The organism is Chryseobacterium aquifrigidense (genome assembly GCF_006716485.1).
Lineage (GTDB): Bacteria > Bacteroidota > Bacteroidia > Flavobacteriales > Weeksellaceae > Chryseobacterium > Chryseobacterium vietnamense.
The window spans coordinates 657,181-713,756 of sequence record NZ_VFPD01000002.1; the positions used below are offsets into that span (position 1 = coordinate 657,181).

At 37.0% G+C, this 56,576-nt stretch carries 66 protein-coding genes (2 of these 66 only partly in view); 46 read left to right on the forward strand and 20 right to left on the reverse strand.

The genetic code is table 11. From position 1 onward, the window contains the following. Positions 1-1,249 carry the 5' portion of a trypsin-like peptidase domain-containing protein gene (locus FB551_RS18000; protein ID WP_047427511.1) on the reverse strand. 281 nt of this gene lie to the left of the window's left edge, so 1,249 of the gene's 1,530 nt are visible here — the first part of the coding sequence; it begins with the start codon at positions 1,247-1,249; its stop codon lies off the left edge, out of view. Between the two features lie 340 nt (positions 1,250-1,589). Between FB551_RS18000 and trhO the strand changes: the two genes are divergently transcribed. Together trhO and FB551_RS18010 are read left to right on the forward strand one after the other, a co-directional pair. Then, positions 1,590-2,951, forward strand: a complete 1,362-nt coding sequence (gene trhO, locus FB551_RS18005) for an oxygen-dependent tRNA uridine(34) hydroxylase TrhO (protein ID WP_142018465.1) — start codon at positions 1,590-1,592, stop codon at positions 2,949-2,951. A 62-nt stretch (positions 2,952-3,013) separates the two neighbouring features. Continuing rightward, positions 3,014-3,589 carry a 5-formyltetrahydrofolate cyclo-ligase gene (locus FB551_RS18010; protein WP_142018466.1) on the forward strand — a complete coding sequence of 192 codons (576 nt, stop codon included), beginning with the start codon at positions 3,014-3,016 and terminating at the stop codon, positions 3,587-3,589. Here FB551_RS18010 and FB551_RS18015 read toward each other — a convergent pair. Continuing rightward, positions 3,538-4,119 (reverse strand): hypothetical protein, encoded by a 582-nt coding sequence (locus tag FB551_RS18015; protein ID WP_047427520.1) that lies wholly within the window; start codon positions 4,117-4,119, stop codon positions 3,538-3,540. The genes FB551_RS18010 and FB551_RS18015 overlap by 52 nt on opposite strands. Continuing rightward, positions 4,103-5,284 carry a hypothetical protein gene (locus FB551_RS18020; RefSeq protein WP_142018467.1) on the reverse strand — a complete coding sequence of 394 codons (1,182 nt, stop codon included), beginning with the start codon at positions 5,282-5,284 and terminating at the stop codon, positions 4,103-4,105. The genes FB551_RS18015 and FB551_RS18020 overlap by 17 nt, the downstream gene beginning before the upstream one ends. 183 nt (positions 5,285-5,467) lie before the next feature. Between FB551_RS18020 and FB551_RS18025 the strand changes: the two genes are divergently transcribed. Next, positions 5,468-5,797, forward strand: coding sequence for a hypothetical protein (locus FB551_RS18025; RefSeq protein ID WP_034694620.1), 330 nt, complete (start codon positions 5,468-5,470; stop codon positions 5,795-5,797). A 152-nt stretch (positions 5,798-5,949) separates the two neighbouring features. Here FB551_RS18025 and FB551_RS18030 read toward each other — a convergent pair whose 3' ends face one another. The 4 genes from FB551_RS18030 to rmuC all read right to left on the reverse strand — a co-directional run bounded on the left by FB551_RS18030 (position 5,950) and on the right by rmuC (position 9,976). Next, the gene (locus tag FB551_RS18030; RefSeq protein ID WP_142018468.1) at positions 5,950-6,717 is read right to left on the reverse strand and encodes a TrmH family RNA methyltransferase; all 768 of its coding nucleotides are present in this window, start codon (positions 6,715-6,717) and stop codon (positions 5,950-5,952) included. A gap of 20 nt (positions 6,718-6,737) precedes the next feature. After that, entirely contained in the window at positions 6,738-7,529 is a 792-nt protein-coding gene (locus FB551_RS18035) for a CPBP family intramembrane glutamic endopeptidase (RefSeq protein WP_142018469.1), read from the reverse strand. A gap of 90 nt (positions 7,530-7,619) precedes the next feature. Next, positions 7,620-8,459 (reverse strand): LytTR family DNA-binding domain-containing protein, encoded by an 840-nt coding sequence (locus FB551_RS18040; protein ID WP_142018470.1) that lies wholly within the window; start codon positions 8,457-8,459, stop codon positions 7,620-7,622. An 11-nt stretch (positions 8,460-8,470) separates the two neighbouring features. Next, the gene (gene rmuC, locus FB551_RS18045) at positions 8,471-9,976 is read right to left on the reverse strand and encodes a DNA recombination protein RmuC (protein ID WP_142018471.1); all 1,506 of its coding nucleotides are present in this window, start codon (positions 9,974-9,976) and stop codon (positions 8,471-8,473) included. Positions 9,977-10,159: 183 nt separating this feature from the next. Here rmuC and FB551_RS18050 point away from each other — a divergent pair, with 183 nt between their 5' ends. The 5 genes from FB551_RS18050 to FB551_RS18070 all read left to right on the forward strand — a co-directional run bounded on the left by FB551_RS18050 (position 10,160) and on the right by FB551_RS18070 (position 18,102). Then, positions 10,160-10,834, forward strand: coding sequence for a response regulator transcription factor (locus FB551_RS18050; RefSeq protein WP_047427539.1), 675 nt, complete (start codon positions 10,160-10,162; stop codon positions 10,832-10,834). 2 nt (positions 10,835-10,836) lie between these two features. Then, positions 10,837-12,201, forward strand: a complete 1,365-nt coding sequence (locus tag FB551_RS18055) for a HAMP domain-containing sensor histidine kinase (protein WP_142018472.1) — start codon at positions 10,837-10,839, stop codon at positions 12,199-12,201. A 481-nt stretch (positions 12,202-12,682) separates the two neighbouring features. Next, complete coding sequence (locus tag FB551_RS18060) at positions 12,683-13,885, forward strand: TolC family protein (protein ID WP_226798732.1); 1,203 nt, start codon at positions 12,683-12,685, stop codon at positions 13,883-13,885. 3 nt (positions 13,886-13,888) lie between these two features. Next, positions 13,889-15,004, forward strand: a complete 1,116-nt coding sequence (locus FB551_RS18065; RefSeq protein WP_142018474.1) for an efflux RND transporter periplasmic adaptor subunit — start codon at positions 13,889-13,891, stop codon at positions 15,002-15,004. After that, positions 15,004-18,102 carry an efflux RND transporter permease subunit gene (locus FB551_RS18070; protein ID WP_142018475.1) on the forward strand — a complete coding sequence of 1,033 codons (3,099 nt, stop codon included), beginning with the start codon at positions 15,004-15,006 and terminating at the stop codon, positions 18,100-18,102. The genes FB551_RS18065 and FB551_RS18070 overlap by 1 nt, the downstream gene beginning before the upstream one ends. A gap of 57 nt (positions 18,103-18,159) precedes the next feature. On the opposite strand, the gene FB551_RS18075 is transcribed toward FB551_RS18070, so the two are convergent. After that, entirely contained in the window at positions 18,160-18,915 is a 756-nt protein-coding gene (locus FB551_RS18075; RefSeq protein WP_142018476.1) for a DUF5995 family protein, read from the reverse strand. A 73-nt stretch (positions 18,916-18,988) separates the two neighbouring features. Further along, a complete protein-coding gene (locus FB551_RS18080; protein WP_142018477.1) occupies positions 18,989-19,243 on the reverse strand; it encodes a hypothetical protein in 255 nt (84 codons plus the stop codon). Positions 19,244-19,505: 262 nt separating this feature from the next. Here FB551_RS18080 and FB551_RS23360 point away from each other — a divergent pair, with 262 nt between their 5' ends. Continuing rightward, positions 19,506-19,673, forward strand: a complete 168-nt coding sequence (locus FB551_RS23360; protein ID WP_156121331.1) for a bacteriocin-like protein — start codon at positions 19,506-19,508, stop codon at positions 19,671-19,673. A gap of 34 nt (positions 19,674-19,707) precedes the next feature. Here the strand turns inward: FB551_RS23360 and FB551_RS18085 are convergent, their stop codons facing one another. The 3 genes from FB551_RS18085 to FB551_RS18095 all read right to left on the reverse strand — a co-directional run bounded on the left by FB551_RS18085 (position 19,708) and on the right by FB551_RS18095 (position 22,055). Continuing rightward, positions 19,708-20,178: a YciI family protein gene (locus FB551_RS18085; protein WP_142018478.1), complete on the reverse strand. Its 471-nt coding sequence runs from the start codon at positions 20,176-20,178 to the stop codon at positions 19,708-19,710. A 126-nt stretch (positions 20,179-20,304) separates the two neighbouring features. Next, positions 20,305-21,483, reverse strand: coding sequence for a nicotinate phosphoribosyltransferase (gene pncB, locus FB551_RS18090; RefSeq protein WP_047427558.1), 1,179 nt, complete (start codon positions 21,481-21,483; stop codon positions 20,305-20,307). A gap of 95 nt (positions 21,484-21,578) precedes the next feature. Next, positions 21,579-22,055 carry a Dps family protein gene (locus tag FB551_RS18095; RefSeq protein WP_047427561.1) on the reverse strand — a complete coding sequence of 159 codons (477 nt, stop codon included), beginning with the start codon at positions 22,053-22,055 and terminating at the stop codon, positions 21,579-21,581. Between the two features lie 446 nt (positions 22,056-22,501). On the opposite strand from FB551_RS18095, the gene rpsL reads away from it, so the two are divergent. The 8 genes from rpsL (at position 22,502) to FB551_RS18135 (ending at position 31,727) form a co-directional block, all read left to right on the forward strand. Continuing rightward, positions 22,502-22,915 (forward strand): 30S ribosomal protein S12, encoded by a 414-nt coding sequence (gene rpsL, locus FB551_RS18100; protein ID WP_002983146.1) that lies wholly within the window; start codon positions 22,502-22,504, stop codon positions 22,913-22,915. A gap of 23 nt (positions 22,916-22,938) precedes the next feature. Continuing rightward, complete coding sequence (rpsG, locus tag FB551_RS18105; RefSeq protein WP_034694654.1) at positions 22,939-23,415, forward strand: 30S ribosomal protein S7; 477 nt, start codon at positions 22,939-22,941, stop codon at positions 23,413-23,415. A 6-nt stretch (positions 23,416-23,421) separates the two neighbouring features. Further along, entirely contained in the window at positions 23,422-25,539 is a 2,118-nt protein-coding gene (fusA, locus tag FB551_RS18110; protein ID WP_047427565.1) for an elongation factor G, read from the forward strand. Positions 25,540-25,555: 16 nt separating this feature from the next. Then, complete coding sequence (rpsJ, locus tag FB551_RS18115) at positions 25,556-25,861, forward strand: 30S ribosomal protein S10 (RefSeq protein WP_002661363.1); 306 nt, start codon at positions 25,556-25,558, stop codon at positions 25,859-25,861. Between the two features lie 325 nt (positions 25,862-26,186). Beyond that, the gene (locus FB551_RS18120; protein WP_142018479.1) at positions 26,187-28,442 is read left to right on the forward strand and encodes a TonB-dependent siderophore receptor; all 2,256 of its coding nucleotides are present in this window, start codon (positions 26,187-26,189) and stop codon (positions 28,440-28,442) included. A gap of 11 nt (positions 28,443-28,453) precedes the next feature. Continuing rightward, complete coding sequence (locus FB551_RS18125; protein ID WP_142018480.1) at positions 28,454-28,741, forward strand: hypothetical protein; 288 nt, start codon at positions 28,454-28,456, stop codon at positions 28,739-28,741. 133 nt (positions 28,742-28,874) lie between these two features. Beyond that, positions 28,875-29,378, forward strand: a complete 504-nt coding sequence (locus tag FB551_RS18130; RefSeq protein ID WP_374709952.1) for a low affinity iron permease family protein — start codon at positions 28,875-28,877, stop codon at positions 29,376-29,378. 144 nt (positions 29,379-29,522) lie between these two features. Further along, the gene (locus tag FB551_RS18135) at positions 29,523-31,727 is read left to right on the forward strand and encodes a zinc-dependent metalloprotease (RefSeq protein WP_142018481.1); all 2,205 of its coding nucleotides are present in this window, start codon (positions 29,523-29,525) and stop codon (positions 31,725-31,727) included. A 59-nt stretch (positions 31,728-31,786) separates the two neighbouring features. On the opposite strand, the gene FB551_RS18140 is transcribed toward FB551_RS18135, so the two are convergent. The 7 genes from FB551_RS18140 to FB551_RS18170 all read right to left on the reverse strand — a co-directional run bounded on the left by FB551_RS18140 (position 31,787) and on the right by FB551_RS18170 (position 41,078). After that, positions 31,787-34,507: a hypothetical protein gene (locus tag FB551_RS18140; protein WP_142018482.1), complete on the reverse strand. Its 2,721-nt coding sequence runs from the start codon at positions 34,505-34,507 to the stop codon at positions 31,787-31,789. Positions 34,508-34,580: 73 nt separating this feature from the next. Beyond that, positions 34,581-35,558: a hypothetical protein gene (locus tag FB551_RS18145; protein ID WP_142018483.1), complete on the reverse strand. Its 978-nt coding sequence runs from the start codon at positions 35,556-35,558 to the stop codon at positions 34,581-34,583. 223 nt (positions 35,559-35,781) lie between these two features. Next, positions 35,782-36,204 (reverse strand): hypothetical protein, encoded by a 423-nt coding sequence (locus FB551_RS18150; RefSeq protein ID WP_142018484.1) that lies wholly within the window; start codon positions 36,202-36,204, stop codon positions 35,782-35,784. 196 nt (positions 36,205-36,400) lie between these two features. Then, positions 36,401-37,213 (reverse strand): hypothetical protein, encoded by an 813-nt coding sequence (locus tag FB551_RS18155; protein WP_052186803.1) that lies wholly within the window; start codon positions 37,211-37,213, stop codon positions 36,401-36,403. Between the two features lie 5 nt (positions 37,214-37,218). Further along, a complete protein-coding gene (locus FB551_RS18160; RefSeq protein ID WP_047427585.1) occupies positions 37,219-37,950 on the reverse strand; it encodes an MIP/aquaporin family protein in 732 nt (243 codons plus the stop codon). Between the two features lie 22 nt (positions 37,951-37,972). After that, a complete protein-coding gene (gene glpK, locus FB551_RS18165) occupies positions 37,973-39,469 on the reverse strand; it encodes a glycerol kinase GlpK (protein ID WP_142018485.1) in 1,497 nt (498 codons plus the stop codon). A gap of 10 nt (positions 39,470-39,479) precedes the next feature. After that, entirely contained in the window at positions 39,480-41,078 is a 1,599-nt protein-coding gene (locus tag FB551_RS18170; RefSeq protein WP_142018486.1) for a glycerol-3-phosphate dehydrogenase/oxidase, read from the reverse strand. A gap of 116 nt (positions 41,079-41,194) precedes the next feature. Here FB551_RS18170 and FB551_RS18175 point away from each other — a divergent pair, with 116 nt between their 5' ends. The 29 genes from FB551_RS18175 (at position 41,195) to rplQ (ending at position 56,012) form a co-directional block, all read left to right on the forward strand. Beyond that, the gene (locus FB551_RS18175) at positions 41,195-41,959 is read left to right on the forward strand and encodes a DeoR/GlpR family DNA-binding transcription regulator (RefSeq protein WP_142018531.1); all 765 of its coding nucleotides are present in this window, start codon (positions 41,195-41,197) and stop codon (positions 41,957-41,959) included. A 249-nt stretch (positions 41,960-42,208) separates the two neighbouring features. Continuing rightward, a complete protein-coding gene (gene rplC / locus FB551_RS18180; RefSeq protein WP_047427595.1) occupies positions 42,209-42,832 on the forward strand; it encodes a 50S ribosomal protein L3 in 624 nt (207 codons plus the stop codon). Continuing rightward, positions 42,823-43,452, forward strand: a complete 630-nt coding sequence (gene rplD / locus FB551_RS18185) for a 50S ribosomal protein L4 (RefSeq protein ID WP_034694672.1) — start codon at positions 42,823-42,825, stop codon at positions 43,450-43,452. Before rplC ends, rplD begins: the two co-directional genes overlap by 10 nt. Positions 43,453-43,455: 3 nt before the next feature. After that, a complete protein-coding gene (gene rplW, locus FB551_RS18190; RefSeq protein ID WP_002983204.1) occupies positions 43,456-43,746 on the forward strand; it encodes a 50S ribosomal protein L23 in 291 nt (96 codons plus the stop codon). A 22-nt stretch (positions 43,747-43,768) separates the two neighbouring features. Beyond that, positions 43,769-44,590, forward strand: coding sequence for a 50S ribosomal protein L2 (gene rplB / locus FB551_RS18195; protein WP_027381305.1), 822 nt, complete (start codon positions 43,769-43,771; stop codon positions 44,588-44,590). A 2-nt stretch (positions 44,591-44,592) separates the two neighbouring features. Beyond that, positions 44,593-44,871 carry a 30S ribosomal protein S19 gene (gene rpsS / locus FB551_RS18200; protein WP_002983209.1) on the forward strand — a complete coding sequence of 93 codons (279 nt, stop codon included), beginning with the start codon at positions 44,593-44,595 and terminating at the stop codon, positions 44,869-44,871. A 2-nt stretch (positions 44,872-44,873) separates the two neighbouring features. After that, positions 44,874-45,272 carry a 50S ribosomal protein L22 gene (rplV, locus tag FB551_RS18205; RefSeq protein ID WP_002983214.1) on the forward strand — a complete coding sequence of 133 codons (399 nt, stop codon included), beginning with the start codon at positions 44,874-44,876 and terminating at the stop codon, positions 45,270-45,272. A 7-nt stretch (positions 45,273-45,279) separates the two neighbouring features. Beyond that, on the forward strand, positions 45,280-46,029 hold the full coding sequence (gene rpsC / locus FB551_RS18210) for a 30S ribosomal protein S3 (RefSeq protein WP_034694675.1): 750 nt from the start codon (positions 45,280-45,282) through the stop codon (positions 46,027-46,029). A gap of 98 nt (positions 46,030-46,127) precedes the next feature. Beyond that, positions 46,128-46,553, forward strand: a complete 426-nt coding sequence (gene rplP, locus FB551_RS18215; RefSeq protein ID WP_034694677.1) for a 50S ribosomal protein L16 — start codon at positions 46,128-46,130, stop codon at positions 46,551-46,553. A gap of 12 nt (positions 46,554-46,565) precedes the next feature. Next, the gene (gene rpmC, locus FB551_RS18220; RefSeq protein ID WP_034694678.1) at positions 46,566-46,751 is read left to right on the forward strand and encodes a 50S ribosomal protein L29; all 186 of its coding nucleotides are present in this window, start codon (positions 46,566-46,568) and stop codon (positions 46,749-46,751) included. Positions 46,752-46,763: 12 nt separating this feature from the next. Next, complete coding sequence (rpsQ, locus tag FB551_RS18225; RefSeq protein ID WP_027371715.1) at positions 46,764-47,018, forward strand: 30S ribosomal protein S17; 255 nt, start codon at positions 46,764-46,766, stop codon at positions 47,016-47,018. A 2-nt stretch (positions 47,019-47,020) separates the two neighbouring features. After that, positions 47,021-47,389: a 50S ribosomal protein L14 gene (gene rplN, locus FB551_RS18230; protein ID WP_002983226.1), complete on the forward strand. Its 369-nt coding sequence runs from the start codon at positions 47,021-47,023 to the stop codon at positions 47,387-47,389. 21 nt (positions 47,390-47,410) lie between these two features. Beyond that, positions 47,411-47,737 (forward strand): 50S ribosomal protein L24, encoded by a 327-nt coding sequence (rplX, locus tag FB551_RS18235; protein WP_047427597.1) that lies wholly within the window; start codon positions 47,411-47,413, stop codon positions 47,735-47,737. An 11-nt stretch (positions 47,738-47,748) separates the two neighbouring features. Further along, a complete protein-coding gene (gene rplE, locus FB551_RS18240) occupies positions 47,749-48,300 on the forward strand; it encodes a 50S ribosomal protein L5 (RefSeq protein WP_047427599.1) in 552 nt (183 codons plus the stop codon). 3 nt (positions 48,301-48,303) lie between these two features. Continuing rightward, complete coding sequence (gene rpsN, locus FB551_RS18245) at positions 48,304-48,573, forward strand: 30S ribosomal protein S14 (RefSeq protein ID WP_002983233.1); 270 nt, start codon at positions 48,304-48,306, stop codon at positions 48,571-48,573. Positions 48,574-48,720: 147 nt separating this feature from the next. Further along, complete coding sequence (gene rpsH / locus FB551_RS18250) at positions 48,721-49,119, forward strand: 30S ribosomal protein S8 (RefSeq protein ID WP_034694686.1); 399 nt, start codon at positions 48,721-48,723, stop codon at positions 49,117-49,119. 17 nt (positions 49,120-49,136) lie between these two features. Further along, positions 49,137-49,682, forward strand: coding sequence for a 50S ribosomal protein L6 (gene rplF / locus FB551_RS18255; protein ID WP_047427603.1), 546 nt, complete (start codon positions 49,137-49,139; stop codon positions 49,680-49,682). A 15-nt stretch (positions 49,683-49,697) separates the two neighbouring features. Next, a complete protein-coding gene (gene rplR, locus FB551_RS18260) occupies positions 49,698-50,051 on the forward strand; it encodes a 50S ribosomal protein L18 (protein WP_034694689.1) in 354 nt (117 codons plus the stop codon). 19 nt (positions 50,052-50,070) lie between these two features. Continuing rightward, positions 50,071-50,592 (forward strand): 30S ribosomal protein S5, encoded by a 522-nt coding sequence (rpsE, locus tag FB551_RS18265; RefSeq protein WP_002983245.1) that lies wholly within the window; start codon positions 50,071-50,073, stop codon positions 50,590-50,592. Between the two features lie 11 nt (positions 50,593-50,603). Continuing rightward, complete coding sequence (gene rpmD / locus FB551_RS18270) at positions 50,604-50,780, forward strand: 50S ribosomal protein L30 (protein ID WP_029297759.1); 177 nt, start codon at positions 50,604-50,606, stop codon at positions 50,778-50,780. A 21-nt stretch (positions 50,781-50,801) separates the two neighbouring features. Beyond that, a complete protein-coding gene (gene rplO / locus FB551_RS18275; RefSeq protein ID WP_047096813.1) occupies positions 50,802-51,251 on the forward strand; it encodes a 50S ribosomal protein L15 in 450 nt (149 codons plus the stop codon). Between the two features lie 9 nt (positions 51,252-51,260). Continuing rightward, positions 51,261-52,640 carry a preprotein translocase subunit SecY gene (gene secY, locus FB551_RS18280; protein ID WP_002983253.1) on the forward strand — a complete coding sequence of 460 codons (1,380 nt, stop codon included), beginning with the start codon at positions 51,261-51,263 and terminating at the stop codon, positions 52,638-52,640. 3 nt (positions 52,641-52,643) lie between these two features. Further along, the gene (infA, locus tag FB551_RS18285; protein WP_002983257.1) at positions 52,644-52,859 is read left to right on the forward strand and encodes a translation initiation factor IF-1; all 216 of its coding nucleotides are present in this window, start codon (positions 52,644-52,646) and stop codon (positions 52,857-52,859) included. A gap of 62 nt (positions 52,860-52,921) precedes the next feature. After that, positions 52,922-53,038 carry a 50S ribosomal protein L36 gene (gene rpmJ / locus FB551_RS18290; RefSeq protein ID WP_007839480.1) on the forward strand — a complete coding sequence of 39 codons (117 nt, stop codon included), beginning with the start codon at positions 52,922-52,924 and terminating at the stop codon, positions 53,036-53,038. A gap of 9 nt (positions 53,039-53,047) precedes the next feature. Further along, the gene (gene rpsM / locus FB551_RS18295) at positions 53,048-53,425 is read left to right on the forward strand and encodes a 30S ribosomal protein S13 (protein WP_002983260.1); all 378 of its coding nucleotides are present in this window, start codon (positions 53,048-53,050) and stop codon (positions 53,423-53,425) included. 12 nt (positions 53,426-53,437) lie between these two features. Next, a complete protein-coding gene (rpsK, locus tag FB551_RS18300; RefSeq protein ID WP_002983263.1) occupies positions 53,438-53,827 on the forward strand; it encodes a 30S ribosomal protein S11 in 390 nt (129 codons plus the stop codon). A gap of 19 nt (positions 53,828-53,846) precedes the next feature. Continuing rightward, positions 53,847-54,455, forward strand: a complete 609-nt coding sequence (rpsD, locus tag FB551_RS18305; RefSeq protein WP_047427607.1) for a 30S ribosomal protein S4 — start codon at positions 53,847-53,849, stop codon at positions 54,453-54,455. 33 nt (positions 54,456-54,488) lie between these two features. Then, the gene (locus FB551_RS18310) at positions 54,489-55,484 is read left to right on the forward strand and encodes a DNA-directed RNA polymerase subunit alpha (RefSeq protein ID WP_047376582.1); all 996 of its coding nucleotides are present in this window, start codon (positions 54,489-54,491) and stop codon (positions 55,482-55,484) included. 6 nt (positions 55,485-55,490) lie between these two features. Beyond that, a complete protein-coding gene (rplQ, locus tag FB551_RS18315) occupies positions 55,491-56,012 on the forward strand; it encodes a 50S ribosomal protein L17 (RefSeq protein WP_047422412.1) in 522 nt (173 codons plus the stop codon). 136 nt (positions 56,013-56,148) lie between these two features. Here the strand turns inward: rplQ and FB551_RS18320 are convergent, their stop codons facing one another. Further along, positions 56,149-56,576: the 3' portion of a hypothetical protein gene (locus tag FB551_RS18320; protein WP_047427610.1), read on the reverse strand. It continues 7 nt past the right edge of the window; only the last 428 of its 435 coding nucleotides appear in the window; its start codon lies off the right edge, out of view; it ends in the stop codon at positions 56,149-56,151.

Consider the following 56,576-nt stretch of genomic DNA (forward strand, 5'->3'; position numbering starts at 1 on the left):
TAAGATCTGCTTTCGTTCTTGTAGAAGTTCCTCCTTTCTGGTCTCTAAGTGTTACGGTAGTAGTACCTTCTTTACCATTTCTGGAATAGGTTACCTGAACTTTGTCTCCGGGACGCTTGCTTCCAATAGACATAGAAAGATCAGCAAAGTCTGTGATATCGTAGTTGTCTACTTTAGTGATTACGTCTCCTTTTTTCAGTCCTGCATCTTCAGCACCACTGTTTTCACCAAATCCTGTAACATAAATTCCTGAGCCTACTTTCAGATTTGTTTTGAACTGTTTATTATATGAAGTTACCAACTGATCATTCGAAAGATCTAAAGATTGAACGCCAAGGAATCCTCTCTGTACAATTCCGAATTTCTTGATATCTTCAACAATCTTTCTTGCTAAATTAGAAGGAACGGCAAATCCGTATCCCTGGTAATATCCTGTAGTAGACTGAATCGCGGAGTTGATCCCGATAAGCTCTCCATTCGTATTTACCAGCGCTCCTCCTGAGTTACCCGGGTTAATTGCAGCATCGGTCTGAATGAAACTTTCAATAGGGTTGGTTGCTTTTCCCTGACTTCCTAAGATTCCGATACCTCTTCCTTTTGCAGAAACAATACCTGCTGTTACCGTAGAATTTAATCCTAATGGATTTCCTACTGCAAGAACCCATTGTCCCACATCAATATTGTCAGAATTTGCAAAATTCAGATAAGGAAGACCTTTTTCTTCAATCTTCAATAGAGAGATGTCCGTATTAGGGTCTGTTCCTATCAGAGTTGCAATATATGATTTCTTGTTGCTTAATACGACTTCCAGCTTATTGGCACCTGCTACCACGTGGTTGTTGGAAATGATATAACCGTCCGGAGAGATGATTACACCAGAACCCATTCCCGATGGCATATTATCAGGAGCCTGCTGTTGCTTTTGTCTCTGCTGGCCCCTTCCTCCGAAAGGATCTCCGAAGAAAAAGTCAAACAAATCCTGTTCTGAAGCTCTGCTAGATGTTCTGCTTTGGTAATTTTTAATGGTAACTACAGCCGGAACGGTTGTTTTAGCCGCTTTTACAAAATCATCACCTACCGCTCCCGTATTCATTCCTGCAAAGGAAGTATTAGGTGCTGCTGTTGTGAAATACGATTGATCTCCATTGTTGGAGCCATGTCCGAAATATTGTAAAGCTCCAACGGTAGTAGCTCCGGAAATGACTCCAACTACTGCAAATGGTAATAGTTTTTTTAAAGTACTCTTCATTGTATATCTTTCTTGTTTATTAATTAATTTTCTTTTTATGTTTTTGAGTAAACAAATTTAATGTTAAATAAGTAAGCAATTAGCATGCTATGTTTCAATTTTAACTAAAATTTAACGGCTATTATATCATTTTATACCTTATGTCATAATTGTTAGTGCCATAGTTAACACAACTTAAAAAAAAATTAAAGAAAATATGGCAGACTTATGATACAAAGTCATCAGATTTTTTATTGCATACACGTCAGTATGTACTGTTCGTGATTTGTGTCATAAATATACTTAATTCAAAAATTATTATCTTTGCAAAAATTTTATTCTCACTTAAAACGTTTATAGCATGCAACTGTATAACACCTTAAGCGCAGAAGAAAGAGCTCAACTTATTGATGAAGCCGGTAAAGACCGTCTTACTTTGTCTTTCTATGCGTATGCCAAAATCGAAGACCCCAAAAAATTTCGCGACGAATTATTTATAGCCTGGAACGCACTGGATGCACTCGGCCGTATTTATGTTGCTACAGAAGGAATCAATGCTCAGATGAGTGTTCCTGCAGATCAGTTTGAGGCTTTTCGTGATACGCTGGAAGTGTATGACTTCATGAAAGGAATCCGTTTGAACGTAGCGGTAGACCAGGACAATTACTCTTTTTTAAAATTAACCATAAAAGTCAGAAACAAAATTGTTGCTGACGGTTTGAATGACGAAACTTTTGATGTGACCAACAAAGGAATTCACTTAAAAGCTCAGGAATTCAATAATTTATTAGAAGATCCTAATACGATTGTTGTAGATTTTAGAAATCACTATGAAAGTGAAGTAGGGCATTTTGAAGGTGCTATTACTCCGGACGTAGAAAATTTCAGAGAAAGTTTACCCATTATCAACGAACAGTTACAGGATTTCAAAGAAGATAAAAACCTGTTGATGTACTGTACAGGTGGAATTCGTTGTGAAAAAGCAAGTGCTTACTTCAAGCATCAGGGTTTCAAAAACGTTTATCAGCTTGAAGGAGGTATTATCGAATACACGCGCCAGATCAAAGAAGAAGGAATAAAGAGTAAGTTTATTGGTAAAAACTTTGTATTTGACCACCGTTTAGGGGAGAGAATTACAGACGATATTATTTCACAGTGCCACCAGTGTGGAAAACCTTGTGATAACCATACCAACTGTGCAAACGATGCCTGCCATCTATTGTTTATCCAATGTGATGATTGTAAAGCTGCAATGGAAAACTGCTGTTCTACAGAATGCCTGGATACCATTCATTTGCCTTGGGACGAACAGGTGAAGTTGAGAAAAGGACTTCAGGTTGGAAATAAAGTATTCAGAAAAGGAAAATCTGATGCTTTGAAATTCAAAAACTCTGGTGATTTATCAGATAAGCCTTTAGCAAAAGCAGAAACAAAGAATATCCGCCAGAAGATTGCTGTAAAAAAAGAATTGATTGGTAAAGCAGAACATTACTTTTCAAAATCAAAAATTGCACAGTTTTTAATTGAACATAAAGATTTGTCAGTTGGAGATAAAGTATTAATTTGCGGTCCTACAACAGGAGAGCAGGAAGTAACCATTACTGAAATCTATGCCAACGGAGGTCCTTGTGAAACTGCTAACATCGGAGATCAGATTACTTTTGAACTGCCATTCAGAGTTCGTTTATCTGACAAACTGTATAGAATAGTGCAGAACGCATAATCCTAGTAAACTTCAAAAGCCTGTAGGTAACAATTATTTCAGTTAAAAACAACTTAATAATTATGCTAAAAGCTGAGCTTAGAAAAAAATATACCCAAAAAAGAAAAGCCTTGTCTACCGATGAGGCTTTCTTGTTATCTGAGAAGGTTTTTGAAAATTTCATCCAATATTTCAAACCAAAAGAATCAGAGAAAGTACACATTTTCATTCCAATTCCGGCAAGAAAGGAAATCGGTACCCAAATCTTCATTCAATACTTTTTAGCAAAGAATATCCATGTCTATGTGCCTAAAATTGTAGGTGACGAACTTATTAATATTGAAATCTTTGAAGACACCGTTTTTGAAACCAATCATTGGGGGATTTCAGAACCGGTCTCCAATATGGATTCTGGTGAAAAATACTTTCATTACGTGATTACCCCTTTGTTGTATTGCGACAAAGAAGGAAATAGAGTAGGATATGGTAAAGGTTTCTATGACGGATTGTTTCAGACGATATCCGGAGAGACAAAAAAAATCGGAGTCAATTATTTTGACCCCGATGAATATGTGGATGATACCTGGGAAAATGATATTCCCCTGGACTACCTGGTTACTCCTACAGAAGTACTGTCTTTCTTAAGTGGCTTGGAATAAAAATCTAAAAAGTAGAATTTAAACTCTTTTTTAAGCTTGGAAGTGGAAAGCAGTATATATTGTGCATTCTTTTCAAAGCTTCCCAGCGACTTGTTTTTATTATCAAAATACTCCACATTGAACTTGGCGTAGTCTAATGTATCTTTTTTATAAAACTCTTTATATACATTCAGGTTGCTGACTTTTGCTGTTTTTGCTTTCATGCTGTCCAGTTCCTTCAGTAATTTTTTAAAGGTCAGAGAATCCGGTTTGTGAAAATAGCTTTCCATCTGGGAATAGATAACAGTATCTATTTCCGTATTCCTGTTTCCGCTAAGATATAGAGTAGAAAGATCCAGAAGTTCCTGAACTTTCTGTTTGGTGATGGAATTAATAGCCTGCATACTATCCATTTGCACGGCAGGATAGCTTTTTTCATTGTTGCTGTTTCGTAGTTTATCGAGGTCGCTTACCTCTGAGGTTTTATTATTACAGGCAATAACTAAAGTCAGAAGCACGGTGAAAATTAAAAAATTACTTATTCTTTTCATCTGTGGTAGCAATTTTAAATTTGATGGATACAATTTTACCTTTGATATCCTTTTTCATTTCTATTACATTCAGGTTTTTCAGAGAGGTTGTTGGAGTCGTTACCAGAGTGATATACTTCTGCTTATCCAGTCTTTCAATGCCGTAAGTATCATTATCATAGACCTGATAGATCACTGCATTACTGCTGATCAGATTTTCCAGCTGATTCCTTTTCTGTTTAATCAGTGCAACCTGCTCATCTGGATTCCCGCCTTTGATGTCTTTTATAGAGAAATAATACACAGCCATCTTGTAATCATCTGGCTTTAGTTCTATTTTTTCTTCTTCAGGAGCATTTTCAAGGTTTCTGTTTACCTCCAATGGTTCGTAGAAAGGAGCGCTGATTCGCATTTTCAGATTTTTATCCTTGGTAGAATAATAAAAACACTCGCCCGGTTTTATTTTATACATCAATGGAGATTCGTTTTCTTTCACCACCATTATTTCTAAGGTATTGATTACAGAAACTCCTCTGTCTTTGTCGATGAAGCAATATTTATAAGTTTTTGAAAAAAGAACATCTTTAAATCCTAAAATACCGGTGATGGTAATCAAAACTGAAGTAACGAGTGCCCAGGCATTCTTTTTGAAGAAATTTTTCTTTGCCGGAGCAGGTGAAATTTCAATTTCATTAGCAGTTGTCTTGTTTTTTGTAAATAACTGATTATCAGTAATTGATTTTTGTAAATCAATGTTTTCCTGGGTGTTTATTTCAACTTTTTTGGGCTGAATTTCAGTTTTTGGTAGTTCAGGAGCCGAAGACACTGTTTTTTCAAGTTCATCAATTTCTTCCTCCTCCGGAATTTCATTTTCCTGTAGTAATTCACCGGCAAAAAGATGTTGCTTTTTGAACTCGTACCATGAGTCGTAACCTGCATAAATACTCAATAAATTGAGCATATCTATCCTTGGTAATTTAGTAACTGGTGAATTTTTAAAATAGGTATAAAATGACTTTTCACTGATGTTACCTTTCGCTTTTTTTCGAAGGTCTTCCTGAAAATATATAATATCTATACCCTTCCACTTGGATATGTCATCCTGCGAAGGGGTATATTCTTTTAAGTATTGACCCTGAACATCCTTTTTTAGCTGTTCAAAGTGTAATAGATCTAAATCTGTCAATTTTTCAAAAAATAATTAAATTGTTGATTATCAGCTATGTTTTTTTGTAAAACTATTTTACAAAGGTATTACAATTATTTTTCATAGACAAATTTTCTAACTGCTCTACCTTTGTCTTGTTCAAATAACAGAACAGAAGAAAATTTTATAAAACAATATTAACAAAATTAAATTTAATTTATTATGAAAAAGTCATTATTCGTAGCTGCTATCGCTGCAATCTCTCTAGTTGCTTGTAAAAAAACTGAAGCTACTGCTACTGAAGGTACAACTGATTCTGCTGCTGCTACTGTAGCTGATTCTGCTGCTGTAGTTTCTGATTCAGCTGCTAAAGTTGTTGATTCTGCTGCAACTACTGCTGTAGAAGCTACTAAAGATGCTGCTGCTGCTACTACTGCTGCTGGTGCTGAAGTTGCTAAAGATGCTGCTAAAGGTGCTGCTGACGCTGCTAAAGGTGCTGCTGATGCTGCTAAAGGAGCTGCTGATGCTGCTAAAGATGCTGCTAAGAAATAATTCTAGCATACGCTTAACAATAAAAGAACCGTTTCACCCAGTGAAACGGTTTTTTTATGCTTAGTCATTGCGAGCCTTAGCTTAGTCATTGCGAGCCGTAGGCGAAGCAATCTCATTAATAATAAAGTTCAATAAAGAATAGCCCAATATATCTAGCCTTTCTTCTGTCTTAAAGATTCGTAGCAGGTAATAGCTACCGCATTGCTTAAGTTCAAAGAATCAATACTTCCAGCCATAGGAATTAATGTGTTTTTTCCTTTTCCAATCCAGAAATCACTCAATCCGGAATGTTCCGTCCCGAATAATACCGCAGAACGCTGTCTGAAATCTCTCTTATAAAGATCTTCAGCACTTTCGTCCATCAACGTTGTGTAGATACTGAAGCTGTTTTTTTGCAGGAATTCCAAAGTTTCTTCATTTTCAGCCTGATATACTTCCATCCCGAAAAGACATCCTACACTGGATCTGATCACATTAGGATTGTAGAAATCGGTTTTTCCGTCAGCAACAATCAGAGCATCAATCCCAAATGCTTCACAACTTCTTAAAATAGCTCCAAGATTTCCTGGTTTTTCCACTCCTTCCACAATGATTACCGTAGAATTTTCTTTAGGAACAAATGCTGAAAGTGAATTTTCTTTGGCATGGTAGACCCCGATAATTCCTTCAGAACTTCCTCTGTAAGCAATTTTTTCATATACTTTCTCGTTTACATAATGGATTTTTCCCTCGGGAAGAGTTCCTTTAAAGATATTTTCACAGATAAAGAACTCCAGCGGTTCAAAATCATACTGCATGGCTCTTTCATTTTCCTGCTGGCCTTCTACTACAAAAACTTTGGACTTTTTACGAAATCTATTGTCAGTAAGGAGCTTAGTGACATTTTTTATTTTATCGTTTTGGAAACTTTCTATCAACATGCTGCAAAATTATGCAAAATTTATGATTGAACTTCTCTGGTTTTGACAAAAAGGCTTTTCCAATTGATCTCAACAGGAATTTTATGTTTCTTTTTAAAATTGATAACAACTGCGATCATGATGATAATAGAAAAGACTTTATAAATATTTCCATAGAGATTTCCTGAAACATTTTCTGATACAGAAAAGATTTCCCAATACAGATTCATATAAAAATGAAGAAAAACAGCCGTCCAAAGGTTGTATCCGGATTCAAAGTAGACCCACGCAAAAAATATTGAACCCAAAAATGTAATAACAAAAATCTCAACAAGTTCTGTTATGTTATGGCTTTGGTATAAATGGACCTGTGCAAAGAGCATCGAACCAAATAATGCTGACGATAAAAAACCAAGCCTGGTAAATCTGTACACAATTCCGATAAGAAAAGCTCTGAAAATAATCTCTTCAAAGAAAGCTGACGAAACAGTGTTGATGAATAGAGCTTCAAAGTCGATTGCAGTGAGCATTTTAAAATGAAACAGATATCCGGTGAGCATAGGAAGAGTTCCGGCAAATGCCAATGTAAATCCTTTAAAAATAGGTTTATTTAAAGAAAACAGATCCCAAATACTTCTTTCGGGAATCAAAATCTTCAACGTAATAACCAGCGGAATTAAAGTAATGGAATATGCAATGACATGCGCAATAGCTTTGCTGTGAAAAACTTCTTTTGAAAAGACCTGAATGTTTTTGAAACAGAAGAAATCAAAGAAATAATAGAAGGTAAAACCCAAAATAAAGATTAGAATGAAGCGGATGTTTTTACTCATGTTTGTTAATTTTGAGCAAAAATGTAGCTTTTAATCAATGCTTTCAAGGTAAAGTGATGAATGACAAAGAAGAGTGACGAATGACAAAATTTATGAACTTCGCTTTTGCAGCTGAGGGATGATTGTGGTAATAAAACTTCTTGAAACAGGAATTTCAAAATCAAGTTCCGGAAGAATTAATTTATAACCTTGCGCATTACCTTTCAAATCTTGTACCTTTCTAAGATTGACAATATAAGAACGGTGACATTTTTTGACAGCATCAGTTTCGATCTGTTGTAAAACATTGTATAAACTTATTCTGATCAATATTTTTTTTACATTTTTATTCTCTAAAAAATAAAAGGTACAATAATTTTCCATCGACTGAACGCACAGAAAATCATTTTCGCTGATCATTAGTTCTGTATGCTGTGCTGATATTTTTAATAGAGTTTCCGGTAATTCAAGATCTGAAACCGGAAGATGCCGAGAAATATCGCGGGCCGTATTTTCATGAATATTCTTTAAATAAATATATCTGGATAAAATATATATGATAGAAATAGGAATACCTATTGCAAGAGAATAAAGTAACATATAAAAATAATTACCCAGATCCAGTTCTACATGGCTTAAAAAGAATGAATTATAAAAGTAGGATAGGACAGAACCTAAAAAAAGGATGAGAATTATTTTTAGGAGCTCAGCACCGATATTCCAGTTGGTAAAACGGGAAGTTATAAGATTGGCCATAAAAAATGCAGTTCCGAAGATAATGCAATAAGGGAAGAGCAATAAAAACTTATAGGGATGATGAAAGGTCTCCGTACCGAAAGGTTGAAAAATAATCAAAAACAGATACACCAAAATTCCTGCTCCAAGGGAAGAAACGAAAATTTCTGTGAAAGATTCGGATTTTGGGTATGGATAGGCTGTAAATGAAAACATAACCTCCGGTTTTAGCTTTCTGATGGTTCAATAAGATTACTGTTATCGATAAGACTTTGGGGCAGATCTTTTTTATTTTTAATTCCTAATGATTTCAGTTTTTGAGTTTGAATCACCAGGTTGTCATTTCCGGTGTGAAGCTGTTTGTAAGCATCATTATAAACATTTTTCGCCTGATCCAGATTTCGGCCTACTTTTTCCAGATTTTCTACAAAGCCTACGAATTTGTCATAAAGTCTGGCTCCCCGGTCAGCAATTTCAATGGAGTTTCTGTTCTGATATTCACGTTTCCAAAGATCGGCAATCAGCTTAAGGGAAGTAATCAGGTTACTTGGATTCAGCAGCAGAATTCTTCTTTCGTAAGCATAGTTCCAAAGATTTTGGTCTGCCTGCATCGCTGCAATATAAGCCGGTTCACTTGGAATGAACATCATCACGAAATCAAGAGATTTTCCATAGTCATCATATGCTTTTTGACTAAGCTGATTAATATGATTCTTAATAGAGCCAAGGTGTTGGCTCAGTTTTATAGCGTAAACATCTGCATCGGTTTCATCTACCAATTCTGTGAAAGCTGTCAGAGACACTTTGGAATCAATGATGACATTTCTTTCGTCGGGATATTTTACAACAGCATCAGGACGCATTTTCTTCCCGGAGAATTCTGAAAACAGGGCTTTGTTGTCTTCATCACGTAATTCATGCTCCAGGAAATATTCTCTTCCTTTTACCAGTCCTGATTTTTCAAGAATGCTTTCCAGAATCATCTCGCCCCAATTCCCCTGAGTTTTACTTTCTCCTTTTAGTGCGCGGGTCAGTTTTTTGGCGTCCTCAGAAATCTGCTGATTCAGTTCTGCCAGTTCTTTCACTTTTTCAGCAAGGGAGAAACGCTCTTTGTTTTCCTTTTCATAGGCTTCGTTGACTTTGTTTTTTAAATCAGCGATTTTCTCCTGAAAAGGCTCAAGGATATTTTTTAAGTTATTTTGATTTAAAGCCGTAAACTTTTCTGTTTTTTCTTCTAAAATTTTATTGGCAAGGTTTTCAAATTGCAGCTTAGAATCTTCCTGAATTTTGACAATTTCCTCTTTCTGGGTATTAAGTGACTGTTGAAGACCTTCATTTTTGGCAGAAAGTTCAGAGTTTTTAGCAAAAAGAGTCTGTTTTTCGAGAATATGGGTTTCTATCTGAGAAGTCTGTCTTTGATTGGTTTGTTTTAACTCCTGAAATTGGATGCTTAAAGAAGCATATTCGGCGGAGATTTTAGAAAATTCATTTTTCAGATCATCCAGAAGATCCTGCTGCAGCATATTGGCTTCTTTCTCTTTACTGATGATTTGATTAAGCTCCTGAATTTTCAGGTTGGAATTTTCAAGATCAGACTGCGTTTTAATAGATAACGTATTCAACAAGTCATAAGAACTTCTTGAAACCATTGATGATTTCAAGGCAAAATATAATATAACCGCACCCAGAACGCCACCGGCAATCAACCCAATAATTAAATATATCATCTCCATCTTCCAAAATTATGAAAAAAGGCTGGAAGCTGTATGGGCAATACCGGTTGTTTGTTCTACTATTTTAAAAGATTGACGAAATGTTTGAGACTATTTACCAGAGCTCCTGCACTTCTCTCTTCCAGCCTCCAGCTTCCTTTCTTAAGTTAGAATACCTATATTTATGGGAAATTTCCGAGATTTATGAATATTTTGTTGGTAGAAGATGATCAGAGAATCAGTAATTTCCTGATAAAAGGCCTTTCTGAGGCTGGTTATAATACGACTCTTGCCGATTCCGGGGAAAAGGCTCGTGAGCTTCTTCATACCTATGATTTTGATATTATTTTAATGGATATTATGCTTCCCGGACTGGACGGAATGCAGCTTACCCAGATTATCAGATTTAAAGGAAACTATACTCCGATTTTGGTTTTAAGTGCCTTGAACAGTCCGGATGATAAGATCAAAATGCTGGATATGGGCGCTGATGATTATTTATCAAAACCTTTCCATTTTGAAGAACTGATTTCAAGGATTAAAGCCTTAACCAGAAGAAATAAACTGAGCTATCAAAAAGAAGATCAATTGTTATCATGCGGTAATATCACCATTGATACCGATCTTCATAAAGTAACGCAGAACGGTAAAGAAATAGAGTTTTCTCCAACTGAATATAAACTTTTTACTTTCCTGATGGAGAATAAAAATAAGGTGCTGAGCAGAACCCAGATTCTGCATAAGGTTTGGGGAATTGATTTTGATAATACAACGAATGTAGTAGATGTTTATATTTCCTATGTCCGTAATAAAATTGATGAAACGGAACAGAAAATTATTCATACGGTAAAAGGAACCGGATATTTGATCAAAGACTGAATATGACCCTCAGAAATAGATTTACACTTATTTCAAGCCTTTCATTCGGCATTGTTTCTATCATCACATCTGCGGTGATATTTTTTGCCTATTATGACAGTACCAAGATTTTTTATTTTGAAAAGCTAAGAAATACGGCCCTGATCTCTGCTATTTATTATCTCGAAAAAGATGAGCTTCCGAAAGACCGTCATGCCCAGATTAAAAAAGAATACAATCACCTGATTCAGAATAACAGGGTGGCGGTCTATAATCAGAATAATGAAGTCACTTTTGGCCATAATCTTAATGATAAGAATATAAAATTATCCCATTTGCAGTCAGTCAGGACTAATAAAGGAATTCAGTTTATGTCTGATAACCAGTTCTACTACGGGATTTTTTATCCGGACAACCAAGGTGATTTTGTGGTTTTTGTAAAATCCTCCAACGATTCTTTCCAATCGCAGATCCTGAGACTGGCTATTATTATGCTTTCGGTATTGGTCATTGGTCTGCTTGCGATTTATTTCCTGAGCAGATATCTTTCCAAGGTAGTTTACAAACCTATTTCCAATGTGGTAGAACGTATCAATAAAGTGGAATATGATAATATTTCTACCGCAATTATTACTTCTGCTAATACCAATGATGAGATTGAAGATCTCATTAAATCTTATAATAAACTGCTGGGCAGGATTTCTGAAAACGTGCTTTTACAGCAGAACTTTATCAATTATGTTTCTCATGAATTTAAAACGCCCTTAGCGGCGATTTCCGGAAACCTGGAAGTCTTTGCACAAAAAGACCGAACGCCGGAAGAGTATAAAGCGGTGGCTAAAGAGTCATTGGAAAATGTATATGAGATTGAAAATATTCTCAACAATCTTTTGCTGATGTCCGGAATGACAAAACTGGAGTCTTCTCATAAGCTGATGAGAGTGGATGAACTGATCTGGAAGATTTATGAAAAATTAGAACCTAAAGCAAAAGAAAATAAGTCATCCATTAAAATACAGCTTCAGGTAACAAAACCAGCTCTGCTGGAATTCCCCGGCAACGAAACATTGCTGTATCTGGCAATATATAATATTGTAGAAAATGCTATCAAATATTCCTATGATAAGCCTATAGTGATCACATTATCAGAAAAGAACAGCCAGCTGTATATTGAGGTCAGAGATGAAGGAAGAGGGATTCCGGCTGATGACCTTGTAAAAATATCCGAAACTTTTTACAGAGGAAAAAATGTTGATACTGTGAAAGGAAGTGGAATTGGCTTATCACTTTCAAAAAGTATTTTTGATCATCATCATATTGTCATGAAAATTGATTCTACGGTCAATGTGGGAACCCATGTTCTTCTGGAATTTCCTGCCCATTCCTGATTTTTTCTCTCGCAGATTTCCCAGATCTCGCAAATTGGTGATTTTAGATTCATTTTAAATCTTAAAAAATCTGTGTCATCCGTGAAATCTGTGAGAGAAAAAATATTCAATAGGAGCGGGTTTTAACCCGCTTGCAAAATACATTTAACATCCTATGGCTTCAGCCAAAACATAATGTGATCATCATCATATTGTCATGAAAATTGATTCTACGGTCAATGTGGGAACCAACGTTCTTCTGGAATTTCCTGCCCATTCATAATTGTGTTATTTGTGAAAAGATTTGTGTTTTTAGTGTTTTTAAAAAAGTTCTAATCAAACTCTAATGTTGGACTAACCGAATTTTAATTTTCTTTACAATTCCCTCTAATATTAGACAAGTAGCTTTGTGGTCATAAATAAGAGACCCTTGAAGAAGCTATTTTTTACACTATTTTATATTCATTGTTTCAGTTTCTTTTCAGCGCAGATTTCAGACACTATGAAAATCAGCAGAAAGGAAGCTGAAACTATTTTTCTGGCTAAAAACCTTGACCTTATTGCACAGAAGCTTGAAATTTCACAAGCAGAGGCAAGAGCTGTCCAGGCTAAATACTGGCCTAATCCCACATTGAGTATCAGTGAGGTAAACCTATGGAGAACCTATGACATCGAAGAGCAGCCTGCGCTTATCGGAAACTGGGGAAAGAATACTCAGATTTCTGCCGAAATAGAACAGGTAATTCAGACTGCAGGTAAAAGAAGAAAAAATATTGAGCTTCAGAAAATAGAAGTGGAAGGAGAGAAGTATGAACTGCAGGAAGTTTTACGTGAACTTAAGAAGACGCTTAGAAATACCATTACTGAAATTCTGTACAATCAGGAACAGCAGAAAATCTATCAGGGACAGATCGCTTCCATTGAGAAATTAACAAAATCCTACAACAATCAATTAAACCTTGGGAATATCAGTAAAGCTGAATATGTCCGCTTAAAAGCACAGGAAATCGAATTTAAAAAGAAACTGGTTTCATTGAAGCAGGAAATTGAAGATCAGCAGGTAGAACTGAAAGCGTTATTAATGCTGCCTTCCCAAACTTATCTGGTGATTTCAGATTCGTTTGTTATGCCCGAAAAACAACTTTCAGAACTGGAAGTGACTCAATGGATGGAAAAGGCAAAAGAAAACCGTCCCGATATCATGATCGCGAAAAATAAAGAGAAATACGCTGCCAAAAATCTGGAAATTCAGAATGCTATGAAGACTCCTGATGTTACTCTTTCTATAGGATATGACCGGGGAGGAAATATTATGAAAGATTTTATAGGATTAGGTGTTTCTGTGGACCTACCCATTTTCGACCGTAACAAAGGAAATATTCAGGAAGCTAAACTTGAGATTGAGAAAAGCCAACTGGAGACCCGGAAAAATATGTTGAAATCAGAGAATGAAATTGTCTCTGTCTTCAGAAATTATATCAGAACACAACAGGTTTCCGAAGAGATTGATGACCATTACGAATCTACGCTGGACGGCTTGTTGGTAAGCCACGAGAAAAATTTCAGACTAAGAAATATCAGCATGCTTGAGTATATGGATTTTCTGGATACCTACATCGGAAATAAAATGATCATCCTGGATACTAAAAAAGAACTTAATCAATACTACGAAAACCTGCAGTATGTTGTAGGACAAGATTTATAAGCTATGAACAAAAATATTACCAAATACAGTGCTGCGGCTTACCTGTCTGCCCTCATTATTTTTACAGGCTGTGCCGGAAAAGTAGAAAATAAAGAAACAGAAAAAACGTATTGCATCAGCAAAGAACTTAAAAAAGAGATTAAACTGGCCAAAGCAGAAATGCTTCCCATAGAAGAAAGTATTACGCTTACCGGAGAAGTGGAAAGTAATTCGGATAAGACGGTTCCTTTTGTAAGCCTTGTGGATGGGGTAGTGATAGATACCTATTTTTCTCTTGGTGATTATGTAAAAAAAGGACAAACACTGGCGAGTGTAAAAAGTACAGCTGTCAATGAAATGCAGGATGATACGCAGACCTTGCAGGCTCAGCTGGCTGTTGCGAAAAGAAAACTGTCCTCTGTAGAAGCGATGTATAAGGATGATATTGCCTCTCAGAAAGATTTGCAGGAAGCACGTTCCGAAGTTGCGATATTACAGTCCAATATTTCCAAGACACAGAAAAATATGCAGCTGTATTCTGCAGGAGGAAGCACGATTCAGATAAAAGCACCCGCAGACGGATATGTTATTTCAAAGAATATTTCAAAAGGAATGCCTGTTACTGCCGGCGGTGATCAGCTGTTTACTATTTCCAATCTGGATAAAGTATGGGTAATGGCCAATGTATATGCCACCAATATGAGGCATGTTTATGTAGATCAGCCTGTAGTGGTAAAGACTCTTGCGTATCCTGATGACAGTTTTTCAGGAAAGATCAATACTATTTCCCAGGTTTTTAATGAAAATGAAAGGGTCCTCAAAGCCAAAATCATTATGGATAATAATGGAATGAAGCTGAGACCGGGAATGTCCGCAGATGTTGTATTACCCATTAATTCACAAAACAAAAGTGCATTGGCAATTCCTGCAAAGGCTTTAATCTTTGATAACAACCAAAGCTATGTAGTGGTTTATAAAAAAGACTGTGAACTTGAGATCAGACCGGTGACGGAAATCGCTTCCAACAGTCAATATATCTATGTAGAAGGTAATTTAAAACCAGGTGAAAATATCATTGCTTCCAACGGGCTGCTGATCTATGAAAACCTGAAAAACCAATTAAATAATTCCACGAAGTAATGCGAAAGTTTGTACAGAATATAGTTTCCTTCTCGTTAAAAAACTCTTTGATTGTTCTTTTGGGAACCTTCCTTTTGCTGGCCGGAGGAATCTATTCCTATCTGCATACACCCATTGAAGCATTTCCGGATGTTACCAATACAAGGGTAAGGGTTATTACCCAATGGCCGGGAAGAAGTGCTGAAGAGATTGAAAAATTTGTCACATTACCCATTTCCAAAGAAATGAATGCGATCCCGAACAAAACTTCGGTGCGTTCCATTTCCTTATTCGGATTGTCTGTGGTGACAGTTATTTTTGATGATCATGTCAATGATTTTTATGCCCAGCAATATGCTTCCAATAAACTCGGAAATGTAGAGCTCCCCGCCGGAGCAGAATACAGTATTGAGCCTCCTTCCGGTGCTACAGGTGAAATTTATCGGTATATTATAAAAAGTAAACTTCCCATCAAAGAAGTAACTGCTATTGAGGATTGGGTGGTGGAAAGAGAATTGCTTGCCGTTCCCGGTGTGGCTGATGTGGTAAGCTTTGGTGGAGAAGAAAAAACATATGAAATAAAAATTAATCCTACGGAATTACACAATTACGACCTTTCCCCCCTGGATGTTTATGAAGCGGTTTCGAAGAGTAATATCAATGTAGGAGGAGATGTAGTAGCAAAAGGTGATCAGGCTTATGTAGTGAGGGGGATTGGTCTTTTGGAGAAAAAAGAAGATATTGAAAATATTCAGATCGAAGTAAAAGGTTCTACACCTATTCTGGTGAAACACGTAGCGGAAGTAAAAGTTTCTGCAAAACCGAGATTAGGACAGGTAGGATATAATAAAGAAAATGATGTTGTAGAAGGAATTGTGATCATGCTTCGTGGGGAAAATCCAAGTGAAGTTATTGCAAGACTGAAAGACAGAATAGAAGAACTGAACGGGGGAGAACTGCCGGGAGATGTTCAGATTGTTCCGATCATCGACCGTACGGAGCTTGTAAATACTACAGTGCATACGGTTTCTAAAAACCTGATCGAAGGAGTTATTCTGGTTTCCATTATTGTGTTTATTTTCCTTTACAACTGGAGAACAACTTTCATTGTAGCGTCAGTAATTCCTTTGGCTTTCCTGTTTGCTATTATTATGCTTAAAATTCAGGGATTGCCTGCCAACCTGATTTCTATGGGAGCGCTGGATTTTGGATTGCTTCTGGAAGGAACGCTGGTTATTGTGGAACACGTCTTTGTTGCCCTCGAGCTTAAAGCAAAAAAGATTGGATTGCGGCGATTCAATAAAATTTCAAAACTGGGAATCATCAAAAAAAGCGCAGGAAGTGTAGCGGGTTATATTTTCTTTGCCCTGTTGATTCTTATCGTTGCCCTGATGCCGATTTTCTCTTTCCAGAAAGTAGAAGGGAAAATGTTCTCTCCACTAGCATTTACGCTGGGATATGCATTGTTAGGATCATTGATCTTAAGTTTGACCTACGTTCCGGCAATGTGTAAACTTTTACTGACGAAAAATATTGAAGAGAAAGAAAACTTTATTTCGAGATTCTTCAGAGTCAATATCTATAGAATCTACGAATTCAGTGACCGTTATAAAAAAGGATTTATCATTGGTTTTGTTGCCTTGCTTGCTGTTTGTGGCTGGAGATTCTCCAATTACGGATCCGAATTCTTACCGAAACTGAACGAAGGTGCGATCTATGTAAGAGCAACCCTTCCCAACAGTGTCAATCTGGATGAATCTGTTAGGTTAACCAAAGAGATGAAGGAAATTCTCATGAAATATGATGAAGTAAAATTTGTTATGACCCAGACAGGTCGTCCCAACGATGGAACCGATCCCACCGGATTTTTTAATATCGAATTTAATATTCAGCTGAAACCGGAAAATGATTGGAAGAAAAAAATATCCAAAGAGGAACTTCTTGAAGAAATGAGAGTCTCCCTTGAGAGATTTCCGGGAATCAATTTTGGATTCAGTCAGCCGATACAGGATAACGTGGAAGAATATGTAGCAGGAGTAAAAGCTCCGCTGGTCATTAAAATTTTTGGAAATGATTTATTTGAGCTTGAAAATTATGCCAATAAAGTAGCCAATTCCATCAGAACAGTTCCGGGAATATCAGACGTCAATGTATTCAAGAATATCGGGCTTCCGGAATTGAGAATACAGCTTCATGATTCCAAAATGGCAAAGTATGGAGTGTCCATGGCAGATGCACAGGCTGTGATTGAAATGACAATCGGAGGGCAGGCTGCCACCAAGTTTTATGAAGAAGAAAGAATGTTTGACGTAATGCTCAGGTTTGAAAAAGAATACAGAGATACGCCTGAAAAGATGGGGAATATTCTGATCCCGACTCAGGACAATAAAAAGGTTCCGCTGAAAGAAATTGCAACCATTGATTATCATACCGGACCGTCATTTATTTACCGTGAAGGAAACAGCAGATACATCGGAGTTGGGTTCAATATTGAAGGGCGTGATCTCGGAAGTACCATCAGAGAGGCCAAAGCGAAAGTAGATCAGGAAGTAAAGCTTCCGAAAAAACATAAAATGACCTGGGCCGGAGAATTTGAAAGTAAAGAAAGAGCCGCAAAGCAGCTGGCTATGGTAGTACCGATTTCTTTAGTTCTTATTCTGATGCTGCTGTATTTCAACTTCGGAAACATAAAAGATACGCTGATTTCATCCATTACACTGGCATTTGCGTTTATCGGAGGGTTTTTATCCCTTTGGTTTACAGGAACCATCTTCGGGATCTCAGCAGGAATCGGATTTATCATTCTTTTCGGAGTGGCCACTATAGACGGTATCGTTCTGATCGGGGTGATGAAAGAGAATCTGCAAAACAGAATGTCACTCAAAGAATCCATTGCGCAGGGAGTGAAGAGCCGAATCCGTCCGGTGGTGATGATTGCCCTGATGGGATCTATGGGACTTCTCCCTGCAGCAATGTCAAACGGAATGGGCTCTGAAATTCAGAAACCGTTAGCTATTATGATTGTTGGAGGACTGATCATCTGTATGTTGCTGTCATTTACAGTACTGCCCATAATTTTCCATTATGCTTACCGTAAAAAGCATAAGGAAGCAATATAGTTTCTTTTATTTTGTTCATTATGAGGTCGGGATCCGTGAGGAAGGTCCCGACCTTTTTTATGCGTTTTTTGTAGCTTCTAAAACCTCAATATTCCTTGCTACATCACTGCTTTCACATTTTTTAAGTTCCTTTAAAAGAGCAGGAGTAAGGATCTTAGGATTCAGAATTTGAGTGGCCACTTTAGCGGCTGCGTAATCTATAATACCGATCACAGATTCTCTTAAGAAATTGGGAGTGTTGGATGCAATGACTGCCGTTGCCCATGAAGTATCTCTCGCTTTGGAAATAGCAAAATCCAATACAGCATTATCTTTTCCGTTGGAGAGTTTGTCAACAAGATCTACAGGATAACAAATTTTGTTTAAAGAATCCTGTACGTTCTGATTAATGGAGGCGATAACGTTATTAATATTTTCAAAATCTTTTTTCAAGGAATTGATCTTCCGGTAAGGCATGATTGAAGCTGCAGAAACACCAAGGTCAAGATTGATGTGGGCATTCATCCCAAGGAATATATGCTGCAGTATCAGTAAGTTTTTATTTTTAGTGGCTTCAAAGGCTATAAACCACGAGTTGGTACATTTCTCTCCTTTGCTGTAGCTTTCCCATGCCTGAAGATATCTTTGTGCAAAAGCGAGATCAAGCGAAGTCATTCTTGAATTATCTTCAAATTTTTTCTGTTGAATACCTTTCAGAACCTGTGCCGTCATAATTCTGTAGGTACATGCAAAATATCCTGCCGGACTTTGATTTTCTTTACACCAGATAATGATTTCATCCAGTTTTTTCAGAACTTCTTCAATGGTTTTCATGATGGTTTTTTGTTGATTTAAAGATACTAAAAAAGTGAGCCGGAAAGCTCACTTGATATATTGTTCATTCAGATTATGGGGTGATAATCATCGGATCGGTGATGATAATTGGATCAGGAAAAGGTTCCAGAATCAGGGGTTTGCACATTGCTGCCGATTGGCAGGTTCCTCCCATGCATATAAAGTTGGTCATTGTGGTGGTGCCATCAGGACATCTGATCATGCCTTCACCGTAACATCCTCCGGGGCATTCTGCCGGATAAAGAGTTCCCCCGAATACATCTTTCAACTCAGTTCTCGTAAGTTTTGTAAAATTCATTTTTTTCATGAGATTCATTTTAATTAGTTTGGTTGTATTTAACTTGCTTACAATGAGTAATATAAGTCAAGCAGTTTAATTGCTAAAATAATTAAATTAATTCATCGAAACAAGATGTATTGATTGAAATTTTTATATTATTTATTGATAATAGTTTGAAATGTAATGAATTAAAAAATAAATTGTATATTTATTTCCAGGTAAAGAGAAATAATAAAAGAGGAATCCGAAAATCTTAAAGAGTAGGAAATCAAATTAAACTAAATTAATCATGAAAAATTTAAAAAGCTTAAACAGAAAAGAATTAAAGACTGTTTTAGGTGGCGCGGCGTTAGCTTGTGAGGCACCTGTTGATGGAGGTTGTCCGGCAGGATACATATTCTGCAGCAATCCTTATTGCTGTTATCCCCCAAGAAAACCGTATATCTGTTTTGATTAATAAAAAATCCCTCAATTGAGGGATTTCTTGTGTATTAAGGATTTTCTTTTGAGATCTCATCATGATGCTTTAGATACAAAGGCAGCGCTGCAGAACCATACCATGGGAAAATTTCATAACTGAAAACGCCAGCCTGAACGGCAGGATCAGTTTTTACCCATTGTTCTGCTTCTTCTTTAGACTTGGTGTTGAAAATAAACATGCCACGGTAGTTTTCCTTATTCTTTTCAAGGAAAGGTCCGGCAACAACAATTTTGCCCTCGTCTGCCAGTTTACCGATATTAGCCATATGGCCTTTCATAAGCTCACTCATTTTAGCTTTATCATCAATCTTAGCTGAACCTGATGTCAACATAACAATCGTATAAGCTTTCATTCCATATTTGTCAGCTCCTAAAGAAGTGGCCAGTTCCTGATTGTATTTAGGTTTTTCTGCTTTCTTTTCCTGAGCAAAGGAAAATGCTGAGAGAAGAAGGCATGCAACGAGTAATGTTCCTGATTTCATCTTGTTTTATTTTGATAAATATAATAAAACCTTACAGATATTTGAAAACCGGATTTCAAATGATGAGCTGGAATAAAAAAACCTCGATGATTTCGAGGTTTATATATAATTGTTCTGATGAGGTTACTAATCTTTAATTCTTAAAAATTCTTTCGCCAGTTCGATCATCTTTGGATCTCCGGTATATTTACCATGCTCATCGGAAAGTTTTACCGTAGGAATCCACTCTTTGTTGGGAGCCTGTACGCCGATGAGTTTCATCACGATATTCATTGGTTTCAAGCCTACATCATTCGTAAGATTCGTTCCGATTCCGAATGATATCCCAATTTTCCCTCTGCAGTAATTGGTGATTTCCTCTACTTTTTCAAGATTTAAAGCATCGGAAAAAATAATATACTTAAACATTGGGTTAATCCCGTTTCTTTGATAGTGGGCAATAGTTTTATCTGCAAATTCCAAAGCATCTCCACTGTCATGACGAACCCCATCGAAAAGCTTTGCAAATTTTTTGTCAAACTGCTGGAAGAAAACATCTGTGGTATAAGTATCGGACAAAGCCACTCCAAGATCACCTCTGTAGACGTCTACCCAGTGTTCCAGTGCCATTTCATTGGCCATTTTGAAACCGTATTCGGCGGCGTGGAACATAAACCATTCATGAGCATGCGTTCCGATTGGTTTTACACCGTACTTCATTGCAAAATGAACATTTGAACTTCCGATAAAAGTAGAGTCTTTTTTCTGAGTTAAAGCTTCCATTACCAGATTCTGTACCTTATAAGAATGTCTTCTTCTGGTCCCGAATTCTGCAAACGTTACTCCAAGTCTACCTAGTGAATCTGCCTTTTCTATTGTTTTGCTCATCACCACTTCGTTGGAATCTCTTTCCATGTGGTTCATTTCATAATGCAGTTCGCTGATTAATGCAAGCAGCGGGACCTCCCAAAGAATCGTTCTGTACCAAAGTCCTTCCACAGTTACGGAAAGGTCACCTCCTTCCTGATGGATTTTTACTTCAGACGGATCGTAATGATATCCCTCTAAGAAATCAAGATAGGGCAGATCTATATAAGGACATGTTCTTGCCATGAACTTTTTTTCATCTTTCGTAAGTTTAAGTTCGGCCATTTTATTTACGGCTTCCCTTAAAGCAGCGTCAAACCCTTCCGGAAAGTGGTGTTTTCCCCTGTTGATAAATTCATATTTTACAATAGAACTAGGGAAAAGTTTTACCACAGCATTCTGCATGGTTATTTTATAGAAATCATTATCGAGGATAGAGTTTAATCTTACGTCGTTCATAATATGTGTAATTTTAACGCAAATATAAAAATAAAAAATAAAATCGCCTAAATGTAAGGCGATTTTTTTGAAATATTTCCATGCTTTTGATGGAGTTATTTTCCAAGATACGAATTGTACATCCAAACTTCTTTCTCCTGCTCGGTAATATAGTCGCTCATTTGCGAATTGGTACCTTCATCTCCTGCTTCATCTGTAATATCCAAAAGTTCTCTCTGCAGATCAATTACTACCTTGAATGAACTTAGAATCTGTTCAACACTTTTAGTACCGTCAGTTACTTCTTTGCTTTCTTTAATGGTGGCTACCTTTAAGTAATCTGAATAATTATGTGCAGGCGTAGCTCCTAATGTAAGGATTCTTTCTGCAATTTCATCAATCTTTAATACGAGGCTGTTGTATAATTCCTCAAACTTTGGATGAAGCGTAAAGAACTGATCACCTTTAATATTCCAGTGAGAACCTCTTGTGTTCTGATAGAATACAGAATAGTTAGCTAACAGTACATTTAATTTTTCTGAAATGTTTTTACAGTCGGCTTCTTTAAGGCCAATAATACTAGCGTTTTTCATATGTATATATTTATTTTTAAAATGAGATGCAATCACCGCTTCAGTTCAGCAGAGTATGAAACTTTTTTACGATGACTGATGTGTTTATCATTTGTATATCCCAAATTTACGAAATATCGTGCCGAACTCTAAGGATTATTAATAGATGATAACTATACGAAAGTTTTTTAAAATAGTTTGGATATATCGGATAAGAGACCGTCGATTTTTAATAAAAAGAAATTTTTACAGTTTGTGTTAAATTTCATAAATATTTAATCTTCAATTTTTAAGCAGCAGAATCTATTTCTATTTGTCACTTTTCCGCATGTATATTATGGTTAGGTTATGATACTTAGGAAAAGCGTTTGATTTCAGATGTAAGTATTTGATTTTAATTTTTATATAAGTGTTTGCAGATTAAAAAAATATTACTATTTTTGCACCCTAAAATAAAAAGCAATTAAATGCCTACTATTCAACAATTAGTAAGAAAAGGAAGAGCCACGCTTGCCAAGAAGAGCAAATCGGCTGCCCTTGATTCTTGTCCACAAAGACGTGGTGTATGTACGAGAGTATATACAACTACACCTAAGAAACCTAACTCTGCACTTAGAAAAGTAGCAAGGGTAAGACTTTCTAACGGTAAAGAAGTTAATGCCTATATCCCGGGCGAAGGACATAATCTTCAAGAGCACTCGATAGTATTGGTTAGAGGCGGAAGGGTGAAAGACCTACCGGGAGTACGTTACCACATCGTAAGAGGTGCATTAGACACAGCTGGTGTAAATGGAAGAACTCAGAGAAGATCTAAGTACGGAGCTAAGAGACCTAAACCAGGACAAGCAGCTGCTGCTCCTGCAAAAGGAAAGAAAAAATAATCATTAAATAAGGTACAAAAGCAATGAGAAAGACAAAAGCGAAAAAAAGACCGTTGTTACCAGATCCGAAATTTAATGATCAATTGGTAACGAGATTCGTAAACAACTTAATGCTTGACGGTAAGAAGTCAATCGCATTCAAAATTTTCTATGATGCATTAGAGATCGTAGAAACTAAAAAAGGAGATAACGAAAAAACTGCACTTGAAATCTGGAAAGATGCACTTACAAATGTAATGCCTCACGTAGAAGTACGTTCTAGAAGAGTAGGTGGAGCTAACTTCCAAATCCCTATGCCAATCAGAGCTGACAGAAAAATTTCTATGGCAATGAAATGGTTAATCAAATATTCTAAAGCTAGAAATGATAAGTCTATGGCTTTGAAATTAGCTAACGAAGTTGTAGCTGCTTCAAGAGAAGAAGGTGCAGCTTTCAAAAAGAAATCTGATACTCACAAAATGGCGGAAGCTAACAAGGCTTTCTCACACTTCAAATTCTAATCTGAAATGGGAAGAGATCTTAAATTTACAAGAAATATTGGTATCGCTGCTCACATTGATGCAGGTAAAACTACCACTACAGAAAGGATTTTATTCTATACAGGGGTAAACCACAAAATTGGAGAAGTTCACGATGGTGCTTCTACAATGGACTGGATGGAGCAGGAAGCAGAAAGAGGTATTACTATTACTTCTGCTGCAACTACTTGTTCTTGGAACTTTCCAACAGATCAAGGAAAACCTGTTGCTGATACTAAGCCTTACCACTTCAACATTATCGATACACCGGGACACGTTGACTTCACTGTAGAAGTAAACAGATCTTTAAGAGTATTAGATGGATTGGTATTCTTATTCTCTGCAGTAGATGGAGTAGAGCCTCAGTCTGAAACAAACTGGAGACTTGCTGACAACTACAAAGTTGCGAGAATGGGATTCGTAAACAAAATGGACAGACAAGGTGCTGACTTCCTTAACGTGGTAAACCAGGTTAAAGAAATGTTAGGATCTAACGCAGTTCCAATCGTTTTACCAATCGGTGCTGAAGAAGATTTCAAAGGTGTTGTTGACTTAATTAAAAACAGAGCGATCATCTGGGATGAAGCAGGACAAGGAGCTACTTTCGAAGTAGTGCCAATTCCTGAAGATATGAAAGATGAAGTTCTTGAATATAGAGAGAAACTAGTAGAAGCTGTTTCTGAATATGACGAAACTTTGATGGAGAAATTCTTCGAAGATCCGGATTCAATTACAGAAGAAGAAATCAATGCTGCATTGAGAGCTGCTACTATCGATTTATCTATTATCCCAATGACTTGTGGTTCTTCATTCAAGAATAAAGGAGTACAGTTTATGTTGGATGCAGTATGTAAATACCTTCCTTCTCCATTGGATAAAGATGATATCAAAGGTACTGATCCAAGAACAGACGCTGAAATCACAAGAAAACCATCTGTAGACGAGCCTTTCTCTGCATTAGCATTTAAGATTGCTACTGACCCGTTCGTGGGAAGACTAGCATTCTTCAGAGCTTACTCTGGAAGACTGGATGCAGGTTCTTATATCTTGAACACTCGTTCAGGTGATAAAGAAAGAATCTCCAGAATCTATCAGATGCACGCTAATAAGCAAAATCCGGTAGAATATATTGAAGCTGGAGATATCGGTGCAGCAGTTGGATTCAAGTCTATCAAAACTGGTGATACGATGTGTGATGAGAAAAACCCGATCATTCTTGAATCTATGGTTTTCCCTGATCCGGTAATTGGTATCGCTGTTGAGCCTAAAACTAAAGCTGACCAGGATAAAATGGGTAACGCTTTAGCTAAATTGGCTGAAGAAGATCCTACGTTTACTGTTAGAACTGACGAAGCTTCTGGACAAACGATTATCTCTGGTATGGGTGAGCTTCACTTAGATATCATTGTTGACCGTATGAAGAGAGAGTTCAAAGTTGAAGTAAACCAAGGACAACCTCAGGTAGAGTACAAAGAAAACTTAACAAAAGTTGCTCAACACAGAGAAGTTTACAAAAAACAATCTGGTGGTAAAGGTAAATTTGCTGACATTGTATTTGAACTAGGACCTGCAGACGAAGGTAAAATTGGTTTAGAATTCATCAATGAGATCAAAGGTGGTAACGTTCCTAGAGAATTTGTTCCTGCAATTGAAAAAGGCTTTAAAGCTGCAATGAAGAACGGTCCTTTGGCTGGTTTCGAAGTTGAAGGTATTAAAGTTATTCTTAAAGACGGATCTTTCCACGCGGTGGATTCTGATGCTCTTTCATTTGAAATGGCTGCTAAATTAGGATTTAAAGAAGCGGGACGTGCTGCTAAGCCAGTAATCATGGAGCCTATTATGAAACTGGAAGTTGTAACTCCGGAAGAATACATGGGTAACATCATTGGTGACCTTAACAAAAGAAGAGGTACTATCAGTGGGCAGGAAGAGAAAAACGGAGCTGTTGTAATCAAAGGTTCTGTTCCACTTTCTGAAATGTTTGGATATGTAACGACTCTAAGAACACTTTCATCAGGAAGAGCTACTTCTTCTATGGAATTAGAGAAGTACCAAGCTACTCCACAAAACGTTGCTGAAGAAATCATAGCTAAAGCAAAAGGTTAATTTTTAAATTAAAGAAATGTCACAAAGAATCAGAATAAAACTAAAATCTTACGATTATAACTTGGTAGACAAGTCTGCTGAGAAAATCGTAAAAACGGTAAAGGCTACTGGTGCTGTTGTAAACGGTCCAATTCCATTGCCAACGAATAAGAGAATCTTCACAGTGTTGAGATCTCCGCACGTAAACAAGAAAGCAAGAGAGCAATTCCAACTTTCAGCTCACAAGAGACTAATGGATATCTACTCTTCTTCTTCTAAGACTGTTGATGCTCTAATGAAATTAGAACTTCCTTCAGGTGTAGACGTTGAAATTAAAGTGTGATAAATGCATACTTTGCAATGATTATACAAACCGTTCCTTTTTAAGGGACGGTTTTTTTATAACTATGGTTTTTAAAATTAAATCAATAGAAAAAGCCGGTTTGTACTCTATCAAATCGGCTTTTTTTTGTATTGTACTTTCTGTAATGATAAAAAGTCTTCATGGGTTTTGTCTTAATAATACACATGATCCATTCGGGGATCTTAAAGAGTCTGTGGACTAGGTTAATAATCTGATATTAGCAGCGCTTTTCGTGGTGACATATGTCACATCTGTTTATTTATTTAGAATTAATAAAAATAATAATTTTGCCAAAAATTATCAGATGAATAAAGTAGTATCCTTTTCTCTGCTTGTATTGGGTGGGGTTATGGCCAATGCGCAGAATGTGAATGATTCAGTTAAACACAAAAAAATTGAAGAAGTAGAACTATTTGGTGAGAAAAAGAAACAGCCGCAAGGCCTGGACGCAATCACCAGATTGCCATTGAAGACCAGAGATCAGATTCAGAGTATTTCTGTAATTTCCCATAAAGCTATTGAAGAATTAGGAGCACTAACGGTTACCGATGTTGCCAAAAACGTTCCGGGGGTAACCTTATTTTCAAGCTATGGAGGAGGAAACGAAAGTATGTCCATCAGAGGATATCGTGGAGTTCCGGTACTGAAAAACGGAGTTCAGCTGGATTCAGACTTCCGTACTGCAGGGATGATTACGGATATGCAGGGAGTAGAAAGTATTCAGGTGATCAAAGGATCTGCAGCTATCGGCCAGGGGATCGGAAATGGTTTAGGATCTGCAGGAGGAGTAATTAATGTGGTAACAAAAAGACCTCAGTTTATTGATCAGACTAACGTTGGATTCCGTTACGGAAGCTGGGACTTTTACAGACCTACAGTAGATTTCCAGAGAGTCCTGGATTCTCAGGGAAAAGTAGCCGTGAGATTCAACGGAGCATACCAAAATAATAATTCATTCAGAAGCCATGTACAGGGCGAAAGAATTTATGTGAATCCATCTGTTGCTTTCCGACCGGATGATAAAACAATAATCAATGTGGAAATGGATTATCTTCATGATAAAAGAACACCGGACAGAGGGACAATCAATGTTGCTCCCGGAACTGTTGAAGCATTGTATCACATGCCGAAAGGAAAGTTTTTAGGATATACATCTGATTATTCAAAGACAGAGACATTCAACTTTGCGACTACCATCGTACGTAACCTTACAGACAAATTAAAAGTGAGAGCTGCTTTCGTTAATTCCGTAAGCAATACAGATTCTGAAGCTTCATCAGTATCATTACCGGCTGGTGAAACCAACTATAATATCAGACAGCGTACCATTGGAAAATCACAGGGAGAAGATATCAACAAAGTATTACAGCTGGACTTCATCGGAGAGCAAATAAAGACAGGATTTATCAATCATACTTTCCAGGTGGGTTTTGACTGGAGAGAAACAGAAACTTCATCCACAACTTACGGAGCTTATAAAAATTCAATTGCACCTGAAAATTTAATTACAGCGCGTGATACAAAAATTGATAATATAACTTATGCAGCCAATCCGCTTGATATTTTTGACGTAGTGAACGGAAGTATTCCCAATCAACTTCCGGTAAATGTCATCTATAAAAACCTGGGAAGATCAAATGCTGTGTTGACACCAAGTATCGGAGCAATGGCTCAGGATGTAATGTCTATCGGGAAATATGTAAAAGCTCATTTGGGACTTCGTTACAGCAGACTGAACGGATCCACCAATGAATCTGTAGATACATGGAATCCTAATTTCGGATTGATTGTTTCTCCACTTCCCAATGTTAATGTATTTGGATCATATACTACAACAACCTCTTTAAGATCTTCCAACAACTTTCTTTTAGACGGTGGAAGAGTAGGCCCGTCGATGACCAAACAATGGGAAGGAGGAATTAAATCAGACTGGTTCAATGAGCGTTTAAGATTTAATGTTACAGTATTTGATATTAAAACAGATCACCTGTCTTTCACTATTCTGGATGAGAACTATAATCCCGTTGTCATCAATAAACAAACGATGTACGGCCTTGCAGGAAATCTTAGAAGAAAAGGTGTGGAAGTAGAATTGATCGGAAGAATTCTTCCCAACCTTCAGGTGATGTCAGGATGGGCTTATCTTGACGCCCAATACCAGGACAGTCCTGCTTATATGAACGGATCCGCACCAATGAATGCTCCTAAACATACTGCAAACGGATGGCTGAATTATAAATTCAATACAGGTACTTTATCAGGACTTGATGTAGGGGCAGGAATTTATTACGTAGGAAAAAGACCGGTTGACGAATGGACCCAGAAAACATTTACAGCGGGACACCTGAACAGTGTGAAGCCCGGAGACAAACCTTTCGATATGCCGGAATATACTACAGTAGATGCCCAGGCAGGGTATACCCTGAAAAATGGAATGGGAATAAGAGTATTCTTTAATAATATTTTTGATAGTGTAGGTTACAGTTCCTATTTCAGAGGAGGATATATTGATCAGATCCAGCCAAGAAACTTTGCTGTACAGGTAAACTATAAATTCTAACATAAAAAAATATGAAAATTACCAGAACAGTATTCTTATTATTAATGGCTATAGTCGGCTTAACCTCATGTTCCGAGGAACATTTGTCTGAAGAAGAACTGAAAACAGCAAGGGAAAATATTGAAAAACATTATAAAAATCCTACAAGTATGTATTCCTGGGGTAACATTTCACCCTGGAAGGAACATTGGAATAATACATCTTATCCAAAAGTTTTTTCACCTCCTCAAATCGGAAAAAGTATCATAGGAGAAGAAAAGCAAAACCTGGAATACCGCTTCTCAGGAAAAGACAGATAACATAGTAACAATCATTCATATCAATTTTAATTAGAAAACATTAAGACAGAACTTCTGTTTTAATGTTTTTTTTTTTTTTGCCAGTGGCATTCCTGATTGCTGTTAATTTTATACATTTAATCAATCATATAAAATGACGGTCATGGGAAAAAAGAACCATAGCTTTTTTGAAAAATTTTCAAACTGGGCTGTAAAATTTACAGGAAGTCCCTATGCTTTTATGGGAGCTTTTATTATTGTAGTAATATGGGCGGTAACCGGACCTTTTTTTAATTATTCTGAAACCTGGCAACTGGTGATCAATACCGGAACTACAATCATTACTTTTCTGATGGTATTCCTGATTCAGAAAGCCCAGAACAAAGACTCCAAAGCTATACAGATTAAACTGAATGAGCTTATTGCAGCTCACGAAAAAGCAAGCAATCGTATTGTGGATATTGAAGATCTTACGGAAGAGGAACTTGACCAGCTTCATGTTTATTATGAAAAACTGGGCCATCTCGCCAAAAAGGATGCAGATATTCATACTTCCCATTCTATTGATGCTGCAGAAAGAAACCATGATTATAAATTTGAATTCTTTAAAAGAAAACATGAAGAATGGATGCAGAAAAAAGAACAAAAAAAGGATTGATTAATAATTTTTCATAATATTTTAAATATTATGTTTTTTTTTATAATAGACGATGGAAGTTTTAGGTATTTTGGGTGGTTTTTTGATTTTTAATCTTGTTTTTAGTATTTTTTTTGATAAATATCTACATTTATTGAAAAAAATATGAAAATAAAATTATTTTGCTTGCCGGTATTTCTATTATCAATATCAGCAAATGCCCAGTGGAGCAGAGGGATGCCCCAACAGAAAATTATAAAAAAGAGTGATCATTCTGTTTATTACCGACTTGATATTGATCAGATAAGAACACAGCTGCTAAGAGCTCCTAAAATGGGTGAAGGCTCTCCCATTAACATCAATATACCTACTCTCGACGGAAAAATTGAGAAATTCACAGTCAGCAGTTTTCCGGTAATGGATGAAACTCTGGCTAATAAGTACCAGCTGGGTTCCTATGTTGGGATCGGAGTGGATGATCCAACCAAATATATCAGGTTCAGTATTGCTCCTAATGATTTTCAGTCTATGATCATAGGTGCCGACGGTCAATATGAATTTATAGAACCGGCAACATCTGATAAGTCCTATTATTCCGTACATGGAAAAACTAATAAAAACGGACAAGCATTTACATGTTCTACAAAGGAAGATAAAGAATCTGTTGCTAATCTTCAAAAAATGAAAAACGCAGGTATTGCAGCAAAATCTGGTAATAAAACTTTTCATAACTTAAAGTTAGCTATGTCAGTGACAGGTGAATACACTTCCTATTTTGGAGGTGTTTCTGGTGCGCTTACTCAGATTAATGCCACTTTATCAAGGGTAAATGGGGTATTTGAAAAGGAATTTAATGTTCATGTCAGTGCAATCAATGCTCCAGGCCTGATCTTTACCAATCCTGCTAATGATCCCTACAGTACATCTGACTATAAATGTAAGTGGAATTATGAGCTGATGAATGCATTGCATGGAGGAGCTTACGGTGTTACAGATACCGATTTTGATATAGGACACTTGTTCGGAGCTTCAGGTGGCGGTGGAAATGCAGGCTGTATCGGTTGTATTGGAAGTAATGATACATCTACAAGTATTGATTCTTCTTGTAATAACTTGCCAACTCCGGATAACTACAAAGGAAGCGGTTATACTTCTCCTGCAGATGGTATACCACAGGGAGATAACTTCGACATAGATTATGTAGCTCATGAAATGGGACATCAATTGGGAGATAATCATACCTATAGTTTTAATGAAGGAACAGGCGTTTGTGTGGAGCCAGGATCGGGATCTACCATTATGGGCTATGCCGGAATTACAGGCACTAATACAGATGTTCAGCAACATTCTGATGCCTATTTCCATAGTGTAAGCATTGACCAGGTGCAGACTAATCTTGACGCAGTAACTGTTGACGTGGAAACACCTATCACCAATAATCCACCGGTTGTAACCGCAATGAATACTATTTATACTATTCCGAAATCTACAGCATTTGTACTGACAGCATCAGCAACAGATCCGGACGGAGATGCTCTGACCTACTGCTGGGAACAGGTGAATTCAAGTAATTTGACCAATGGAGTAACCAAAATGAATATCGGAAATACAAGTTCAGGAGCAAGCTTCAGATCCTGGATACCTACCGCAAGTCCTACCAGATATTTCCCTAAGCTGGAAACCGTATTGGGAGGAGCTGTAAAAAATACAGCTGATTTTGAAGCAGCAAGTACAGTAGCTAGAACTACAAACTTCCGTGTGACGGTAAGAGATAACAAACCAGGAGGACAGGCCCAGACTGCATATGCTACCCAGACTGTGGTGGTGGGATCTGCGGCCGCATTCACTGTCAATACAACATCATTAACACCTAATGCCAATTCTGCAATAGCATGGACCGTTTCCGGAACAACAGCTTCTCCATATAATGTAACTAATGTAAAAATTGATTATACAGAAGATGCCGGGGCCACGTGGAACGATCTGGCTGCATCAGTTCCAAATAACGGATCGGCTAATGTTTTCATCCCCGCTTCTTTAGCAGGAAAAACAATTCACCTGAGAGTTTCTGCCATTGGAAACGTTTTCTATGCTGTGAAGAAGGCTGTTGTATCAAGTTTGCTGGCAGTTTCTGAAGCTGGAAATGCGAAATCTGTTAAGATTTATCCAAACCCTGCAGAAGATGTCCTGAATGTAATGAATGTTTCTTCCAATGCATCTTATGAAATTTTCAATGCTCCGGGACAGATCATTGCAAAAGGAACAATAGGAGAAGGTAAGATTAATGTAAGAACTCTTGTGAAAGGAATCTACTTTATTACCATTACCAATAAAGAAGAAAAGAGTACCACAAAGTTTGTAAAAAAATAATCCGGTTAACAATCAAAAAAAAACCTCTGAGTCATCAGAGGTTTTTTTTATGGTTTGTATTATCTCATGAAATAATTGAAGTAACTACAGCTTCCCATCAGGTTTTTCGTTGTTTCAGTATCGGAATACTGAGCTTTCAACTGAGCAAAATAGGTTCTGTACTTCTGGTTTTTAATATTATCCATTTCCTTTTGGCGGGCATCTTCTTTTTCAGACCACTTCGGATCAGAATAATCAAAATCTTTAGGCGCTTTGGCTTCGTACTGGTAATATTTACCCTGTTCAGCACTTGCCATCTGGAATAGGATTCTTGCTTTTTCTTCTTTATTATTGGAAATCTTAAGTGCCTTTTGATAATAATTGATGGACAGGTCAAAATTATCAGGTTCAATATAAGATGTATCAAGGAAGTTTTTATAATAATATTTGTAAGGATTCTTTCTGTCTGTATTCCAGAAATCATATTTACCTCCGTTGCTGTTGTCGATATCCATAACAAATAATTCGCGGTAATATCCTAAAATGGAAGTATTGTACAATAAATTTCCGATAAGCTGATTGGCTTTTGCTGCTTTTTCACCCGTACCGTTTCCGATCTTTTTCAGCTGAATCAAAGCATCTGCCAGCTCAAGTTTATCCATGCTTGTTTTAATGAAAGGGAAATCAGCATAGTTTTCGGCTTTCATACTTTCGGTATCAGGACTTCCAAAACTTTCCCATACGTTATGCCCGAATACAAGATTTGAAATATTTTTAAAACCGTTGTATTCTGCAGGAGCATATTGTTTTGGAGTGATGGTTTGGCCACTTTTTTCTGTCCATTCATAATTTTGTCTTGGAATACCTGCAAAGCTTTTTGCCTTTTCATAATAAGATTTTGCCTTTTCAAAATCGGCAAGTCTCATCGCTCTGTCTCCATAAATGGTATTGAAGAAAGCATCAATATTACCTACACTATCCATATTTTTGGCGATGATCTGCTGCTCAAACTGGGTTTTATTTGACTTTCTGTAAAACTCTTCCACGCTTTTTACCAGACTTGAGTTCGGGTTATATTGGAGATCAGAAAGTTTATTGTTCATCAGGAATGATTTTCCGTCCTCACCCTGAAGGAAGTAACGGTTTGCAATAACATCTTTAAGGAAATCTGCAGTAGAAGGTACTTCACCATAATAATCGAAATTATCAGTAGCAGCTGTATCTTTTTCTACTTTTTTCTCTACGAAGTATTCTGCATAGTCTTTCATCAGATGATCTTCATACTCTGCATCAATTTTCGGCTGGGAAACAATATCATTCAGAACCTTCATTCTTTTGATCTCTTCAAGATATTCCGGATTGGTGGTTTTGATGTCATTCAGAATTTCAGAGCTTTGTTTATAGTCTTTCTTTAAAAACTTAAGATAGGCATCTGCAATCTGCCAGTACTCATCTTTAGACTTTTCTTTTGTTTTATCTGTGAATTTTTCCAGGTCATTAAGGAAATCCTGTGTCTTCTCATCGTAATAATACCCTGTTCTGTTGTAGAATGGAATTCTGTCCGGATTGCTGAACAGCTCATCATCACTTTGGTCAGCTTTAGCACTATCACCTGTTTTATCAGATTTGGAACCTCCGAAGAGATTTTTAAAGAACCTTACAATTTTCTGCCAGAAAGAAAGCTTTTCTTCTTTCACTTCAGTTTTGGTCTGATTTGCAGATGTATCTTTTGATGTGTTATCCGATGAATTTTCTTTCGTAGTTGCTTTTTGAGCGTCTGAAGTATAGTAATAAGTAGGCAGGTAGCTTCTTTCAAGTTCATTGATACTTCTGGCAGCCATTACCTTCAGAATTTCAGAATCAGGATCAATTTCATACATCTTTTCCATCATCGGAATAGGATTGTTGAAGTCCTCATATCCTAAAAGGAAATAAGCCATATTCTTTTCATCATTGGTGTTGGCTCTTTTCAGAATATTGCTGAAAGAAGCGGTGTCCGAAAGCTTCATCGAAACAAATGCAGATTCCTTGCGGTCTTTGCTGTTCATGAATACCTGAAAGAAGTTCCAGTTGGCATCACTGTTCATTTCCAGTCCTCTCTGTGCTCCTGCCAGCTGATCCAGAGACATAAAGTAGACCGTACCTTTCAATTTGATGGGCGCTACATATGTTTTGAAAGCCTGTACCGCAGAATCGTAATTTCTTGTATAATGATTCAGACGTACCAGCTGATATCCGTAACGCTGTTTGATTTCAGGATTTCTCGCCGCATTGTACAGAGAGGTTAAAGCAGCGATCGTTTTATTGTAATCAAGAGCTGTAGCATTTTTTCTGCTGGCATCCCTGTCGTAATAGAATGAGTTTTCACTTTCTATATAATTGATGCTCATAAAAGGCTCGAGATATTTGGCTTCAATCAAATAATCAATGCCTTCTTTATATTTCTGGTAAAAGCCTGTGCCCAGTTTTTGTAAAAGAGGGTTGGAAGGGTTTCCGTTCTTTAAAGCATTCAGATCGTTCATGCTTACCTTATACACCAGATTCTGGGTTTCGGCATAACTGAGTTGATTGTTAAAGAACTTTTTCCATGTTTCCACATTGTCATCAGGAATCAGTGCTGAGTTATATCCTCCATAAAATCTGCTGGAGTAATTATGCAGAAAAGGAAGGTAAGCCTTATCCTTGATGATGGTTTGCGTAAAAAGGTTGAAGTAATCATAATCAGGATCTGACCACGCGCAGGCATCAGATTGCGTATAGAAAAGTGATACAACCGCAAGTGAAAGAATGTACTTTTTCATAGGGTGTGCAGTGTTTTTTTAGTTTTAATAGTGTGTGATATAGTGTTCTGGCAGGTATGTCTGTCTCAGGAGATTAAAATTTCCTGTCTGACACAAATTTACTATCTAATTGATAATAAATGATATTAAAATACGGGATTTTTTTCTGTAAAAACCCGATAACATCATTAAGTTGTTCTTCGGATATTTCCTCTGTCTTTATTTTGAACCCTTTATTCAAATAACTTCCGAAGTAGAAACCGTCTTTCATTACTTCAATCTCCTGATCAGATATTTTTCTAAAATCAGGGTTTTCGAGATCTCTTTTGGATAATGCATTAATCAGTTTATGTTTACCCAAATGATTGGTAACGATTCCCCAGGAATAAATCGGAAGGGCAACTTCAATATTTTTGATAGGATAGTCTTCTATTTTCGAAAGGTAGCTTTTCAGAATATTCACATCCAGAATAGAATTTTTATCAGAATTTTCAAGAGGTGACGAAGTAGAGTAGCACATGAGATATACTTTTCCAACAGGAGGAATTCCGGTCTGTTTTTTATCTTTCACCTGATGAAGACGGAGAGTACAGGTGATGTCTTTTCCGGAAATTCTTTTGAGTTCTTTCAGAAATTTAAAATAATCATTTCGTGTTCCGGCGGTCCAGTCACAGTCGATCTGAATTTCATTACTGGTTTTCAGGTGATATTCTTTTGCTTTCTTTTGAGTTAAAAGATGAATGCTTTCAGCCAGAAATTTAATCTCATCAGCAGAAATACCTAACAATGTCTGGTTGGTGATGAAAACAGTAGGAACAATCTGTTTGTCTGTCTGAAAACTCTGGTCTTTGGTAATCACGGCTACCGGCTGAAATTTTCCGTTTACTTTATCCACATCAAAGAATCTGGTGTATAAATTGGGGCCTGTTGCTTTATCCAGTGCTTTCTTTTCTTCAGGGTCCAGCTTCAGTTTGGTTTTCCAGTAATAGAAAGTATAAGGATGGTTCTCTTTCCCGTTGCATGATAGAATAAGAAAAAGCAGAAATAGAAATAAAATTTTTAAATGTTTCATTGGTGTAAATCACCCTTCAAAATTAATGATATTTTGGCAGAATATAAACCGTAAAATCCCGGTGATTGAAGAATAAAAGCCGATGATGAAGGTGAGTTCTTACAAATGTATAAAGTTTTTGCTGACGAGAAATTACATTAATAACTGTTTTGTAATCATAGGGTGGTTTTCCACAACAAGAAAACCACCCCAAATGGAGTGGCTTTCTCTATATATCATTTTACTACTTGAAAAATTCGCTTTCGCACGTACAGGTTTCTTTGCTGATGCTTTCACTTGATGAGCAACAGCCATCAAGATTCTTAACGTTTCCTTTTTCATCAGTAAGGTAGATTTTATCTTTATCAAACTTCACGAAAAATGTTTCCTCATATTTTTTAAAAACCACTTTCATTACCTTATTCGGAGCATATTTTCCTGCATTGATCTCTTCTGTGGTTTCTTCTCCGCTCGCCTGATTCACCTGAACATATCCAAAATGTACATCCCCATTATTTTTTACATCCAGATAATAATGTGGACTCCCAGTGCCGCTATATCCTTTCAGAATGTCAAAAGCTCTGTATCCGATAAAAGGAACCTCTGTCTGCTGTGCCCATGTAAGAATGCTGATACACAGAATCATTACACTGAAAAATTTTTTCATAGATATTTTTTTCAAATGTAAAAATTTTTAAGCAAAAACATTCACCGTAAAAACACGGTTGTTTACAATTATAAGATGCTTGGTATAAGAAATCCCTTTCACTGAAATGAGGTGTGGATTTTGTTTGGATGGTGGCTTTATAACAATAAAACCACTCCTAAAAGAAGTGGCTTTTTATGACTGAGTTAAAATCAGATTAAAAAACGGTTGCTGCAAGCTGAATTCTTGCGAACTTATTGGAAGGATTCCACATGGCCATCATGGATACAGGAAGGCTGTAATGATCGGTAATCTTAACTACTTTTCCGGCTTTGAGACCTACATTTACGATGTCAAAGCTGTTTTTGCCATTGCCATATAAAAAGGTTTTATCATTAAGAGCAAATCCGGCTCCTACAAATGCATCCAGATTTACCTTCTGTCCTTTAATAACAGGATAACTTGCCTGTACATAAGTAGAATATCTGTTCTTTTTGTAGCTTCCATCAGCCTCCAGGATGACTTCTCCTGCATTGGCTCCTCCATACAGCATGATATCAGCCTCGATATTGATCGGGAATGACGGCCCGAAGGTATAGTTGGTTCTTAAATCAATAATATGGGCCGTTCTTCTCTGTGAATAGCTGAAGATGTCATCTGCAGCTACTGCGGTATTGATGTTCCGGGAGTTGTAAAGATCCCATAATCCAATATAAAAACGACCGTCAGAATATTGAATATAATAATTGATCTCTTTGTAATGAGTGTTGTCTTTATCATCCGCTAATGCTGATGCTCCCCAGATTCCAACTTTCCATTTCTTTTCCGCATCCAGGGCATAAGAAAGATTTCCCATTACGACAGGTTTATCAGTAATAATAAGCCCTCTCCATAAGTGATTGTTCTGAATGTTGGCAGTAAAATCAAGTCTTCCTTCTTTAGATTCCTTGGTTTCACCACTCTCCTGTGAAAATAGCCTTCCTGTGCCTAAAGCAAGAACGAAGATTCCCTTTAAGATTTTTCTCATCATTGGTCTTATTTTAAAAATCCATATAATACTGCTGCGATAATAGCTCCAGTAACCGGACCTACTACAGGAATCCACGCATAACTCCAGTCACTGCTTCCTTTTACAGGTAAAATAGCATGCATAATTCTTGGGGCAAGATCTCTTGCCGGATTAATAGCATACCCTGTAGTTCCTCCCAGAGACAAACCGATGGCCCAAACTACAAACGTAACGGGAATGGCTCCGATAGAACCTAATCCTACTTTAGCTGTTGGGTCTGCCTGTAAAGAAATACTGGGATCTGCAAAATAAAAGACACAGAATACCAGAACAAATGTTCCGATAATTTCGCTGATAAGGTTAGACGATGTTTTTCTGATAGCGGGAGTGGTACTGAAACAAGCCAGTTTTGCTCCTTCATCCTCCGTAATGGCAAAGTGATCTTTATGAAACAGCCATACCAGAAAAGCACCCAGCATTCCGCCGATCATCTGAGCCGCAATATAAGAAGGTACCAGGTCCCAGGAGAATTTTCCTGCGGCGGCCAGTCCAATGGTTACAGCCGGATTCAGATGGGCCCCACTTATTGGCCCTGCAACGGTTACTCCCACAAATACGGCGAGCGCCCATGCGGTAGTAATAACAATCCATCCGGAATTATTTCCTTTCGTATCTTTTAAGACAACATTGGCTACAACACCGTTGCCTAACAATATAAGAAGCATCGTTCCGATAACTTCTGCAATAAATGGGGTCATATAAGTTTTTTTAATGAGTGAGTTAATCTTCTATCCAGCTCTGAGCACTTTTTACAGCTTTTTTCCAGAAGTGGGTCATTGTATCCACTTTTTCTCTGTCCAGTTGAGGGTGGAAATCTTTGTCTACAATCCATTGTTCCTGGATTTCGTCTATATTTTTCCAGTATCCTACTGCAAGTCCTGCAAGGTAGGCTGCACCAAGAGCTGTAGTTTCCAGTGTTTTGGGTCTTGTAATTTTAAATCCGAATAGGTCAGACTGTATTTGCATCAGAAGATCGCTGGCAGAGGCGCCGCCGTCTACTCTTAATTCAAGACTGGCTGTTCCGGAATCGGCTTCCATAGCTTTTACGATATCATACACCTGAAATGCAATTCCTTCCAGTGTGGCTCTTGCAATATGTGCATCAGTGGTACCTCGGGTAATTCCTACAATTGTTCCACGGGCATACTGATCCCAGTAAGGAGCGCCAAGACCAGTCAGTGCAGGTACAAAATAAACTCCACCATTATCTGGTACAGAAGCAGCCAGTTTGTTTACTTCCTCAGAAGAACGGATAAGCTTAAGACCGTCTCTTAGCCATTGAATAGCTGCACCTCCTACAAATACACTGCCTTCCAGTGCGTAATTTACTTCTCCATTGATCTTCCACGCTACCGTAGTGAGAAGATTGTTTTTAGAAGAAACGGCTTCCGTTCCCGTATTCATTAATAAGAAACATCCTGTTCCGTAAGTATTTTTTACCATTCCCGGAGTGGTGCACATCTGTCCGAATAAGGCAGCCTGCTGGTCACCCGCAATACCTGCAATTGGAATTTTGGTAGAGAATAGAGTAGTCGCTGTTTCTCCGTATATTTCACTGCTTTGCTTTACTTCAGGAAGAATAGCTTTAGGAATATTGAATAATTCTAATAAATCATCATCCCATTCTAAAGTATGGATATTCAGAAGCATTGTTCTGCTGGCGTTGGAAACGTCGGTGATAAACATTTTTCCACGGGTCAGTTTCCACACAAGCCAGGTATCAACAGTTCCGAAACACAATTTTCCTTCCTCAGCCTTTTGTCTTGCTCCCTCTACATTATCAAGAATCCATTTTAATTTGGTTGCTGAAAAATAAGCGTCCAGAACCAATCCTGTTTTTTCTTTGATCGTTTCAGCATGTCCCTGTTCCTTCAGTTCGTCGCAGTATTTTGAAGTTCTTCGGTCCTGCCATACAATTGCATTGTAGATGGGTTCACCGGTTTCCTTATCCCAGACGATTGTCGTTTCACGCTGGTTGGTAATTCCGATAGCGGCAACTTCCAGTCCGGAAATTCCAGCTTTTGCAATAACTTCAGCTGCTACGGAAATCTGTGAAGACCAGATTTCGTTTGGATCGTGTTCTACCCAACCCGGAGTAGGAAATATTTGTCTGAAATCTTTTTGAGATACATATTCTATTTCTCCACTGTGATTGAAGAGAATCGCTCTGGAGGAAGTTGTTCCCTGGTCTAGAGCGAGAATTAGTTTTTCATTCATGTATATAATGCTAATTTAGGTTGATAACTTTAGGTGAATAAGGAGTCAGTAAATATCCTCTTGCCAGTTCAATAAATTCATTTTCCTGCTGCTGAGCCCATTCTTCAGAATATTCTTTTTCTTCAGCAATGATTCTTGCCACGTTATGAGCGCTGTCTATTGCTGCTCTGGCATCAAGGAACAGCAAACGTACTCTTCTTGCCAGGATATCTTCAATGGTTTCTGCCATTTCTGCTCTTACGGCCCATACCACTTCCGCTACAGTGAAAGGGTGATCCGGATGGATTCTTTGAGCATAGCGCGGATTGCTTTGTTGCAATGCTTTGATGGCTGGAATATCAGATCCGTATACATACAGATGATTGGTTCTGTCTACCTGTTCCGGTTTTACATTTCCATGGATGGAAAGGTGTTCCGTTTTAGATGCGCTGTTTCCCAATCTGTGAACTTTCATAGCTTCATCTATGGTATCTTCTGCCATTTTACGGTAAGTAGTCCATTTCCCTCCAATGATAGAAACCAATCCTGTCTCTGAAGTAATGACTTTGTGGCTTCGGGATACTTCTTTCGTGCTTTTGCTTCCGTCTTTAGGGGCAGCAAGCGGACGAAGACCTGCGAAAACTGATTTTACATCTTCGCGCGTAGGTTTTTTAGCTAAATACTGTCTCGCTGTATTCAATACAAAACTGATTTCCTCTTCCAGTGCACGGGGTTCAAAGCTTTCGTCTTTTAAAAGAGTATCTGTAGTTCCTACCAGAGCTCTGTCATGCCATGGAACAACAAATAAAACCCTGCCGTCTGATGTTTTCGGAATCATGATAGCGTCATCACTTTTAAGAAAGGATTTATCCAGTACAAGGTGAATTCCCTGACTTGGTACTACAAGTTTACCATGTTTAGGGTTGTTCATGTTAAGAATATCATTTGTAAACACACCTGTAGCATTGATCACTACTTTACCGTGTATCTGATATTGCTGTTTGGAAAACTGGTCTTCTGCAACCACACCTATTACTTTATCGGAAGCATCTTTCAAAAGGTTGATTACTTTTACATAGTTGACTGCGCTTCCGCCTTTTTCAATGATTGTTTGAGTAAGGTTAACTGCAAGTCTCGCATCGTCAAACTGTCCATCCTGGTAAACAACACCACTCATTAAGTGATTTTGTTCAATGGTAGGGAGTTTTTCGATAGTTTTTGATTTGCTGATGTATTTTGTTTTACCCAAGCTCAATTTTCCGGCAAGAAAATCATAAACAGATAGTCCTATTTTATAGTATATTCCTCCCCACCATGTATAGTTTGGAATAATAAAAGACTGATTTTTTACGATATGGGCCGCATTTTTTGCCAAGAGTCCTCTTTCCTTTAAAGCTTCTTTTACCAATCCGACATCTCCCTGAGCGAGATATCTAACTCCGCCGTGTACCAATTTGGTACTTCTGCTGGATGTTGCTTTTGCGAAGTCATGAGATTCAAGCAATAAAGTTTTGAATCCCCTGCTTACCGCATCTAATGCTGAACCTAAACCACTGGCTCCTCCTCCTATGACAATAAAGTCCCATTCTTTTACATTGGTTAACTTACTGAGTTCTTCGTTTCGTTTCATAAATGTTTCGTTTATGTTTCGTTTTCAAATATATAAATTAAAAATGAAAGCAAAAAGAAAATAAATGAAATTTTAAGATGTCGAAAAAAAGCGGTATTTTTGATGAAACGAATAAAATGGAAAAGCTATTACCAAGGCAGGATGAAATACTTAAAGAGCTGGATGAGAAAGGACATGTGCTTGTTCAGGATCTGTGTGAAAAGCTCAATGTTTCTTCGGTTACGATCCGAAAGGATCTGAACTATCTCGAAAGCCTGGGGCTTCTTTTCAGAAATCATGGAGGGGCAAGCAAGCAGGTAAGATATGCTTACGAAAAGAATGTAGGTGAAAAAGAAAGTATCAATGTAGAGGCCAAGCAGGATATTGCGAAAGCAGCATTGTCATTGATTCAGGAAAATGATTGCATTATACTGGCTTCCGGTACAACAATGCATTATCTGGCCAGAATGCTGGTGAACTTTGGACCGCTTACGGTATTGACATCTTCTTTACGGGTGGCTATTGAGCTTTGTAATAATCCTAACATTAATATTATACAGTTGGGAGGTGAAGTGCGAAAAAGCTCTACTTCCATAGTGGGTTCTATTTCTGAAGGAATTCTAAAGCAGTTTTCATGTAATAAACTTTTTCTGGGAGTAGATGGAATTGATCCTGAATTCGGAATCAGTACATCCAATGCTGCAGAAGCTCATTTGAATCAGATTATGATGGAATGTGCAGATCAGACAGTAATTCTTGCAGATTCTTCAAAATTAAATAAGAAAGGTTTTGGGAAGATTGCAGCTTTGGATCAGGTGGATTACCTTATTACGGATAAGGGGATCTGTGCTGAAGATAAGGCCGGGCTGGAAGAAGTGGGAGTGAAGGTGATGACTCCGTAGGGTCTTCATCTTAATTTCTTTTTAAAAATCAAAATAAATCTTTGGGAAATTTGTTCTGAATTTTTTCAAAATCATCTAATTGATTAAAAATCAAAATATTTTACTTGAAATATTTGTCAGTTACAAAATTATTCATAAATTTGCACACTCATTTTAGGGGTGTAGTATGCCTATATCAAAAGTAGAAATTACTTCAGACTTCCGAAAAATGGTGATAAATAAAGGATAAATTTTATTATAATATAAACAATGTCAGGTATTATTGGTAAGAAAATCGGTATGACATCTTTGTTTAACGAAGAAGGGAAAAATATTCCTTGTACAGTTATTCAAGCTGGTCCATGCTCGGTTTTACAGGTCAGAACCTTAGAAAACGACGGTTATACAGCTGTGCAGTTAGGTTTCGATGACAAGAGTGAGAAGAACGTTGGTAAAGCGTTAGCTGGCCATTTTAAAAAGGCTGGTTCTGCTCCTAAAGCTAAATTGGTAGAATTCCACAACGGATTCGCTGAAGTGAAAGTAGGAGAAGAAGTAAAAGTTGATTTATTCGCTGAAGGTGAATATGTTGACGTAACAGGAACTTCAAAAGGTAAAGGCTTCCAGGGTGTTGTTAAAAGACACGGATTTGGAGGTGTAATGCAGGCAACTCATGGTCAGCACAACAGACTTAGAGCTCCAGGTTCTATCGGTGCTGGTTCAGACCCTTCAAGAGTATTCAAAGGGATGAGAATGGCTGGAAGAATGGGAGGTAAGCAGGTAACTGTTCAAAACCTTCAAGTGTTAAAAGTTGATCAAGAACAAAATCTTTTAGTAGTAAAAGGTGCTGTTCCGGGAGCTAAAAATTCTTATGTAATTATCAGAAAATGGAACTAGTAGTATTAAATACATCAGGAAAGGAGACCGGAAGAAAAGTAACTCTAGACGAAACAGTATTCGGAATTGAGCCAAATCAGCACGCGGTTTACTTAGAAGTTAAACAGTATCTTGCTGCACAAAGACAAGGTACTCATAAAGCAAAAGAAAGAAGCGAAATTACTGCTTCTACTAAAAAGCTTAAGAAGCAAAAAGGATCAGGATCTGCTAGATACGGTGATATCAAATCTCCAGTATTCAGAGGTGGAGGTAGAGTATTCGGACCAAAACCAAGAGACTACAGATTCAAATTGAACAAAGCTCTTAAGAGATTGGCTAAGAAATCTGTTTTATCTCAAAAAATGAGAGACAACAGCATTAAAGTTTTAGAAGATGTGAGCTTTGACGCTCCTAAGACTAAAGATTTCATCAATGTATTAAATGCATTGGAACTTAACGGTAAAAAATCTTTATTCGTTCTTCCTGAAGCTAACAAGAATGTGTATTTATCTTCAAGAAACTTACCTAAAACTAAAGTAATGAACTTCAACGAGATCAGTTCTTACGATTTAGTAAACGCTGGTGAGATCATTTTCTTCGAAGGTGCAGTTGAAAAATTCCAGGAAAATTTAAAGAAATAAATCATGTCAGTTATTATTAAACCAGTTATTTCAGAAAAGGCTAATTACCTTACAGATTTAAGAGGTTCTTATTCTTTCTTAGTTAACCCTAAGGCGAATAAAATCGAGATCAAAAAAGCTGTTGAAGCAGCTTACGGTGTAAAAGTAGCAGACGTTAATACAATGATTTATGCTCCGAAGGTTTCTTCGAAATACACTAAAAAAGGTCTTCAAGTAGGAAAGACAAATAAATTGAAAAAAGCGGTAATCAAACTTGCTGAAGGTGAGGTTATCGATATTTTTGCTGTAAATTAATTATTAATTATAAATAATAGTAATGTCTGTTAGAAAATTAAAACCTATCACCCCGGGACAGAGATTCAGAATTGTAAACAATTTTGAGGAAATTACTACCAACAAACCAGAGAAATCTCTAACAGTTGGTATTAAAAAGTCAGGTGGACGTAACCAAACAGGTAAAATGACCATGCGTTACACCGGAGGTGGACACAAAAAGAAATACAGAATTATTGACTTCAAAAGAAACAAAGCAAACGTTGAAGCAACTGTAAAATCTGTAGAATACGATCCAAACAGAACTGCATTTATCGCTTTATTAGAGTACGCAGACGGAGAGAAGAGATATATCATCGCTCCAAACGGTATCAAAGTTGATCAGAAAGTAGTATCAGGAGAAAGCGTTGAACCAAACGTAGGTAACGCAATGAAATTGAAAAATATTCCATTGGGTACTGTAATCTCTTGTGTTGAAATGAAACCTGGACAAGGTGCAATTTTAGCAAGAAGTGCTGGTTCTTCAGCTCAATTAACTTCAAGAGATGGTAAATATGCAATCATCAAGTTACCTTCAGGAGAATCAAGAATGATCCTTACTGAATGTATGGCAATGATTGGTTCTGTTTCCAACTCAGATCACCAATTAACTGTATCAGGTAAGGCTGGTAGAAGCAGATGGTTAGGTAGAAGACCAAGAACAAGAGCGGTTGTAATGAACCCAGTAGATCACCCGATGGGTGGTGGTGAAGGACGTTCTTCAGGAGGTCACCCAAGATCTAGAAACGGTAAACCGGCTAAAGGTTACAAAACTAGAAAGAAAAACAAAGTGTCTAACCGTTACATCGTATCTAAAAGAAAATAATTATGGCAAGATCACTTAAGAAAGGACCGTTCATTCATCATACTTTAGATAAGAAGGTTCAGGCAAATATAGAGTCTGGTAAGAAGACAGTTATCAAAACTTGGTCTAGAGCATCTATGATCTCTCCGGACTTCGTAGGACAAACTATTGCAGTACACAACGGGAAATCTTTTATCCCGGTTTATGTTACAGAAAACATGGTTGGTCACAAGTTAGGCGAATTTTCTCCAACAAGATCTTTCAGAGGTCATGGTGGTAACAAAAACAAAGGAAGCAGATAATCATGGGATCAAGAAAACAAGATAGTTCAATCGCAAGAAAAGAAGCTAACAAAGATGTTGTAAAAGCTTCATTAAATAATTGCCCGTCTTCTCCAAGAAAAATGAGATTAGTTGCTGATATCATTAGAGGAGAGCAGGTAGACAAAGCACTTTATATCCTAAAATATTCTAAGAAAGATGCTTCTAACAAGTTAGAAAAATTACTTCTTTCTGCTATGGCTAACTGGCAAGTGAAAAACGAAGGTGCTGACATCGAGGAAGCAAACCTTATCGTTAAAGAAATATTTGTGGATAGTGCAAGACAATTGAAGAGACTAAGACCAGCTCCACAAGGTAGAGGGTATAGAATCAGAAAAAGATCTAACCACGTTACATTAATCTTAGGTAACAAAGAAAATTAATCAAGGTATGGGACAGAAGACAAATCCAATTGGTAACAGATTAGGTATCATCAGAGGATGGGATTCTAACTGGTTTGGTGGAAACGATTATGGAGACAGAATCGCTGAAGACTACAAAATCAGAAGATACCTTGAAGCTAGATTATCTAAAGGTGGTATTTCAAAAATTTATATTGAAAGAACTTTAAAATTAGTTACAGTAACTATTACTACTGCTAGACCGGGACTTATCATCGGTAAAGGAGGTCAGGAAGTTGATAAATTGAAAGAAGAGTTGAAGAAACTTACAGGTAAGGATATTCAAATCAACATTTTCGAAATCAAAAGACCTGAATTAGACGCTGTACTAGTTGCTGATAGTATTTCTAAGCAAATTGAAAACAGAATTTCTTACAGAAGAGCTGTTAAAATGGCAATGGCAAGTACTATGAGAATGGGTGCTGAAGGTATCAAAGTTCAGATTTCTGGTAGATTAAACGGAGCTGAGATGGCAAGATCAGAATCTTTCAAAGAAGGAAGAATTCCATTGTCAACTTTCAGAGCTGATATCGATTACCACTGGGCAGAAGCTCACACTACTTACGGTAGACTAGGGGTTAAAGTTTGGATCATGAAAGGTGAAGTTTACGGTAAAAGAGAACTTTCTCCACTAGTGGGACAACAGAAAAAAGGAGGTCAGTCAGATAGAGGAAACAGAGGTGGAGACAGAGACAACAGAAGACCTAGAAAAAACAACAACAATAACAATAATAATTAAAATTTTAGATTAGAAATTTTGAATTTTAAATTACCGTTACTTTTTTAAAATTAAAAAAAATCTAAAATCTAAAATCTAAAATCTAAAATTTAGAAATTATGTTACAACCAAAAAGAACCAAATTCCGTAGAGTTCATAAGATGAAGATGAAGGGGAATGCCCAGAGAGGTAGTCAACTTGCTTACGGAACTTTTGGGATCAAAGCAACGGAAGGAGCTTGGATCACTGCAAGACAGATTGAAGCAGCTCGTATCGCTGCTACAAGATATATGAAGAGAGAAGGTCAACTATGGATCAAAATCTTCCCAGATAAGCCAATTACTAAAAAACCAGCGGAAGTACGTATGGGTAAAGGTAAAGGTGCTGTTGAATATTGGGTAGCTGTAGTAAAACCAGGTAAAATTATGTTCGAAGTTGGAGGAGTTCCTTACGAAATTGCGAAAGAAGCTCTTAGACTTGCTGCACAAAAATTACCAGTAGTTACTAAATTCATCGTTGCTAACGATTTTGTTAAACCTCTATAATCTTTGAATACAATGAAAAATGCTGATATTAAAAATTTAAGCGCGGGTGATATTCAAGCTCAATTAACTGAAGCAAAAGCTCAATATTCTAAATTGAAATTGGCTCATGCAATCAGCCCAATTGAAAACCCGATTCAAATCAGAGATTTGAGAAAAACAATCGCAAGACTAAACACTGAGTTAACTAACAAACAATAATTTCATTTTACAATGGATAGAAATTTAAGAAAAGAAAGAATCGGAGTGGTTTCCAGCAATAAAATGGAAAAAACTATTGTTGTTAGTGAAACTACAAGAGTAAAGCACCCGATGTACGGTAAATTCGTTTTGAAAACGAAAAAATATACTGCACACGACGAGAACAACGAATGCACAGAAGGTGATACTGTTTTGATCCAAGAAACTAGACCTTTGAGCAAGAGCAAGAGATGGAGATTAGTAAGAATCATTGAAAAAGCTAAGTAATAATGTTACAAACAGAATCAAGATTAAAAGTTGCTGATAACACAGGTGCTAAAGAAGTACTAGTGATCAGAGTTCTGGGAGGAACCAGAAGAAGATATGCTTCAGTTGGTGATAAAATCGTTGTTACGATCAAGGATTCTACACCATCAGGAAACGCTAAAAAAGGTCAGGTATCTAAAGCTGTAGTAGTAAGAACTAAAAAAGCAGTAAGAAGAAAAGATGGTTCATACATCAAATTCGACGACAATGCTTGTGTATTACTAAACGCAGCGGGAGAAATGAGAGGAACGCGTGTTTTCGGACCAGTTGCTCGTGAGTTGAGAGACAAAGAATATATGAAAATCATTTCATTAGCTCCTGAAGTACTTTAATTTTTAAAATTTTTAAAAGAAATGTCAAAGTTAAAAATAAAAAGAGGAGATAACGTAATCATTACTACTGGTAAGAAAGATATCAAAGGTAAGACTGGTGAAGTTATTGAAGTGATCAAGAAAGAAGGTAGAGACCCAAGAGTAATCGTTGCAGGACTTAACATCGTTAAGAAACACGTTAAGCCTTCAGCTTCTAATCCTCAAGGAGGAATTACTGAAAAGGAAGCTTCTATTCATATCTCAAACGTAGCTTTAGTTGGTAAAGACGGAAAAGCTATCAAAATCGGTTACAAAATCGAAGGAGATAAGAAAGTAAGAATTAACAAAAAAACGGGTGAAACTTTATAATTTGAATTAACATGGAATTTATAGCAAGACCCAAAAAAGCATATAAAGAAACAATTGTTCCTGCAATGATGGAAGAATTCGGGTACAAGTCAATCATGCAAGTACCTAGATTAGAGAAAATCGTTGTATCACAAGGTTTAGGAGATGCTACTGCAGATAAGAAAATTATTGATTATGCTGTAGAAGAATTGACAAACATCACAGGTCAGAAAGCAGTTGGTACAATCTCTAAGAAAGACGAAGCTGCATTCAAACTAAGAAAAGGTATGCCTGTAGGTGCAAAGGTAACTTTGAGAGCTCACAGAATGTATGAGTTCTTAGACAGACTTACTTCTTCTGCTTTACCACGTATCAGAGATTTCTCTGGTATCAAGGCAGATGGTTTCGATGGTAGAGGTAACTACAACTTAGGTATTACTGAGCAAATTATCTTCCCTGAAATCGTAATTGACAAAGTGAAAAAAATCCAAGGGATGGACATCACTTTCGTAACTACTGCGAAAACAGATAAAGAAGCTAAAGCATTATTAACTCACTTCGGTTTACCATTTAAAAAGAACTAAGAAATGGCTAAAGAATCAATGAAAGCGCGTGAGCGCAAAAGAGAAGCACTAGTTGCTAAATACGCTGCTAAAAGACAAGCTCTTAAAGAAGCTGGTGATTACGAAGGACTTCAAAAATTGCCTAAAAATGCTTCTCCTGTAAGATTACACAACAGATGTAAACTAACAGGTAGACCAAGAGGATACATGAGAACGTTCGGTATTTCCAGAGTAACTTTCAGAGAAATGGCAAACAACGGTCTTATCCCAGGTGTAAGAAAAGCTAGTTGGTAATAATTACTAATTAAAAATCGGGACAATTAAGTTGTCAGGATACTAAAGAATAAAAATATCAGACCGAAGATTTCTGACGTCTGATATTTTAATCTTCAAGTCTTTTCAAAACTGATTGTTCTTTAACCAATAATTTATAAAAGAAAAATGGTAACAGATCCAATTTCAGATTTCCTAACAAGAGTAAGGAACGCACAAAGCGCAGGCCACAAAGTGGTGGAAATTCCTGCATCGAAAATCAAAAAGGAGATTACTAAGATCTTATTTGATCAAGGGTATATCTTAAACTACAAGTTTGAAGATAACGCTGTTCAAGGAGTGATCAAAATCGCTTTAAAGTACGATAAGCAAACCAACAAACCGGCTATCAAGTCTATCCAAAGAGCTTCTAGACCAGGTTTGAGACAGTACAAAGGTTCTACTGAACTTCCAAGAGTACTAAACGGTTTGGGTATTTCTATCATCTCTACTTCTAAAGGAGTAATGACTGACAAGAAAGCTAGAGAAGAGAAAGTAGGCGGTGAAGTAATCTGCTATGTTTATTAATTTTTAATCAGAGGAAAATGTCAAGAATTGGTAAAGCAATTATAACAATTCCAGCTGGAGTTACAATCACTGAAAACAACGGTGTAGTAACTGTAAAAGGAGCAAAAGGAGAACTTTCTCAAGAGCTTACAGCAGGAATTACTATAGAACAAAAAGATGGTGAACTTAACGTAAACAGACCATCTGATTCTAAGCAACACAAAGCGCTTCACGGTTTATACAGAGCGTTAATCAACAACATGATTGTTGGTGTAAATGCAGGTTTCGAAAAGAAACTTGAACTAGTAGGGGTAGGATATAGAGCTTCACACGCAGGTCAAAAACTTGAGTTAGCTTTAGGATTCTCTCACGGTATCGTATTGGAACTTCCAAACGAAGTAAAAGTAGATACATTGACTGAAAAAGGTAAAAACCCAATTATTACTTTAACGTCTCACGACAACCAACTTCTAGGAATGGTAGCTGCAAAGATCCGTTCTTTCAGAAAGCCTGAGCCTTACAAAGGAAAAGGTGTAAGATTCGTAGGAGAAATTGTTAGACGTAAAGCTGGTAAATCTGCTTAATAAATTATAAGTATTATGGCATTAAGTAAATTAGAAAAAAGAATAAGAATCAAAAGAAGAGTAAGAGGGAAAATCTCTGGATCTTCTGAATTGCCAAGATTATCTGTATACAAAAGTAATAAGGAAATTTACGCTCAGTTAATCGATGATAAAAATGGTAAAACTTTAGCATCAGCTTCTTCTAGAGAAAAAGGTGTAGACGCTAAAGGTACTAAGACTGAAGTTTCTGCTGCTGTTGGTAAAGCTATCGCTGCTAAAGCTATCGCTGCAGGAATCGAAAGTATTGTATTTGACAGAAACGGATTCGTATACCACGGTAGAGTAAAAGCTCTAGCTGATGGTGCAAGAGAAGGTGGACTTAAATTCTAATCATTAAATTTCGGAAAATATGTTAGGACTAGATAATATAGAAAGAGTAAAACCGGGAGGATTAGAATTAAAAGATCGTCTCGTAGCTGTTAACAGAGTAACAAAAGTAACAAAAGGAGGTAGAGCTTTCGGATTTTCTGCTATTGTTGTAGTAGGTAACGAAGAAGGTGTTATCGGTTTCGGTTTAGGAAAATCTAAAGAGGTTGCTTCTGCAATTGCTAAAGCAGTTGAAGACGCTAAGAAAAACCTTGTGAAAGTTCCTGTAATGAACCATACTATTCCTCACCAAACTACTGCTAGATACGGTGGTGCAGATATCTTCTTAAGACCTGCTTCTCACGGTACAGGACTTATCGCCGGTGGTGCGGTAAGAGCGGTATTGGAATCAGCTGGTATTCACGATATCCTTTCAAAATCTAAAGGATCTTCTAACCCTCACAACGTAGTGAAAGCTACTTTCAAAGCGTTATTAGACATCAGAAGACCTGAAGAGATCGCTAGAATGAGAGGGATTTCTCTAAGTAAAGTGTTTAACGGTTAATAATTAAAGCAATGGCAACAATTAAAGTAAAGCAAGTAAGAAGCGCTATTGGTAGAACAAAAACCCAAAAGAGAACGCTTGAAGCATTAGGATTAAAAAAACTTCACCAAGTTGTAGAGCACGAAGCTACTCCTTCTATCTTAGGAATGATCGCTGCAGTAAGCCACTTACTTGAAGTTCAAAAATAATTTTATAAAAGAGAAATTAAAATGAATTTAAATAACATACAACCTGCTGCAGGATCTACTTTCAACTCAAAGAGAATTGGTAGAGGTCAGGGTAGCGGAAAAGGAGGTACTTCAACAAAAGGACACAAAGGTCAGAAAGCTAGAGCTGGTTATTCTCAAAAAATCGGTTTCGAAGGTGGACAGATGCCTTTACAAAGAAGATTACCTAAATTCGGATTCAAAAACGTAAACAGAAAAGAGTTTAGAGGAGTTAACCTTGATACTATTCAAACGTTAATCGAGAACAAATCCATCACTGGAGAAATCACGAAAGAAGTTTTAGTAGCAAACGGGATAGTTTCTAAAAACGAATTAGTGAAAATTATGGGTAGAGGAGAATTGAAATCTGCGGTTTCAATCTCTGCTGACAAATTCACTAAATCTGCTGAAGAGCTTATTGCTAAAGCAGGTGGAAAAGCAATTACCTTATAATACTTACTAATGAAAGAATTTATACAAACACTTAAAAATATTTGGAGTCTTAAAGAACTTAGAGATAAAATTCTCTTTACTTTAGGTATTATCCTTGTGTATAGATTCGCATCTTATATCTCGCTTCCTGCAATTAACCTTGCAGAGGTGGGAGATCTCTTAGAGCATTATAAAAATCAAGGCGGTAACAAGCAAGGAGCAGGTCTCCTTGGCTTGCTTTCGTCGTTTACGGGGGGAGCTTTCAGCCACGCTTCCGTAATGGCGTTAGGAATCATGCCTTATATTTCTGCTTCTATTATTGTTCAGTTGATGGGGATGGCTATTCCTTATCTTCAGAAGCTTCAGAAAGATGGAGAGTCAGGTAGAAATACATTGAACCAAATTACAAGATGGTTAACGATTGGAGTTTGTCTGGTACAGGCACCTTCTTACTTAACTTCTATTACTCAATTATTCTTACCGTATGCTCAGTTCCAGTCTGCATACTATGTAGAGCCTAATTCAATCATGTTCTGGTTACCAAGTATTGTTATTTTGGTTGCCGGTTCAGTATTTGCAATGTGGCTAGGTGAAAAGATTACCGATAAAGGAATCGGAAACGGTATCTCTATCCTTATTATGGTGGGGATCCTTTCAAGATTACCTGAGGCATTCGTACAGGAGATGGCCGTGCAGAACGGAAAAGGAGGAATGGGATCTATCATGATCCTTATTGAAGTATTATTCTGGATGTTGGTAGTTCTTTTAGCAGTAATCTTATCAGTAGCTGTTAGAAAAATTCCAATTCAGTATGTAAGCAGAGCTCAAGCAAGAGGAGGTGTAAACAGAAATCTTATGCAGGGAGCAAGACAATGGATTCCATTGAAAGTAAATGCTGCTGGTGTAATGCCGATTATCTTTGCTCAGGCATTGATGTTCGTACCAGGATTATTAACAAAATTCGATGAGTCTAATACTTTTCTTGCAGGTTTCAAGAATGTTTTTAGCTGGCAGTACAACGTATTGTTTGCGCTATTAATTATTATCTTCTCATTTTTCTATACTGCGATTACAATTCCGGTAAACCAGATGGCTGATGACTTGAAGAGAAATGGAGGTTTAGTACCGAAAGTAAGACCCGGTAAAGAGACCGCTGATTATTTAGATGATATTTTATCAAAAATTACCTTGCCAGGTGCAATTTTTTTATCTATCTTTGCAGTCCTTCCAGCAATTGTGCATGGAAGCTTTGTTCAGACAGATGCGTTTGCCCTATTTTTCGGGGGAACGTCACTATTAATTATGGTGGGTGTAATTTTAGATACAGTTCAACAGATTAATACATATCTGCTGAACCATCACTATGATGGCTTAATGCAGTCTAAATTATCAAGAACGACTGGATATTAATTTATGGCAAAACAAAAACATATTGAACAAGATGGCGTGATCGTGGAAGCACTTTCTAACGCCATGTTCCGTGTAGAGCTGGAAAATGGGCATATCCTTATTGCTCATATCTCCGGCAAAATGAGAATGCATTATATTAAACTTTTACCTGGTGATAAGGTAAAACTAGAAATGTCTCCCTATGATTTAACTAAAGGGAGGATCACATTTAGATATTAAAACAATTAGCCAAATGGAATACACATTCCATTTGGCATTTGTAAAAAATAAATACTATCAAAATGAAAGTAAGAGCATCAATTAAAAAAAGAAGCGCTGATTGCAAAATCGTACGCAGAAAAGGTGTACTATTCGTAATCAACAAGAAGAACCCAAAATTTAAACAAAGACAAGGTTAACATTAAATTATGGCGAGAATTGCAGGTATTGATTTACCAAAAAACAAAAGAGGTGTTATCGGTTTAACTTACATCTATGGAGTAGGAAGAAGTACTTCTTCTGAAATCCTTAAAGCTGCCGGTATCAGCGAAGACAAGAAAGTCAACGAATGGAATGACGATGAATTGGCTGCAATCAGAACATATATCTCTGAAAACGTAAAAGTAGAAGGAGAATTAAGATCTGAAGTGCAATTGAACATCAAGAGATTGATGGACATAGGATGCCAACGAGGAATACGTCACAGACTTGGATTACCTTTAAGAGGCCAGAGAACGAAAAACAACTCTAGAACACGTAAAGGGAAGAGAAAAACTGTTGCTAACAAGAAAAAAGCTAGTAAATAATCGTTAGGAATTATGGCAAAACAAACTAAAGTAGTTAAAAAAAGAAAAGTAAAAGTTGAAGCTATTGGTGAAGCTCATATTCAGGCTTCTTTCAATAACATCATCATTTCTTTAACAAATAAAAACGGAGAGGTTATCTCTTGGGCTTCTGCCGGTAAAATGGGTTTCAGAGGTTCTAAAAAGAATACTCCATTTGCTGCTCAGATGGCAGCTGAAAATTGCTCTGCTGTAGCTCACGAAGCTGGTTTAAGAAGAGTAAAGGTGTTTGTGAAAGGTCCAGGTGCAGGTAGAGAATCTGCTATCAGATCTATCCACAATTCAGGAATTGAAGTTAGCGAAATCATTGATGTGACTCCTATGCCACACAATGGATGTAGACCACCAAAAAGAAGAAGAGTTTAATTTTTAGAATTTACCCATTATGGCAAGATATATTGGACCTAAAACTAAGATTGCTAGAAAGTTTGGTGCTGCAATCTACGGAGATGATAAGAACTTCGAAAAAAGAAAAAACCAACCGCCAGGACAACACGGTCCTAACAAAAGAAGAGGTGCTAAAAAATCAGAATATGCAGTTCAGTTAGCTGAAAAACAAAAAGCTAAATATACTTACGGTATTTTAGAAAGACAGTTTGCTAACTTATTTGACAAAGCACACAGAAGTAAAGGTGTAACAGGGGAAGTTCTATTACAACTTTGTGAATCAAGATTGGATAACGTAGTATACAGATTCGGGTTTGCAAAAACTAGATCTGGAGCTAGACAATTAGTTTCTCACAGACACATCACTGTGAACGGAGAAATTCTTAATATCCCTTCTTACTTGGTAAAAGCTGGTGATGTAATCGCTGTAAGAGAAAAGTCTAAGTCTCTTGAAGTTGTTACCAATGCATTGGCTTCTAAGTCAAACTATGAGTGGTTACAATTCAACGATGAGAAGAAAGAAGGAACTTTCGTTTCTGCTCCTGAAAGAATCCAGATTCCGGAGGACATTAAGGAAAATCTTATCGTCGAACTTTACTCTAAATAATTTTTTAATCAAATTTTTGCTCAACCCAATAATATGGCAATTTTACAATTCATAAAACCCGATAAAGTAATTTTACTTAACTCTGATGAATTTAAAGGTCAATTTGAATTCAGACCTTTAGAACCAGGTTTCGGGCTTACAATCGGTAATGCTTTGAGAAGAGTGTTGCTTTCTTCTCTGGAAGGATACGCTATTTCATCTATCAAAATAGAAGGTGTAGAGCACGAATTTTCAACTATTCCAGGAGTAATCGAAGACGTTACCGAAATTATTCTTAACCTTAAGCAGGTAAGATTAAAAGCTGCAGCAGAAGGCCAGGCTAACGAGCAGGTTGTTGCTAAAGTTTCAGGTCAAACGGTTATTACTGCTGGTGATTTAGGAAAGTCTATCAATGGATTTGAGGTTCTGAACCCAGATTTAGTGATTTGCAACCTAAACAGTGATGTAACTTTCGAAATTACTTTCAATATTGAAAAAGGAAGAGGGTATGTTCCTTCTGAACAAAATAAATCAAACAATGCTCCTGTAGGAACTATTGCTATTGACTCTATTTTTACGCCGATCAAGAAAGTACAATACAGCATTGAAAATTATCGTGTAGAGCAAAAAACAGACTACGAAAAACTTGTATTAGATATAGAAACTGACGGGTCTATCAGCCCTCAGAATGCTTTAACTGAAGCTTCTAAGATATTAATTTATCACTTCATGTTATTCTCTGATGAGAGAATCACGCTTGAAACTGAAGCTGTAAAAGCATCTATCCAGTACGATGAAGAAACTCTTCACACAAGACAACTTCTTAAGTCTAAATTAGCAGATATGGATCTTTCTGTAAGAGCCCTTAACTGTCTGAAAGCAGCTGAAGTAGAAACTCTTGGAGAATTGGTTTCTTACAGTAAGTCTGATTTGATGAAATTCAGAAATTTTGGTAAAAAATCTTTGACAGAACTAGAAGAATTAGTGCATTCAAAAGGTCTTAACTTCGGTTTCGACGTTGCAAAATATAAGTTAGACGCTGATAAATAATTAATAATGAGACACGGTAAAAAATTCAATCACTTAGGAAGAACAGCTTCTCACAGAAGTGCTTTACTTTCTAATATGGCTTGTTCTCTAATTGAGCATAAAAGAATCAACACTACTGTAGCTAAAGCTAAAGCTTTAAGAGTATATGTTGAGCCTCTATTAACAAAAGCAAAAGAAGATACTACACATAACAGAAGAGTAGTATTCTCTTACCTTCAAAATAAATTTGCGGTTGCTGAATTATTCAGAACTGTAGCTCCTAAAATCGCTGAAAGAAACGGTGGTTATACAAGAATCATTAAGACAGGTTTCAGACCAGGTGATGCTGCTGATATGGCTCTTATCGAATTAGTAGATTTCAACGAGCTTTACAACCCTAATGCTGAAGAGAAAAAAGCTACAAGAAGAAGCAGAAGATCAACTGCTGCACCTAAAAAAGCTGAAGCTGTAGTAGCTGAAGCACCTGCAGTAGAAGAGAAAGTAGAAGAAGCTAAAGCTGACACTACTGAAGAAAAAACTGAAGAATAATATTCATTCAGAAATATAAATAAAAACCATCCGTTTTCGGATGGTTTTTTTATTTTCCATAATATATATAGCCCGATTAGCTAATATATAGACTTAATATGTACAAATGTCCCTCAATATTGAAGGACATTTTTATTTAGATCTTTGTTCTTTTCAGTTCAATAATATTATTACCCTGTTCAAGGTGAAGACTGTCTCCTTTTACCCTTGCGGTCATATCATCTTTCTTATAAATGGTTTCATCCCCTTTGGTTTCCGATTTAGGTAATGTAAATGTTTTCTTATTGCTGGTAATAGCTACTGTACTTTCTTTCGGGTCGTTTTTGAATATTACCTTTACCAATGTTCCATCGGTAGCTTTATAAACAAAATCTGTTTTCTCAGTTTTCTGACCATTGATATCTACTGTCGAAGAACTTTGCGTTACAGAATCTATTTTTCCATTATGGTCTGTAATTACAGTTTCTGAACTGTCTGTTTTGATAACGCTTTTGTTTCCGCTTTCACTTTTTTTACAGCTGACTACAGCTAATGCCAATACAGCACTTAATGCTAAGAGACTTT

Coding starts and splice junctions, on each gene's coding strand:
- rpsE (WP_002983245.1), top strand. CDS start 50,071: ATGTTAGGACTAGATAATATAGAAAGAGTAAAACCGGGAGGATTAGAA.
- rpsK (WP_002983263.1), top strand. CDS start 53,438: ATGGCAAAACAAACTAAAGTAGTTAAAAAAAGAAAAGTAAAAGTTGAA.
- rpsH (WP_034694686.1), top strand. CDS start 48,721: ATGGTAACAGATCCAATTTCAGATTTCCTAACAAGAGTAAGGAACGCA.
- FB551_RS18025 (WP_034694620.1), top strand. CDS start 5,468: ATGAAAAAGTCATTATTCGTAGCTGCTATCGCTGCAATCTCTCTAGTT.
- rpsG (WP_034694654.1), top strand. CDS start 22,939: ATGAGAAAGACAAAAGCGAAAAAAAGACCGTTGTTACCAGATCCGAAA.
- rplD (WP_034694672.1), top strand. CDS start 42,823: ATGGAACTAGTAGTATTAAATACATCAGGAAAGGAGACCGGAAGAAAA.
- FB551_RS18135 (WP_142018481.1), top strand. CDS start 29,523: ATGAAAATAAAATTATTTTGCTTGCCGGTATTTCTATTATCAATATCA.
- rpsS (WP_002983209.1), top strand. CDS start 44,593: ATGGCAAGATCACTTAAGAAAGGACCGTTCATTCATCATACTTTAGAT.
- rpsL (WP_002983146.1), top strand. CDS start 22,502: ATGCCTACTATTCAACAATTAGTAAGAAAAGGAAGAGCCACGCTTGCC.
- rmuC (WP_142018471.1), bottom strand. CDS start 9,976: ATGGAGATGATATATTTAATTATTGGGTTGATTGCCGGTGGCGTTCTG.
- infA (WP_002983257.1), top strand. CDS start 52,644: ATGGCAAAACAAAAACATATTGAACAAGATGGCGTGATCGTGGAAGCA.
- FB551_RS18160 (WP_047427585.1), bottom strand. CDS start 37,950: ATGACCCCATTTATTGCAGAAGTTATCGGAACGATGCTTCTTATATTG.
- glpK (WP_142018485.1), bottom strand. CDS start 39,469: ATGAATGAAAAACTAATTCTCGCTCTAGACCAGGGAACAACTTCCTCC.
- FB551_RS18140 (WP_142018482.1), bottom strand. CDS start 34,507: ATGAAAAAGTACATTCTTTCACTTGCGGTTGTATCACTTTTCTATACG.
- secY (WP_002983253.1), top strand. CDS start 51,261: ATGAAAGAATTTATACAAACACTTAAAAATATTTGGAGTCTTAAAGAA.
- FB551_RS18010 (WP_142018466.1), top strand. CDS start 3,014: ATGCTAAAAGCTGAGCTTAGAAAAAAATATACCCAAAAAAGAAAAGCC.
- FB551_RS18120 (WP_142018479.1), top strand. CDS start 26,187: ATGAATAAAGTAGTATCCTTTTCTCTGCTTGTATTGGGTGGGGTTATG.
- FB551_RS18170 (WP_142018486.1), bottom strand. CDS start 41,078: ATGAAACGAAACGAAGAACTCAGTAAGTTAACCAATGTAAAAGAATGG.
- FB551_RS18035 (WP_142018469.1), bottom strand. CDS start 7,529: ATGAGTAAAAACATCCGCTTCATTCTAATCTTTATTTTGGGTTTTACC.
- FB551_RS18070 (WP_142018475.1), top strand. CDS start 15,004: ATGCGAAAGTTTGTACAGAATATAGTTTCCTTCTCGTTAAAAAACTCT.
- FB551_RS23360 (WP_156121331.1), top strand. CDS start 19,506: ATGAAAAATTTAAAAAGCTTAAACAGAAAAGAATTAAAGACTGTTTTA.
- rpmC (WP_034694678.1), top strand. CDS start 46,566: ATGAAAAATGCTGATATTAAAAATTTAAGCGCGGGTGATATTCAAGCT.
- FB551_RS18125 (WP_142018480.1), top strand. CDS start 28,454: ATGAAAATTACCAGAACAGTATTCTTATTATTAATGGCTATAGTCGGC.
- FB551_RS18095 (WP_047427561.1), bottom strand. CDS start 22,055: ATGAAAAACGCTAGTATTATTGGCCTTAAAGAAGCCGACTGTAAAAAC.
- FB551_RS18145 (WP_142018483.1), bottom strand. CDS start 35,558: ATGAAACATTTAAAAATTTTATTTCTATTTCTGCTTTTTCTTATTCTA.
- rplB (WP_027381305.1), top strand. CDS start 43,769: ATGTCTGTTAGAAAATTAAAACCTATCACCCCGGGACAGAGATTCAGA.
- rpsM (WP_002983260.1), top strand. CDS start 53,048: ATGGCGAGAATTGCAGGTATTGATTTACCAAAAAACAAAAGAGGTGTT.
- rplV (WP_002983214.1), top strand. CDS start 44,874: ATGGGATCAAGAAAACAAGATAGTTCAATCGCAAGAAAAGAAGCTAAC.
- rplN (WP_002983226.1), top strand. CDS start 47,021: ATGTTACAAACAGAATCAAGATTAAAAGTTGCTGATAACACAGGTGCT.
- rpmD (WP_029297759.1), top strand. CDS start 50,604: ATGGCAACAATTAAAGTAAAGCAAGTAAGAAGCGCTATTGGTAGAACA.
- FB551_RS18130 (WP_374709952.1), top strand. CDS start 28,875: ATGACGGTCATGGGAAAAAAGAACCATAGCTTTTTTGAAAAATTTTCA.
- rplP (WP_034694677.1), top strand. CDS start 46,128: ATGTTACAACCAAAAAGAACCAAATTCCGTAGAGTTCATAAGATGAAG.
- FB551_RS18080 (WP_142018477.1), bottom strand. CDS start 19,243: ATGAAAAAAATGAATTTTACAAAACTTACGAGAACTGAGTTGAAAGAT.
- fusA (WP_047427565.1), top strand. CDS start 23,422: ATGGGAAGAGATCTTAAATTTACAAGAAATATTGGTATCGCTGCTCAC.
- FB551_RS18055 (WP_142018472.1), top strand. CDS start 10,837: ATGACCCTCAGAAATAGATTTACACTTATTTCAAGCCTTTCATTCGGC.
- rpsQ (WP_027371715.1), top strand. CDS start 46,764: ATGGATAGAAATTTAAGAAAAGAAAGAATCGGAGTGGTTTCCAGCAAT.
- rpsN (WP_002983233.1), top strand. CDS start 48,304: ATGGCTAAAGAATCAATGAAAGCGCGTGAGCGCAAAAGAGAAGCACTA.
- FB551_RS18065 (WP_142018474.1), top strand. CDS start 13,889: ATGAACAAAAATATTACCAAATACAGTGCTGCGGCTTACCTGTCTGCC.
- trhO (WP_142018465.1), top strand. CDS start 1,590: ATGCAACTGTATAACACCTTAAGCGCAGAAGAAAGAGCTCAACTTATT.
- rpsD (WP_047427607.1), top strand. CDS start 53,847: ATGGCAAGATATATTGGACCTAAAACTAAGATTGCTAGAAAGTTTGGT.
- pncB (WP_047427558.1), bottom strand. CDS start 21,483: ATGAACGACGTAAGATTAAACTCTATCCTCGATAATGATTTCTATAAA.
- rpsJ (WP_002661363.1), top strand. CDS start 25,556: ATGTCACAAAGAATCAGAATAAAACTAAAATCTTACGATTATAACTTG.
- FB551_RS18050 (WP_047427539.1), top strand. CDS start 10,160: ATGAATATTTTGTTGGTAGAAGATGATCAGAGAATCAGTAATTTCCTG.
- FB551_RS18075 (WP_142018476.1), bottom strand. CDS start 18,915: ATGAAAACCATTGAAGAAGTTCTGAAAAAACTGGATGAAATCATTATC.
- rplF (WP_047427603.1), top strand. CDS start 49,137: ATGTCAAGAATTGGTAAAGCAATTATAACAATTCCAGCTGGAGTTACA.
- rpsC (WP_034694675.1), top strand. CDS start 45,280: ATGGGACAGAAGACAAATCCAATTGGTAACAGATTAGGTATCATCAGA.
- FB551_RS18310 (WP_047376582.1), top strand. CDS start 54,489: ATGGCAATTTTACAATTCATAAAACCCGATAAAGTAATTTTACTTAAC.
- FB551_RS18060 (WP_226798732.1), top strand. CDS start 12,683: ATGAAAATCAGCAGAAAGGAAGCTGAAACTATTTTTCTGGCTAAAAAC.
- rplE (WP_047427599.1), top strand. CDS start 47,749: ATGGAATTTATAGCAAGACCCAAAAAAGCATATAAAGAAACAATTGTT.
- rplQ (WP_047422412.1), top strand. CDS start 55,491: ATGAGACACGGTAAAAAATTCAATCACTTAGGAAGAACAGCTTCTCAC.
- FB551_RS18150 (WP_142018484.1), bottom strand. CDS start 36,204: ATGAAAAAATTTTTCAGTGTAATGATTCTGTGTATCAGCATTCTTACA.
- rplW (WP_002983204.1), top strand. CDS start 43,456: ATGTCAGTTATTATTAAACCAGTTATTTCAGAAAAGGCTAATTACCTT.
- rpmJ (WP_007839480.1), top strand. CDS start 52,922: ATGAAAGTAAGAGCATCAATTAAAAAAAGAAGCGCTGATTGCAAAATC.
- FB551_RS18175 (WP_142018531.1), top strand. CDS start 41,195: ATGGAAAAGCTATTACCAAGGCAGGATGAAATACTTAAAGAGCTGGAT.
- FB551_RS18085 (WP_142018478.1), bottom strand. CDS start 20,178: ATGAAATCAGGAACATTACTCGTTGCATGCCTTCTTCTCTCAGCATTT.
- FB551_RS18015 (WP_047427520.1), bottom strand. CDS start 4,119: ATGAAAAGAATAAGTAATTTTTTAATTTTCACCGTGCTTCTGACTTTA.
- rplO (WP_047096813.1), top strand. CDS start 50,802: ATGAATTTAAATAACATACAACCTGCTGCAGGATCTACTTTCAACTCA.
- rplX (WP_047427597.1), top strand. CDS start 47,411: ATGTCAAAGTTAAAAATAAAAAGAGGAGATAACGTAATCATTACTACT.
- FB551_RS18040 (WP_142018470.1), bottom strand. CDS start 8,459: ATGTTTTCATTTACAGCCTATCCATACCCAAAATCCGAATCTTTCACA.
- rplC (WP_047427595.1), top strand. CDS start 42,209: ATGTCAGGTATTATTGGTAAGAAAATCGGTATGACATCTTTGTTTAAC.
- FB551_RS18155 (WP_052186803.1), bottom strand. CDS start 37,213: ATGATGAGAAAAATCTTAAAGGGAATCTTCGTTCTTGCTTTAGGCACA.
- FB551_RS18030 (WP_142018468.1), bottom strand. CDS start 6,717: ATGTTGATAGAAAGTTTCCAAAACGATAAAATAAAAAATGTCACTAAG.
- rplR (WP_034694689.1), top strand. CDS start 49,698: ATGGCATTAAGTAAATTAGAAAAAAGAATAAGAATCAAAAGAAGAGTA.